Consider the following 57,539-nt stretch of genomic DNA (forward strand, 5'->3'; position numbering starts at 1 on the left):
TTAAGTTTCACCGTGGCGGTGATCTCTTCCATGCTGGCGGCCGTCTGCTCCAGCGAGGTGGCGGTGGATTCCGTGCGCTGGGCCAGGTTCAGGTTCCCTGCCGTCAGCTCGCGGCTGCCGGTATCAATCTGCGAGCTGGCGTCACGCACCCGCAGAACGGAATTCATCAGCGACTGGCGCATCTCTTCGATGACCGCGTTGAGGCGATTAAATTCCTGGCTCGCCGGCGCGTTCAGGGTGTGGGTTAAATCCCCGGCCGCTACGTGCTCCAGCTGGGCAATTGAGGCTGAAAGCGGCTTGAGCAGCATATGGCGCAGCACCAGCCAGGCCAGCACGATAATGCCTGCCGTCAGCAGCGCCGCGACGATAATCAGGATCAGCACACGGGTTTTACTCGCCTGCACGGCGCTCACCTCCGCTTTGCCGCGCGCCTCGCTCCACGTCTGGAACGCCTGCATATCGTTATCAAACTGCTTCGCCACCGGGACCAGCTTGCTTTCCAGCAGATCGTAATAGCCGTCCGCGCTTTGCTCGTTCAGGGCTTTCAGCATCGGGCTGATACCCTGCTGGTTGTACACCGCCAGGCTCGAGGCGACGTTATCCAGCAGCTTTTGCCCCTGCTCATCCGCCACGCCGCCGCCGATCACGCCCTTCAGCGTTTTCTGTGCCAGCGCCACTTCCTGGTTAATGGTTTTGACCGCCCTGGCCGCATCGTCCAGCAGGCCGACCTCCATCATTCGGACGGCCTGACCCGCTTCGTTACGCGCGCGCAGGATCAGCGTATAGCCGGCATTTAGCTGCACCATCTGTTCACCCTGAAGATGATTGATGCGCTGGAGAGAAGCGGAACTTTGCGTAAGGGCATAAATGCCAATGCCGCTGACAATCAGCAGCAGAAGGGTCATAACGGCCAGTAAAGAGAGCAAGCCGGTACGAATCGATAGCGTTTTAAGCATGATGTTATTTCCGGTAGCGAGATATTTCTGGGCATAAAAAAAGAGTATCGACCGCTACCGGAAAATGTTTAGAGTTTAAGCAATTTCAGCATGTTATCGCCCTGTTAAAGATGTATTCACACGGGTAACAGGCGAGCTCTGGCGGTTCTCCCACAGCACCGTCAGGCCGCGCTGGAGCGCGATAAAAATAAACAGCAGAATACCGATGGCGATTTTGGTCCACCAGGAGCTGAGCGTGCCGTCGAAGTTGATGTAGGTCTGAATCAGCCCCTGGATCGCCACGCCAAACAGCGTACCGAGCACCGTCCCTACCCCGCCGCTGAGCAGCGTACCGCCAATCACCACCGAGGCAATGGCGTCAAGCTCAACGCCCACCCCCGCCAGGGCATAGCCTGCCTGGGTGTATACCGAAAACACAATCCCCGCGAGGGTGGCAAGGCCGGTCGAAAGCATATAGATGCGGATGGTGGTGCTGCGCGTGGAAATCCCCATCAGGTTCGCGGACGTGGCGCTGCCGCCAATGGCATAAACCTGGTTACCAAACCGGGTACGGTGAGCGAGGAAGATCCCGATAACCACCACGCCCAGCATCAGCAGCCCCATTGCGCTCAGGCGCCCTCCGCCGGGAATTTTCCACGCCAGGCTGGAGAGCGTGTCGTAGATCGGATGGTTAATCGGAATTGACTCCTCCGACACCAGATAGCTCACGCCGCGCAGGAAGAACATCCCGGCGAGGGTGATGATAAACGCCGGTATTTTCAGCGCGTCGATCAAAAGCCCCATAAAGGCGCCGAACGCGCAGCCCATGACCAGCACCAGCGGAAACGCCAGCAGCGGCGAAATACCCCAAAAGCCAATCGCCTTGGCAAGGAAAACGCCGGTAAAGGCGATCACCGACCCAACGGAGAGATCGATCCCGCCGGAGAGGATCACAAACGTCATGCCGACGGCGATAATGCCTAAAAAGGCGTTGTCGGTCAGGATGTTGCAAATCACCCGCGTGGAGGCGAAGCCCGGGAACTGGGTCAGGCAGTAAAGGTATCCCAGCACGAACACACCCAGCGTGATCATTAACGGCAAATTACGTTTTATCATGACCGCGGAACCCCTTAATGAGAGTGATAAAGCGCGGCGACTGCACGATAAGTACGATAAGCACCACGACCGCTTTGACGACCTGATTAAGCTCCGGCTGGAACCCGGAGAGCAAAATACCGGTATTCATACCCTGAATAATTAACGCCCCCACCACCGAGAGCAGCAGATTAAAACGTCCGCCCATCAGCGACCCACCGCCGATAACCACCGCGAGGATCGCATCAAGCTCCAGCCAGAGTCCGGCGTTGTTGGCATCCGCCCCGCGAATGTCGGCCGCCACAATCACCCCGGCAATCGCAGCACAGACGCCGCTCAGCACGTAGGTCAGCATCACCATCAGCCGTGTATTTACCCCGGCGTTTTTCGCGGCCCGAATGTTAATTCCCACCGCTTCGATGAACATCCCGAGCGCCGTTTTGCGGGTGAAAAGCCAGAACACCACCAGCGTCACCAGCGCGACGATCACCGGGGTCGGGAAGAACAGAAAATTACCGCTGCCAATCCACGCAAGATTCGGGGAGGTAAAGGTGACGATTTGACCGGAGGTGATAAGCTGCGCCACACCGCGCCCGGCCACCATCAAAATCAACGTCGCGACAAACGGCTGGATCTTGAGCACCGCGACCAGAATGCCGTTCCACAGCCCGGCTAATACACCGGAGCCCAGCGCGGCCAGCAGAACCACCGGCAGGCTGTGCCCGGCGACGGTCATCGAGGCGGCGGTGGCGCCCGCAATTGCCATTACCGCACCGACGGAAAGGTCGATCCCGCCGGTGGCAATGACCAGCGTCATACCCATCGCCAGCAGTGCCACGGGCGCGGCACGGTTTAAGATGTCGATCGGGCTACCAAACAGGCGGCCATCCTGCACGACGATCTGAAAGAAATGCGGAGCCACCAGGCTATCCACCAGCAGCACCAGCAGCAGCGCCACGATTTGCGGCGTGCCGGTCGGCCAGCTGAAGCGGCGCTTCGCTTCGCCAGTTTGCGAAAGAGAACGGGACATCACATATGACTCCTTACGCCGCGATGGCATTCATGATCGCCGGAACCGACAGTTTATCCAGCGGGATCTCTGCCACCTGCCTGCGATCGCGCATGATGATGACGCGATCGGCATAGCCAACCAGCTCCTCCAGCTCAGACGAGATCACCAGCAGCGCCAGACCGTCGGCGCACAGCGTTTCGATAAGCCGGATGATTTCGGCATGCGCGCCCACGTCGATACCGCGCGTGGGCTCGTCGAGGATCAGGAACTGCGGTTTGGTCAGCAGCCAGCGCGAGAGCAACACCTTCTGCTGATTACCGCCCGAAAGGAACTCGATGGGCTGTTCCGCGCTCGGGGTACGGATACCGAGCTGGCGGATGAAGCGCTCGGCAATCGCGTTCTGCTCGCGCTTAGGGATCGGACGCAGCCAGCCGCGCTGGGCCTGTAGCGCCAGAATGATGTTTTCCCGCACCGAGGCGGCGGCAATAATCCCGTCCGTTTTTCTGTCCTCCGGGCAGAAGCCCACGCCGAGGCACGACGCCTGATGCGGTGAACGTAGCGTTTGCGGTTTGCCTTTGATCAGCGCCGTTCCGCTGTCGGCAGGTTTGATCCCGAAGATCACTTCGGCGGTTTCGGTGCGCCCGGAGCCTAACAGCCCTGCCAGACCCACAATTTCACCGGGGCGTACCTCGAGGTTAAACGGCGCGATGGTCCCTTTTTTGCCGTAATCGTGAAACGCGGCGATCGGTTTTTCGCTCAGCAGCGTGCGGCCCGCACGCTGGAGTGCGTTGGTCTCCAGCTCGCGACCCAGCATCATTTTGACCAGCTCAATCTGCGGCAGCTCGCGGGTTTCCCGGCAGCCGACAAAGCCGCCGTTGCGCAGCACCGTAATACGGTCGCTTACCTCGTAAACCTGATCGAGGAAGTGCGTAACAAAGATCAGGCTCACGCCCTGATCGCGCAGCTGGCGCATCAGGGTAAAAAGCATCTCCACTTCCTGGGTATCGAGGCTGGCGGTGGGTTCATCGAGGATCAGCACTTTCGCCGAGAGATCGATAGCGCGACAGATCGCCACGATCTGCTGCATCGCCACGGAAAAACGGTTCAGCGGTTCGCGCACGTCGAGAGAGAAGCCATACGATTCCATCAGCTTCGCGGCGCGCGCTTCCATTTCTTTACGGCGCAGCAGGCCAAAACGTCTGGGCTCGCGGCCAATAAACAGGTTATCCGCTACCGACATGTTTGGCAGCAGGTTCACTTCCTGGTAGACCGTGCCGATCCCCAGTTGCTGCGCATGCGCGGTATTTTTGGGCGAAATAGCATTACCTTCCAGCCAGATAGCGCCGCGATCGGCGTGATAGACCCCGGTCAGGGTTTTAATCAGCGTCGACTTCCCCGCCCCGTTTTCGCCGAGCAACGCCATGATCTCCCCCCGCCGCAGGCTGAAATCAACGTTATCCAGCGCCTTAACGCCAGGGAAAAATTTACTCAGGCCCTCAGTGCGGAGGATTTCCTGGTGTTGTTCGGTGGTCATGGTTTCCCCTCACCCTGACCCTCTCCCCGGAGGGGAGAGGGGATTATTCGTGCCAGTCTTTAATTTTCTGCCCAAACTGCCCTTTTCCCTCTCCCCTCCGGGGAGAGGGCTAGGGTGAGGGTGGGCTGAGCTTAGTAGCCCATATTTTTCTTCTTCTCTAACTCTTCTTTCGCCGTGTCCGGCAGGTAGAGCGTGGATTTGGTGATGGTCAACTTCTCAGGCTGGGTGCCGTCTTTCTTGAATTTCTCCAGCGCATCGAATGCCGGGCCCGCCATGTTCGGCGTCAGCTCCACGCTGGCGTTCGCTTCGCCGTCAATCATCGCTTTGTAGATGTCCGGTACGCCGTCGATCGAGCCGGTGAGAATATCTTTGCCCGGCTTCAGGCCCGCTTCTTTGATGGCCTGGATGGCGCCGATCACCATGTCGTCGTTGTGGGCGTAAACCATGCAGATATTTTTGCCGTTATTTTCTGCCTTGATGAAGCTTTCCATGACCTCTTTACCCTTGCTGCGGGTGAAGTCGCCGGACTGAGAACGGATGATCTTGATGTTTGGTGCTTTGGCGATGGCCTCCGCGAAACCTTTCTTACGGTCGATAGCCACGCTCGCCCCGACGGTGCCCTGCAACTCAACCACGTTACACGGCTTGCCATCCACCTGCTTTACCAGCCAGTCACCAATCAGTTTGCCTTCCAGCACGTTATCGGCGGTGACGGTGGTCATATAGAGAGATTTGTCTTTAACGTCGATGGAACGGTCGAGCAAGAACACAGGAATTTCAGCCTCTTTAGCTTCCTTCAGCACCGGCTCCCAGCCCGTGGCAACAACCGGGGCAATAAAGATGGCATCCACGCCCTGAGCGATAAAAGAGCGCACCGCTTTAATCTGATTCTCTTGCTTTTGCTGACCATCGGCGATTTTCAGGGTAATACCGCGCTTTTCGGCCTCACTTTTCGCCACGTTCGTTTCAGCGGCGCGCCAGCCGGATTCAGATCCGACCTGCGAAAATCCAACGGTTAACGGTGCGGCCATCGCCATAGACGACATGGCTGCCGAAACTGCTGTAACAAGAAGTAAGCGCTTCCACATATGAACGTCCTCGTAGGGTAGGTTATTGTTGGTTAAAAGATGTTCTGCGGATGAACTATAGCCAATGGAATATGTTACGGATTGCGTTACATCACACTTCAGAAAAGTGAATAAAACGTTAATCACAAGTTTGTAATCGCTTTCATTTCCACATTTAAAATGCGGCTGAGTTTATGGATTATCCTGTCATGGAAACGGTCTGAAAAGTGAAAGCGCGAGGGAGATAAGACGAAAACAGGCGAAGACTTTCAGCGCCAGTTGGCTATAATACCTGCCACTTGTTTACCATCCATTTTAAAGGACACCGACATGAGCTTACTCAACGTCCCTGCGGGTAAAGAACTGCCAGAAGACATCTACGTTGTGATCGAAATCCCGGCCAACGCAGATCCAATCAAATACGAAATCGACAAAGACACCGGTGCGCTGTTCGTTGACCGTTTCATGTCTACCGCCATGTTCTATCCGTGCAACTACGGCTACATCAACCACACTCTGTCTCTGGACGGTGATCCGGTTGACGTACTGGTCCCAACGCCATACCCATTGCAGCCAGGCTCCGTCATTCGCTGCCGCCCTGTTGGCGTGCTGAAAATGACTGACGAAGCGGGTGAAGATGCGAAACTGGTTGCCGTACCGCACACCAAGCTGAGCAAAGAGTACGATCACATTAAAGATGTGAACGACCTGCCAGAGCTGCTGAAAGCGCAGATCGCCCACTTCTTCGAGCACTACAAAGATCTCGAAAAAGGCAAATGGGTTAAAGTTGAAGGCTGGGATAACGCAGAAGCGGCGAAAGCAGAAATCATCGCGTCTTTCGAGCGTGCTGCTAAGAAGTAATTCTTACTGCTGATACTAAGCCCCGCGCGTCGGGGCTTTTTTGTGCCTTTCGATGCGCCCGGCGGCGCTACGCTTGCACGGGCCTACAATCAGCAAGAGGCGCAAAACGATAACGCCACCTTACGGTGGCGCTGTCGTTTTTCAGAACTGGTCTCTGTCTAACCAGTTACCGCTTTCAATCAGCGTTAACCCGTCGACCGAACGTTGGTACACATACATCCATGCACTGCCGTAAGGCGTCTGGATCAACTGGCGAGCGTATTCACCGCCCCTGGTGCGCAAGGCATCAAGTTCGGCCAGCGTAGCATTATCAATACGATAAACCTCACCCTGTACCGTTCCGTTCCCCGGAACCGCGCCTGGATAGTGGCCCAGACTGTACAACTGGTAGTTTTCGATTGTGTAATTTCCCAGCAACTGGGCGTTGGTCATCCAGTGGCTGTTGCCTTGCTTGGTTCGTAAACTGCCGTAAACAAATATTCGCATTGCTAAAACTCAAACTGATAGAGCAGATCAAGTGCCTGGTCTACGCCGGACACTGCTTCCAGATATAGCTTAGGCATCAGGCGATAACGTAACGTGAGTGTAGCCAGTGAGTCAAAGATCCCCACGCCATATTTTACCTGTAGACCCGGCAGTACATAGCCGCTGACCACTACCTGCGAAGAGTCACCCACGCCCTGAGTGTCCAGCGCCAGATTGCTTACGCCAAACGTCTCGCCGATTTTACCCACAACCTGACCACTTTGTGCAACCCCCAGACCGACTAACATCGATGTCATTGCCGCACCATCGCCCTGTTGGCTATCCAGACCCTGGCCGCGCAGCAGGTAGGAGAGCGCTTCCTGCTGCGACATGGCCGGGTCAGAGAAGATCTCTGCCTTAGGTTCATCGGCGGAGCCCGTCACGCGCACGCCCGCAATCACATCATCTTCGGTGGCTTCTGGGTTACGGATCGCTTCGATATTGAGTACCGGCTGATCCGGTGGGCCGGAGAACAGCAGCTCACCTTTACGCACAATCAAATCCTGACCGTAGGCATGGAAGCGCCCTTCAGGAATATTGATTTGTCCATTGAGGCCAAGCCCCTGTTGATCCTGCGCCACCTTCAGGTCACCCGTGAGTCTCGCCTTCAGCCCAAACGCGTCCAAACGCACGTTATTCCCCACGTGCACAATAAGATTACTATTGATCGGTATGCCAGCGCTCTTCTGTTCAACAGGTTTCAGATTTTCATTGAGCATAACTTCATCACTGGAGACGCCAACCGCGCTTTCCGGCACTTCGTGAACCACGATGCGCGCCCAGGGCACGTCGACGCGGCCGTCCAGGGTGAAGAGACTCGGCGTTGCCTCAAAGACCACGTCTGGCGACACGTCCAGGCGCACCATCGGCGGTACCGTGATACGCACCCTGCTGCCCTTGGCCGCAATACGGGCGCGCCAGTTGTCGAGCTGGCTCCAGTCTGCGTCACCAGTCAGGTTGATTTGTCCCTGCTGTGTCAGCACTGAGCCACTGAGGGTTGAGCTTTGGCCGTTAAAGTTCATCGTCAGCTGGCTTGGCTGCATATCGAACGGCATAAAGTTACCGTCAATGTCCACGCCGTTTAACCGCATCTGGCCAAACAGCTGCGGGCTTTGCGCATCCCCCGCCAGACGCAGGTTGGCGCTGAGCATCCCCGCCGCCTTTTCTCCCCGCGAGAAAATCGGATTCACCATCGCCAGGTTGAAGTTGCGAATATTGACGTTGCCGCCGAGATTGCGCCGCCCTTGCGGATCGGTAATTTGCACCTGTCCGTCAAGCTGACCGTTGTTGGTCAGACGAATAAGCCATCCCAGTTCCGCACGATTGTTACGCAGGTCAGCGTTCACATTCAGGGTGTCGAACGCCACCGGCAGCGGCGCGTCATTGACCTCCTGCGTCACCTTCACGTTACGCCCGGAGAGGGTAACGCTGCCCTGCGGCAGTCCCTCTTTGGTGGTGTCCCACGCGACGTCCGCTTTACCGCTGAAGACCCCGCTGGCCTGGGTGGTTTCCGGCATAAACGGTTTCAGCATCGCCAGGTCAAAACGGTTGAGGTTGATCTGCGCGCGTCCTTCCGCGCCCGCATCAATGGTCTGCGGCACGCACAGCTCAGCATTCGGGTTGGTCCAGCAGTGTGGCCCAATGCTGATCTTTTGCTCCGCATTGCGGTAGTCCAGCGCGATGGATCGGGACAGCACCAGCGGGCCGACCGGCGTGCTGAAGCGGGTGTTATCCAGCACGCCCTTCCAGCGCGTTGCCTGGCGGTCAAAACTGCCCGTCAGGTGCAGCTGCCCGGAGACCGGCTCGCCCTGCACGCGCAGCTGGAGATCGTGCTGCTTTTCGTTACCTTTTGCCGCCAGCGTGACCAGACTGATGTTCACGTCCGGCTGGGAGATACGCTCCACGCGCAGGTCCAGGTTTCCGCCGATCTGATCGGTGGATTTCACGTCCCCTTCGACGCGCACGCGGGCAATGGAAAGTTCCTGCCAGCGCAGGTTATTGGCGGTGATGTCCGCCAGCAGCTGCGGCGCCTCCACTGTACCGCGAACCTTCACTAACCCCTTCGCCGTCCCGCCAAGACCCGGCAGGGCGTTATCGAGATTTGGCGCGTCGATGGTGGCATCCAGATCGAGATCTTTCACCCCCAGCTCGCCTTTGATATCTGCCGTGTTGCGGCCCAGCGCCACGTGCAGGCCCGGGATCACCCACTGGAGATAGCTGTTGCCCTTAAGCGAGCCCTCTACGTTGACTTTGTTCTGCTTCACATTACCGGTGAGCTTGAGTTCCGGCACGTCCATCTGCCAGGTGCCGCCGTACAGGCTACCGCGGGTTTTGATCAGACCATTCAGTTTTGACGGCCAGTCCGGGACTTCTTTAGCGGTGTTGATCCCGGTCAGCTTCAGCTCGCCGCGCCAGCTGATCGCCTGCTGCCAGTCGAGCAGCGCGGTCAGCTCGGTTTTCCCTTCCAGCGCCGCCACGGTCAGCTTGTCGAGGTTAACCTGCAACTCGTTACCCTTCGCATCCAGAGTAATATCGGCGGGCGGTACTCCCTGCCCCTTCACTGCCGTACGGAACGACAGCGTGTAGTCGGTCATTTTGCCACTCAGCTTCAGCTTTAGATCGTCGGCCTGGAACTGCTTTTCACCGGTGAACGGCCAGTAAAGCTGCTTGCTGACAATCTCAAGGTTGAGCGGTAGACCGGCCTCTGCCAGCTGGGTTTGCCCGCGCAGTACCATATCCACAGGGCCGGAGAGGTTCACGCCGAACTCCAGCTTCTCGCGCAGCGCGCCGCCGACTTTCACCTTCACCTTCTCGCCTTTCAGCGGATCGATGTTCAGGGCGCTTTTAAGGGTAATATCTACCGGCCAGTTATCGCGCAGCAGCGCATTGCCTGAGGCGTTTACCGACCCCTGGTTGGTATCGATATCCAGCGCGTCGAGCTTCATGTTGCCGTCGATACTGCTGACTTTAAGCAGCATGTTGAAGACCGTCAGATCGGTATCGCCGGTCAGACGCAGCTGCTCGCCCTTAAACTCTTCGATATTGAGGTTCAGCGGCAGATGCACGTCGGTCATCTCCGGCAGAACCGGTTTCGAGAAGAGATCTTTCAGCGTTTCACCCAGCGGTTTTTCTTCCGGCTGCGGGTTCTGGATCTTCGGCTCGACGATCTCTTCCTGCGCCACGTCGGCCACCTTCGGCAGCGCAATCAGCAGCCCTTGCAGGGAGGTTGGGGTCAGGGTGAGGTTTTTCTCCTGCCAGCGCAGACCGGAGGTGAAATCCATCACGGATACCGTCGTGTCGTCGATTTTGATATTGACGTTATCCAGCGCGACCCGGTAGAGCGCAATCGGGTACGGCGTGGAGAGATTCAGCGGGCCGCTGTCCTCTTCCTCGACAGGCTCAGACTTCGGCATTTTTTTGGAGTCTATCGCCACATTCACATCTTTTAGCGACAGATCGTTTACGCACAGCTGGCTATCCCGCAGGCAGCCGAGCTTGACCGCCAGATGAAACTCGCCCGCGTTCACCGCCACGCCGGGCTGTTCATAACGAATATTCTTCAGGCGCAGATCGCGCCAGCCGCCCGTCACCTGGCCAATTTCCAGCCCTGGCACCCAGCGGTTCGCGGCGTTAAACAGCAGATGCAGGCCCGTGGTGGTACCCACCAGAAATGCCACCGTGCCGAGCAGTAATACGATAAAAATCAGCACCCCGAGGCTTATCTTCTTCCATAAACTCATAATTCAGGCCCCAGACCGATGTAAAACTGTAAACCGTGTTCTTCTTTGTCGCCCACCGGAACGGCGAAATCGAGCTTGATCGGCCCGACCGGTGACTGCCAGCGCACGCCCACACCCGCGCCGGTTTTGAAATCGCTGCGGCGGATGTCGTTCACCGCCTCGCCGCTGTCGACAAACATGGCGCCCCACCATTTGCCGCTGACGTTGTACTGATACTCCAGCGAGCCGGTCGCCAGTTTAGAGGCCCCGGTCAATTGGCCTTTCTCGTTTTCAGGTGAGATCGATTTGTACTTATATCCGCGAATGCTGCGGTCGCCCCCGGCGAAGAAACGCAGATCTGGCGGAACGCGTTCGAAGTCACCGGTTTCGATCCAGCCCAGGTTGCCGCGAACCACAAAGCGGTGCTTGTCGTAGAGGGTACGGATCCAGACGTTTTGCGCCTGCACGACGGAGAAATCCACGTCTGAGCCCCAGGCGGAGTTGGAATAATCGATGGAGTAGCGCTGAGAATCGCCCCAGGTCGGCATCAGGCCACCGCGCGAGCGGGTACGGCTGATCATCACGCCCGGATAAAGCAGCATGGTGGTGTTGGTGACGTTTGCCTGAGTAAAGTGGTCAAGGCTCCAGCGCAGGTTAATGGCGCGCTGCCAGCCGCTGGAGAGATCCCAGAAGCGTGATACCGCAAGCGTCGTCGAATCCTGTTCGGTATCGTTCAAATCGGTACGCTTAAAGCCGCCCTGCACGAGGTAGTATTGCTCAAGCGGATTTTTCAGCAGCGGCATTTTATAGCTGAAGTCCAGCTGCTGTTCAGGCGCAGACAGGCTGAGGCTGGTGGTCAGGCTGTGACCGTAGGAGTTCATCCACGGTTTTTTCCACGAGGCTTTCACGCGCGGGCCGACGTCCGTGGAGTAGCCGACACCGGTCTCAATGGTGTTCTCGGTGCGCGGTGAGACCACGCCATGCAGCGGTAACACTTTCGTTTTACGGGATTTATCAAATTGCGGTGCCACCACCACGGAGTTAAACCAGCCGGTGGCAGATAAACGACGGTTCAGCTCGCCCAGGTCGCTGGACTGGTAGTAGTCACCCTTTTTAAACGGCACCAGGTTTTGCAGATACTCATCACGGATTTGCGATCCTTCAAAGGTTACATCGCCAAACCGATAGCGCTCGCCGCTGTCGTAATCGATATCCCAGAATGCCTGACGTCGTTCAAGCGCAACGCCCAGCTGGCTTTTGTTGAACTGGCTGTCAAAGTAGCCTTTGCGCAGCGAAACGCTGGTTAAGGATTTTTTAAAGCGATCGTAATCCCCGTGATTAAGCACGGTGCCCACTTTCGGGCGGTTGCTGAGCAGATCCAGGTAGTCACGATCCGTGCGTGCACCGCCGCGCAGCACCACGTTCGTGCCGCCAATCAGGACGGGTTCTCCCGGCGAGACGCGGGCAATCAATACCTGACGTCCTTTAGCCGGCGGCGGCCGTAAATCGAAATCAATGGTGGGTTCGTAGTACCCCAACGCCTTTAAGCCTTCGCGAATGGCGTCATCCACGCGCGCGCGAAAACGCCGATCCGGCGTGACTTCATCGCTCTGGATGGTGGAAAGCTGCGCACGCACGTTTTTTTCCAGCGCCCCGGATAACCCCTCAACCTGCAAACGGACATTCGCCGCGCTGGCAATCCCGCTTGTCAGCATTAAACTGACTAAACATAACTGGCGGATCTTTGTCACGTTTTCTCCTGAATATCCCTGTTTCCACCCTGGAAGCAAATGCAGTGCCGCTCCGCGGCAAAATACGGCCTGAAAGCCAAAAACCCAAATTACGGGTTGAAAAAGGGCCTAACACCCAAATATTTCTTATGATTAAATCTAGACTCATTCATCGCATTTATTGTGTTCAATTAAACGCTTCGTGACAACCTTAACCGAAACAACGCTACCCCGGAGGCCCCACCGTGAGTTTATTTGATAAAAAGCATCTGGTATCACAAGCCGATGCGTTACCGGGACGCAACACCCCTATGCCAGTGGCGACATTACACGCCGTAAACAACCATTCAATGACAAACGTTCCTGATGGAATGGAGATCGCCCTGTTTGCCATGGGCTGCTTCTGGGGCGTAGAACGCCTGTTCTGGCAACTGCCGGGCGTGTACAGCACCGCTGCGGGCTACACCGGAGGATATACGCCTAACCCAACCTACCGCGAAGTCTGTTCCGGTGAGACCGGTCATGCTGAAGCGGTGCGTGTGGTGTATGACCCGAGCGTCATCAGCTATGAACAGCTGCTCCAGGTGTTCTGGGAAAATCATGACCCGGCGCAGGGCATGCGTCAGGGTAACGATCACGGCACCCAATACCGCTCGGCCATCTATCCGCTCACCCCTGAGCAGGAGGCTGCGGCCCACGCCAGCCTGACGCGTTTCCAGGAAGCGATGCAGGCAGCCGGTGATAAACGTCAGGTCACGACGGAAATCGCTACTGCGAAACCGTTCTACTATGCCGAAGACGACCACCAGCAGTACCTGCATAAAAATCCGTACGGCTACTGCGGCATTGGCGGCATCGGCGTCTGTCTGCCTCCACAGCAGGACTGATTACTGCATCAGCGCCACGCGAGCCGCGTGGCGCGCCTGTAAGCAAAAGTGTCAGTTCATTACTTAACCACTCACTGCCTTTTCATCCGGCCACTTTTTGCCGAAAACGTGACCTCTGGCAGATTTACACGCCTTTACGCTATACTACCGCTGAAATAATCGGCTCAACGCTACGAGCTGAGTTCAATGTGTCTTCACACGAATGGTATCAACTCCCCTTCTGAGGATCTGGCGAGAAGCCGGATAAACTATGTTAAACAGTATTTTAGTAATACTTTGTCTTATTGCCGTCAGTGCATTTTTCTCGATATCGGAGATCTCGCTGGCTGCCTCCCGTAAAATCAAACTGAAGCTGCTTGCCGACGAGGGCAACATCAACGCATCACGCATTCTGAAAATGCAGGAAAACCCAGGCATGTTCTTTACCGTGGTGCAGATTGGCCTGAACGCGGTCGCCATTCTTGGCGGTATCGTGGGCGATGCAGCATTTTCTCCGGCGTTTTATAGCCTGTTTGTAAAGTACATGTCCGCAGAGCTGGCCGAGCAGTTGAGCTTCATCCTCTCCTTCTCGCTGGTCACCGGTTTGTTCATTCTATTCGCGGACCTGACCCCGAAACGCATCGGTATGATTGCGCCAGAAGCTGTGGCTTTGCGTATCATCAACCCGATGCGCTTCTGCCTGTATGTCTTCCGTCCGCTGGTGTGGTTCTTCAACGGCCTGGCGAACGTCATTTTCCGCATCTTCAAGCTGCCGATGGTGCGTAAAGACGACATCACCTCCGACGATATTTATGCGGTGGTGGAAGCCGGGGCGCTGGCAGGCGTGCTGCGCAAGCAGGAGCACGAGCTGATCGAGAACGTTTTCGAACTGGAATCCCGTACCGTGCCGTCCTCCATGACCGGCCGTGAGAACATCATCTGGTTCGATCTGCATGAAGACGAGCAGAGCCTGAAGACTAAAGTGGCGCAGCATCCGCACTCCAAGTTCCTGGTCTGTAACGAAGATATCGACCATATCATCGGCTATGTGGACTCCAAAGACCTGCTGAACCGCGTACTGGCAAACCAGAGCCTGGCGCTGAACAGCGGCGTGCAGATCCGCAACACCCTGATTGTGCCGGACACCCTGACGCTCTCCGAAGCGCTGGAAAGTTTCAAAACCGCCGGTGAAGACTTCGCGGTGATCATGAACGAATATGCGCTGGTGGTGGGCATTATCACCCTCAACGACGTCATGACGACGCTGATGGGCGACCTGGTCGGCCAGGGGCTGGAAGAGCAAATTGTGCAGCGTGATGAGAACTCATGGCTGATCGATGGTGGTACGCCGATTGAAGACGTCATGCGCGTGCTCGACATCGACGAGTTCCCGCAGTCCGGAAACTACGAGACCATCGGCGGCTTTATGATGTTTATGCTGCGTAAGATCCCGAAACGTACCGACTCGGTGAAATTCTCTGGCTTCAAGTTTGAAGTGGTGGATATTGATAACTACCGCATCGACCAACTGCTGGTAACGCGCATTGATAGTAAACCGACCGTGCTGGTACCGAAGCTGCCAGATGCGGAAGATAAGGTGTCAGCGTAACCCTTTGTATGTCCCACAAACATCAACGGCTCCCATCGGGAGCCGTCTTTTTAACTACTACTGCATAGCACGTTGGTTAAGCCATCTCAGTTTGCAGACGCATAACCTGACGGTTGACTTCGGACATCACAGACAAGTGCTGTTTGTCCTTCACTTTCGGGATAAGGATTTTGCCCCTATCGAACTCAAAAGCGCCAACATCCTTGATATACAACCGTCCACGGAACAGGATCTTCACGTACTTCGCCACCTGAAGCGGGTTGTAGCGTTGGAAAATTTTCATTCTTGTATCTCCTGCGAATCATACGCCCTTGCGGTGCCACAATCGGCCCGACTGTCCTGAGCGCAAATTTTGATGCCCAATGACTATAGACCAGAACCTCGTACTTACCCAGTGTGCATAAGTTTATTTACCGTTTGATTACAATTATTCAGAATAATCTTTGCAAAGCGTGATACAGAGCAGTATATGCCGTCGTTTTTGCGTGGATATGTGCGTTCGCCCGCAAACTGGCATCGGGATTGCGGGAAAAGCCCATTGATCGCACTTATGATTAAAAGCGCATGACCAAGTGGTCGGATCACCTGCTCACAATAAGGAAACACCATGACCCTACGTAACCTCCTGGCAGCAGCTTGCCTGTTGCTGCCGCTGATGGCTTCCGCACACAACATTGAAAAAGGACAACGTGTCCCGCCGGTCGGCATTGCTGACCGGGGAGAATTGATTCTCGACAATGATAAGTTTAGCTATAAAGCCTGGAATAGCGCGCAGCTTGCGGGCAAAGTGAGAGTTGTACAGCATATTGCCGGACGTACATCCGCTAAAGAGAAAAACGCCACCCTCGTGGAAGCGATCAAGGCCGCAAAACTCCCGCACGATCGCTACCAGACCACCACCATCGTGAATACCGACGACGCGATTCCCGGCTCCGGGATGTTTGTGCGCTCAAGCCTTGAGAGCAATAAGAAGCTCTATCCCTGGTCGCAGTTTATTGTCGACAGCAACGGCGTGACGCGTAAGGCGTGGCAGCTGGAAGAAGAGAGTTCAGCGATTGTTGTGCTGGACAAAAACGGTCGCGTACAGTGGGTTAAGGACGGCGCGCTGACGCAGGATGAGGTGCAGCAGGTAGTAGCCCTGCTGCATAAGCTACTAGCTCAGTAAAGTGACACCCTGAAGCCAGGGTTGAGGAACGACTCGCGCGGGGTGTAGTCCAGTGGCTTACCCTGCCAGTCATGCACATGCGCGCCTGCGGCCGCAGCCACCGCATGCCCTGCCGCCGTATCCCAGACGTTCGTCGGCCCGAAACGGGGGTACAACTGCGCCTGCCCTTCCGCCACCAGACAGAACTTCAGCGACGAGCCGATCGACGTCGTCTGGTGTTCGCCCAGCTGTTGCAGGTACTCCTCCAGCTCGCTGTCGCTGTGCGAGCGGCTGATCACCACCAGCGGAGGACGGGCATCTCGCACCTGGATCTGCTTACGCACGCCGCACTCTTCCTTCCAGGCTTTACCTTCCGCCGCGCTGTACATCACCTTCATCACCGGGGCATAAACCACGCCAAGCACCGCCTTTCCTTTTTCAATCAGGGCGATATTCACGGTAAATTCACCGTTACGCTTGATGAACTCTTTCGTGCCGTCCAGCGGGTCCACCAGCCAGTAACGCTGCCAGTGCTGACGTTCGTCCCAGCCCTGGGGCGCTTCTTCAGAAAGGACCGGAATATCCGGCGTCAGGGTCTGCAAACCTTTCAGGATCACCGTATGCGCCGCGATATCCGCCGCCGTCACCGGGGAGTCGTCCGCTTTGCTGACAACATCCATCGGTTTCGCACCGTCGTACACCTGCATAATGGCATCACCCGCATCCCGTGCGAGCTGACAAATTTGATCTAACATTCTCCACCTCTTCGTTAACGCAGTGGGCATAACTTATTGTTTTAGTTATATCGTAATGTGAACAATTCCGCTATCTGTGAAGCAATTCTGGTTTCAGCGTTCTTTTTTCTGGCAGCATTCACACTTCTGTAAGCAACAAATACTACATACATACTCTTTTGTGGCTTGGATCGAAAAAAGGACTCCTCAGATGATTAAGTTTAGCGCAACGCTCCTGGCAACGCTGATTGCGGCAAGCGTTCAGGCAGCGACGGTGGATCTCCGCATTCTGGAAACCACCGATCTGCACGGCAACATGATGGACTTCGATTACTACAAAGATACGCCTGTCGAAAAATTCGGACTGGTACGTACGGCAAGTTTGATCAACGCCGCCCGCGGTGAAGTGAAAAACAGCGTGCTGGTCGATAACGGGGACTTAATTCAGGGCAGCCCGCTCAGCGACTACATGGCGGCGAAGGGGCTGAAGAAAGGCGAGATCCATCCTGTTTATAAGGCAATGAATACGCTGGACTATGCCGTCGGCAACCTGGGCAACCACGAATTTAACTACGGCCTGAAATACCTGCACGATGCGCTGGCAGGGGCAAAATTCCCGTACGTTAATGCCAATATCATCGACGTTAAGACGAAAAAGCCGCTCTTTACCCCTTACCTGATTAAAGAGACCGAGGTTGTCGACCAGGACGGTAAAAAACAGACGCTGAAAATCGGCTATATCGGCTTTGTGCCGCCGCAGATCATGACGTGGGATAAAGCCAACCTCGACGGGAAAGTAACCGTCAACGACATTACCGAAACGGCGCGCAAATACGTGCCGGAGATGCGGGCGAAAGGTGCAGATGTGGTGGTCGTTGTGGCCCACTCTGGCCTCTCGGCCGACCCGTATCAGGCGATGGCTGAGAACTCCGTGTATTACCTCAGCCAGGTACCGGGCGTGGATGCGATCCTGTTTGGTCACGCCCACGCCGTCTTCCCGGGCAAAGATTTCGCCAGTATCAAAGGCGCGGACATCGAAAAAGGGACGCTCAACGGTGTGCCATCGGTGATGCCGGGCATGTGGGGCGACCACCTTGGCGTGGTAGATCTGGTGCTGAATAACGACAGCGGGAGCTGGAAAGTCACGCAGTCGAAAGCGGAAGCGCGTCCGATTTATGATGCCGCTGCAAAAAAATCCCTGGCCGAAGAAGATAAAAAGCTGGTCGACGTCCTGAAGCATGACCACGACGCAACGCGTGAATTTGTCAGCAAGCCGATCGGTAAATCGGCTGATAACATGTACAGCTTCCTCGCGCTGGTACAGGATGACCCGACCGTGCAGGTAGTCAACATGGCGCAGAAAGCCTATGCCGAGCACTATATTCAGGGCGATCCGGATCTGGCCAATCTGCCGGTTCTGTCTGCCGCGGCGCCATTCAAAGTGGGCGGGCGTAAGAACGATCCGGCCAGCTACGTTGAGGTGGAAAAAGGCCAGTTGACCTTCCGTAATGCCGCCGATCTCTACCTCTATCCCAACACCCTCGTGGTGGTGAAAGCCACCGGGAAAGAGGTGAAGGAGTGGCTGGAGTGCTCTGCCGGACAGTTCAACCAGATCGATCCGCACAGCAGCAAACCGCAGTCGCTGATAAACTGGGACGGTTTCCGCACCTACAACTTCGACGTGATCGACGGCGTGGAATATCAGATTGATGTAACCCAGCCCGCGAAATATGACGGCGAATGTCAGGCCATTAATCCGCAGGCAGAACGCATTAAACACCTGACCTTCAACGGCAAAGCGATTGATCCGAATGCCACTTTCCTGGTGGTGACCAACAACTACCGCGCCTATGGCGGTAAGTTTGCCGGTACGGGTGACAGCCACATCGCCTTTGCCTCACCGGATGAGAACCGTTCGGTGCTGGCGGCGTGGATTAGCGCGGAGTCGAAAAAAGCGGGTGAAATTCATCCGGCGGTGGATAACAACTGGCGTCTGGCACCGATCCACAGCGACACGACGCTGGATATTCGCTTTGAGACATCACCGTCCGATAAAGCAGCCGCGTTTATCAAGGATAAGGCACAGTATCCGATGAAACAGGTCGCGACGGATGATATTGGGTTCGCGATTTATCAGGTGGATTTGAGCAGGTAGCGATGATTGTGCCGGGTGGCGCTTGCGCTTACCCGGCCTACGGGATCGAGGATTGCGGGTAGGCCGGGTAAGGCGAAGCCGCCACCCGGCATTTCATGCCGCACGATCGTCCCGATTCGCCATCACCTTCGGCGTATTCACCTCAATCCAGTCAGCCAGCGCGGCCACCTTCTCGCTCACCTCCAGCCCCATCGGCGTCAGGCTATATTCCACGTGCGGCGGCACAACCGGATAAGAAACGCGATCGACAAACCCGTCCTGCTCCAGCGCCTGAAGCGATTGGGCCAGCATCTTCTCGCTCACACCGCCCAGCTTGCGGCGCAGATCGCTAAAACGATGCGTCCCCTGACGTAACGCCACCAGGATCAGCACGCCCCAGCGGCTGGTAACATGTTTGAGCACTTCCCGTGACGGGCACTGTTCTGCGAAGAGATTGCCATCGCGCATTTGCTCGCTGAGCGTCGGTATCGGTGTTTTCATACTTACCTTTTTGTGCGTACTTACTAAAAGTTAGTTATGGTGATAGTGTGCCACAACACCAGACAAACACGAAGGAGATTCATCATGATCGCGATTACCGGCGCAACCGGCCAGCTTGGCCAACACGTTATTGAAGAACTGCTGAAAACCGTTCCGGCCAGCCAGATCGTGGCTATTGTGCGTAACCCGGCAAAAGCCGACGCCTTAAGCCAGCGGGGAATTGTGGTACGTCAGGCGGACTATACCGACCAGGCCGCGTTCACCACCGCCCTGAACGGCGTGGATAAGCTGCTGCTTATCTCCTCCAGCGAAGTGGGCCAGCGCGCCGCACAGCATCAGAACGTGATTAACGCCGCCAAAGCCGCCGGGGTGAAACTTATCGCCTACACCAGCCTGCTGCATGCGGATACCTCCCCGCTGGGTCTGCACGTTGAGCACGTCGAAACCGAAAATGCACTGGCGGCTTCAGGCGTGCCTTACGCCCTGCTGCGCAACGGCTGGTACACCGAAAACTACCTGGCAAGCGCGCCGCCAGCGCTGGAACACGGCGTATTCATAGGTGCCGCAGGCGAAGGCAAAATTGCCTCTGCGACCCGTGCGGATTACGCGGCGGCTGCGGCAAAAGTGATTTCTGAAGAGGGTCACGCCGGCAAGGTGTATGAACTGGCAGGTGACAATGCCTGGACGCTGAGCGAACTGGCTGCGGAGCTTAGCAAGCAGAGCGGTAAGCCGGTAACGTATCAGAACCTCAGCGAAGCCGATTATGCCGCCGCACTGAAAGGCGTTGGTCTGCCTGCCGGGCTGGCGGAGATGCTGGCGGATTCCGATACCGGCGCGTCCAAAGGCGGCCTGTTTGACGACAGCCGTACCCTGAGCAAACTGATTGGCCGTCCGACCACGCCGCTGGCGGAGAGCATCAAAGCCATTCTGTAATTGTTAAGAATTGGTTATTTTTTGTGGCATCCCTTCGGGTCATCTCGGATAATGAAGCGATGACCCACAAGGAGGCTCACCGTGCAAGGCGTACCGGAACAGTTTACTGATGAGAGAGACAGCGCGCGCTTTCGCCATCTGGCGCAGTTGCCGGGTCTGGAGCTATATCACGCGCATATTGCTGACTACGCCTTTGAGCCTCACACGCATGAAGCCTTCGGTATCGGCACCATTGAAACCGGCGCCGAACGCTTCCGTTACCGCGGAACCCAACACTTAGCCGCTGAAAAATCGGTCGTGACCATGAACCCGGACGAGATCCACACGGGCGAATCCGCCACCGAAGGCGGCTGGCGCTACCGGATGGTCTATATCGAACCCGACCTGCTGGAAGAAGTCACCGGCCTTCGCCACTGGTGGTTTAGCGACGTGACCCGCCACGACCCGCTGCGCTCGCAGCAAATTGGCCAGCTGATTTACGGCCTTTGGCATACGAACGATGCGCTGGAACAAAAAGGGTTGCTGCTGGATCTGATTGAGACGTTCCAGCCGCTGGCCCGTCACGCGCCGGTAGCCCGGGAGGGCGCGCACCGCTTCGAGCGCGTTCGCGACTATCTGCACGACAACTATATGCGCGCGCTCACCCTGGACGAACTGGCGAGCGTCGTGTCGCTCAGCCCGTACCATTTCCAGCGCCAGTTTAAGGCCCATTTTCATGTCACCCCACACCAGATGCTGATGGCCATCCGGCTGTGGCGCGCCAAAGCATTCCTCACCCACGGCATGCCTGCCGCCGAGGTGGCCGCCGCAACGGGGCTGACCGATCAGTCTCACCTGACCCGCGCCTTTACCCGCCGCTACGGCATTACGCCCGTGCGCTACCAGAAGCAGGTTTCGCCGCGCTTAACGGCTCAGGGCTTTATTGCACGTTAAATACTGTGCTTAGATTATTTATCAGTTATTGCAGCGATACACTGTACCGCTTAGCGTGACGTTAGTTTGTTGGCTGGAACCTGAGCCGAAGTAGGCGCTCCCGGTCTGCCCTGCTCGCTGCGTAAGAATAACGACAACGTTACCCCCCATACTGTAAGCCTGGTTTTTTAAATCATTACGTGCGCCAGTCTCAAGATTAGAGTTTGACGTCCATCCACCCGTGAAGAAGTTTCCCTGGCTGCCCGTCACTTCCCCCAGGAATGTACAATTGCCGGTTGGTTCAGTATTAGTAATACGTACCCGTTCAGCGCCCTGGTTCAAGTTATTTGCTGAGCATGCGGTTAACGCCATACTGAATAATACTATCGCTCTTTTTTTCATGTCTTTATTTTATCCCTTTGAAATAAAATGAGTTATCAGGCATTTTTGTTATACACGCGCGATCACTCAAATAGCGTATCAATAATAGAGTAATGTTACATTCAACTCAAGAATTATAATTCCTCATCTAAAGCCGGTCACAAATAAAACCGGTTTTTGCCGGGCTAAATCCTGAGCACGATAATGGTCTTCGCTTTCATTGATTTCTTCATTACTCCTGTTTCCAAAGATCGCGCTTGGGTTTACAACCATTAGTGCAAACACCGCCATTAAGCAGACTAAAAATAGTTTTATCACAATTATTACATTAACGTTCGATCGTAAGACAAACATAATCGCCAGCTCGCTGTGGCTATTAATATGGTGCAGATAAAAAATGAAAAACCATCAAAAACGCTTACCACGCCTGAAATAATCTAGTAGCCTGCTGCCTTATTGGCAGCCTTAATTCTTTTGGATCGCGAGTCTTTCTCATATTTATCTTTCTCCTCTAACACACTTCCAACCGCATCAATCCATGAATTAGCCGTACAGCCGGTAAAAAGCGTTATTGAAAGCAGCAGTAGCGCATTTTTTAAAAAATGTAATTTCATTTGTTTTCCTGTCAACATCGAACTGACTGTATTTTATTTTACCAGCCGAATGGATAACATCAGCGTTGGCGACAATGTACGTAGGAAAAGTCCCACAATCCTGCGTGGAGAGTTGCGTGTTACGGAAATCAGTCAGTGACGATAAAAAGAGGAAAAACCTTACACGTGAAAGCGAAAAGGGACACCTCGTTCTGTAGTAAAAATGGCTATACTGAGCGTTAAGTAGCAAGTAAACAGACGATTTAACAACCTATTATTCAACACGTTATATACATTTTACGCATTCAGGTTGTTTTGGTGAAGCCTGATTTGAAATGAACTGACTGCACGGGTTCAACCTACAGCCAGTTTGCCGCCGCACCAGTGGAATGAACCAGGCTAATGCGTTAACATCAGAATAATGCATCGCTTGCTGATTATATTAAGGGTTAGTATGAAAACCGCACTTGTTGTAGACGATCATCCTTCAGTCCGCATGGCATTGAAAATGACATTAGAAAAGATAGGCTTCACTCATGTGGATGAATGTGATAACGGTGCGCAGGCTATAAACCAGATAAAAAAAGGGAAATACAATATCGTCATACTGGATATTGGTATTCCTAACATGGATGGGATGTCGGTTATCGCGGCGGTGCGAAAAGCAGAGATTAATACAAAAATCCTGGTGTTCACCTCACAGTCAGCGGAACTCTATGCCAGCAGATGCATGATGTCCGGCGTGTCTGGATTTTTGACAAAGAATGAGGGTATGGAAGATGTTTCAGCGGCGATCAAAGCCATCAATTCTGGTTTTACATTTTTTCCAAATATAAGCTATGCCAACAATTTTACATCAAGAAAATCATCCTCACTGACAAACCGCGAACTAGAGGTACTGCGTAAAATCATTGCTGGAATGAAAAATATTGAAATAGCAGACAGCATGTGCCTGAGCAGCAAAACAATCAGTACCTATAAAACCCGGATAATGACAAAAATGGGCGTTACGACACTGGTTGATTTGATCGAGATTGCTAAAAGAGAAAAGATTGAATGAAGCGATGGGTTCACTTTAAGCTGCTGCTTATTTTATTGCCATTGTACGCCTGTGCGGAACCACTGAGCGACAAATCTCTGTCTCTGGAACTTTACCCCGATACAATCATCCAGCGTTTTTATAAGCAATCTCTGAAGGTGGGTGTTTACAGACCCGATTATCCGCCTTTCGATATCGTTATTAATGGCGAATACCTTGATGGGATCAATGCCGACATACTGCGGACAATCCGTAATAATTCGGATATCCATTTCTCTGTCACCCTTTTCGATAACGCTGTCGCTGCTTTTGACGCGCTGGCAGAAGGGTCTATTGATGCGATCACGACCACTGGCCCGGTAACTGAAACGAAAAAATCCAGGTATTCTTATCTCCCGGTTATTTCAACGAATAAAATAGTTGAAATCGCACCCGCGGAAAATAAACCCGATACAAAAGATTACGAGACGATTGCCACCGTTGATCGGTTTATTTCTGATGAGTTTATAAAAGAGCGCTATCCTGAAGCAAAAATAAACCGCTACGATTCCGTACTGAATGCGCTTGCCTCTGTCGCCCTCCATAAAAACGATATCTATGTGGGTGATGCAATAAGTGCTGGTTATTTTTATAACAATAGCGTTTTCAATACTCTTCACGTCAGTCGCCAGCTTAATACCATTAACCAGGCAGAAGGAAAAGTATACTTCGCAATACGTAACTCTGATATAAAAACCAGACAAATCATAGAATCCGGGCTACAAAAGATATCCCAGTCAGATCTGTCAGAATTCATAAGGGGCTGGGATAAATCCAGTGATTTTATCACGCCGGGCTCACCACAATATCTCACCGAAAAGGAAGCCCGGTGGTTACAAGGTAAGAAGCAGTTTTATGTTCAGCTGCCAACAACCGCGCCACCTTTTTCAGAATATGCTAACGGGACGTTTACTGGCATCATCCCTGATGTCTTTAGTCTGATTGGCAAAATGCTTAACGTTACGTTTGCATTTTTGCCAGAAAACCCGTCATCAAAGAACATTAATCCTGATGAGATCGTTGGCTTTGCCAGCTCCGTATACAACACCGATACGCGATATCGGTTTACCCGAAGCTTCATTCAATTTCCTCTTGTTTTCGTTACTCGTCACGGTGAGAGCCTAAAAAAATTGCCTACGCGCGCTCGCCGGATCGCGACTTTTATGGATGTTAATCATCTCGAGGGTTATGATCTCACTTCGTATACCGTTGTGCCTGTATCTTCGACGGCAGCTGCCTATAATTTATTAAGCAGTAACAAAGTCGATGCCGTACTTGATAATTTTGTCTCCGCTAATTATTACACACACACGCATCAATATTCCCTGGCCATAGACGATATAGTTGATGGAAATTTTGCCAAACTTTCCCTGGGCATTTCCGCGCACAATGAAATTTTGTATGAAATAATCAATAAATCATTAAAGAACCTCGCCGGATCTGAACTCGACGATATCACCACGAAATGGACCGCCGCGCCCTCAAAAACAAGTTTCATCGAAGCAAACAAAACCGCCATTCTCTACACGGTAATAGTCCTTCTCCTGCTGGGCATGATTTCTACCGGCTGGGCGCTTGTCCTTCGAAAGCACGTTCGACATGCACAGCGGACCCAGAGAAAACTGGACGATCAGCTGGCTTTGACAAACGCGCTTATCAACGGCACGCCGAATCCCCTGTATGTTCGTAATAAAGATGCAGAGCTCATATCGTTTAATGAGGCCTATACGGAAGCTTTAAAAGATTTCCATATCGAAGAGGAATACGCTTTTAGTCAGGCTGAGTTTGAAAATACAACGGCCTCACATCTTTCGTCTCTTGAAACATACCGCCAGGATTTCTTCAGCGTGTTACGGGATAAGGTATCAATATCGAAAGACCGGGCAATTACATTCAGCGATGGGCGCCCTGATGCCGTGATATATCACTGGATGGTGCCATTCCTGGATGCCGAAGGCCGCGTAAATGGCGTTATTGGCGGCTGGATTGACATCACGTCGAGAATCGAAATGGAAGAGAGCCTAAGAGCAGCCAGGAAGGAATCTGAAAGGGCGAATGTAGCAAAATCCACTTTTCTTGCCACCATGAGCCATGAAATTAGAACGCCTCTGAATGCCATTATCGGTATGCTGGAGCTTGGAACAAAAAAACTCCACGATGGAATCATAGACAGTACCGCATTCGACGTCGCCTATTCTTCGTCAAACGTACTACAGGAACTTATTGGTAATATCCTTGATATTTCCATGATTGAATCTGAAAAACTGGTTATTCATTATACAGAAATGGAGCTCAGAAAAACCATTGAACAGATTATCTCCTTATTCAGGCCTGGCGCGTTCAACAACGGTATCGAGCTTGTACTCCTATATCCAGCAAAGCTCGACGACATCATTGTGACAACAGATGAGCTTCGGTTCAGACAGGTTGTCAGCAATATCATCAGTAATGCCATCAAATTCACGAATGAAGGCGAAGTGCGTGTCGCAGTAGAATGCGTTAATTCTCAAGTCACAGACGTCGCCCTGCTGCAAATTGCCATAACGGATACGGGCTGCGGTATATCGCCTGAAGGGCAACAGACATTATTCCGACCTTTTTCCCAGGCTGATATTAACGGCTATTCTCATCAGTCAGGCTCCGGGCTTGGACTCCTCATCTCTCGCCGGCTTTGTGAAGCTTTGGGTGGAGGCATCCAACTTCATAGTCAACCGGGCGTGGGAACCAGAGTCGACATTACGTTAAAAGTGGGCGTAAGCCAACAGAAGAGCAAGCGTGCTGCGGCAGAGGTTATAGATATCCAGCGTCAAAACAGCTCAGCCACCGTTCTTGTCGTTGATGATTTTTACCCAAATCTCATGCTGTTAAATAAGCAGCTGTCATACCTTGGCTACGTCGTGATCGAATGTAGCGATCCTCGTGACGCATATGCTCAGTGGAGAAGCACCGGTGCCGAGATTATTATCACTGACTGTAATATGCCGTATATCTCAGGAATTGAGCTGACAAAATTAATCCGTAAGGAAAACAGCGATACTGTAATTATCGGCCTGACGGCTGATGCCCGCGATGAACAAAGAGGAGCCTGTCTTCAGGCCGGGATGACGGAATGCCTCTTTAAACCCGTTTCGCTCAAAACCCTATCCCTCGCATTAAGCAAATTTGCCAGCGCTATCCAGCCCGCCACAAACGCATGCGCAAAAGCGGAAGATCGGGTCGACCAGCATGTATTTAACTCCTGCTTAGCGCATCTCGACGTCACCATCAGCGATTTGCACGACGCTATCAGCGCGGAAGATTTCTTGCAGATCGCCGAACTTGCTCACCTGATGAAAGGCGGTTTTTATCTTCTGAAGAACGATTCGCTGGCTGACTTATGTACTGAACTGGAAGAAGCCGCAGACAGGAAAACCATCAGCCTCTGCCTTCAGCTTGCGCTACGTCTTGAAGATGCGGTAAGCGATCTCTCGTCATGAACCTTGAGCCTAACCAAGCGCTAATGTTTGGCTTTGACTGAGTATCAGACGCGCTTTTAGATATAATTCCTGACGGCTGTGCGTCCCGATCCGGTCCGACAGTAAAGCGCGCTGACAATAAAGCGTTTTTACCGAGCGAAAGAGCCGTCTGGCCTCAAGAGGAAGTGGGATATCTTTTTCCAGCATTTGCATGGTTCGGTTATCACATCGAGTGAGCAGAGGCAGAACGTTGTCCGAAGCGTGCGAGGCGTAACCGGCAATCCAGCGTCTGATTATTTCAGCCACCGCATAAATGCTGGTATCTGGAGTAATGAACAGTGTTCGTTCATATCCGCTGGTCCCTGACAGCATTCGGAAGCAAGAGTCAGTACAGAAAACAATACGAGGGATCTTCCCTTCCATTGCCGCATCCTCCTTCATCCGCCATACGAACACCTGTGGCAGCGTCATTCCGACAAAGACCTGCACCTGGATCTCTGGCATGGTAATAATGTCTGGCGAAATAATATTCCTGAAAAGCACCACCAGCGCGGAACAAAATACATTATTGGCTCCGCTGATAGAAATACGGGAACGCCCTGTCAGCATCACCTGTTCGGACCATATGACTTCCTGCATCTTCTTTCCTGTAAAATAGGCCGATCGTTCTCATCGTCCCACGTCGTTGATTGCAGGATATGAAAACCGACGTTATGCCGTGGTCGTAAAAATCCGTCGACTATAGTAATGACACCGTCCTTCGAAGCCTGTAGGTCTTATAGGTATGTCTTGTAGGATTAAACTGAAACCACGGAAAAAGTATCCTGGCGGCTGACGCTTTGGCCCCATGTCTTTACGTTCCCTGAGCGCTAATGCGCAACCTCATACAATACGCGTGCATCTGTGCCTCCTACACTGGCTACAACATGTATTACTGTGGACGAAAAGATGATTAGCGGCGTGTTGTATGCCCTGCTTGCAGGGTTGATGTGGGGGCTGATTTTCGTCGGCCCGCTGATTGTGCCGGAGTACCCGGCAATATTGCAGTCGACCGGACGCTATCTGGCGCTGGGGCTTATTGCCGTGCCGCTGGCATGGCTGGGGCGTGCGCGTCTGCGCCAGCTGAGTTGCCAGGACTGGCTCACCGCGCTGTGGCTGACCATGATGGGTAATCTTATCTACTACGTCTGCCTGGCCAGCGCCATTCAGCGTACCGGTGCGCCGGTGTCGACCATGATTATCGGCACGCTGCCGGTGGTCATTCCGGTTTTCGCAAACCTGCTTTATAGCCAGCGAGACGGGAAACTGGCGTGGTCAAAAATGGTGCCTGCGCTGGTATGCATCGCCGTGGGGCTGGTGTGCGTGAATATTGCCGAGCTACGCCACGGCCTCGAAAACTTCAGCTTGTGGCGTTACGGTTCTGGGATCTTTCTGGCGGTTATTTCAGTTGTCTGCTGGGCCTGGTATGCCCTGCGCAACGCACGCTGGCTGCGGGAAAACCCGGATAAACATCCGATGATGTGGGCGACGGCGCAGGCGCTGGTCACGCTTCCTGTCTCGTTGCTGGGCTATGTGGGTGCATGTATCTGGCTGGGTAGCCAGCATCCGGATTTCGCCCTGCCCTTCGGACCGCGCCCGTGGGTATTCGTCGGGTTAATGGTCGCCATTGCCGTGCTCTGTTCGTGGGTTGGCGCGCTGTGCTGGAACATTGCCAGCCAGAAGCTGCCGACGGTGATACTGGGGCCGCTGATTGTCTTTGAAACGCTGGCCGGGCTGCTCTATACCTTCCTGATGCGCCAGAGCGTGCCGCCGCTGCTAACGGCCTGCGGGATCGCGCTGCTGGTCGTTGGGGTGGTGATTGCGGTGAGAGCGAAGCCGGAAAAACCGATGGTCGTTCCGGCGTCGGAGGGGTGAGCTTTTCGACCAGCGGCGCTTAGCTTGCAGGGCCTACAAAACCGTAGGCCGGGTAAGCGTCAGCGCCACCCGGCACAGTATCAGAACGTTTCCCAGTTCGCTTCAGACGCCGCTACGGGCTGCGCTTTAGGTACATAGGTCTTTACCGGCGCGGCTTTCACCGCCTGGTTACGGGTGATCTTAAACACCGCCACCGCGTCGTTCAGGCGCGCGGCCTGATCTTCCAGCGCCGCCGCCGCCGCCGCAGACTCCTCCACCAGCGAGGCGTTCTGCTGGGTAACGCGATCCATCTCCGCCACCGCCTGGCCCACCTGGTCGATACCGCGGCTCTGTTCGTCGGAGGCCGACGCAATCTCACCCATGATGTCAGTCACGCGCGTAACTGCATTGACGATCTCTGCCATCGTCGCGCCCGCTTCATTTACCAGCTGAGAGCCCGCGTTAACGCGCTCGCCGGAATCATCGATCAGGGCTTTGATCTCTTTCGCCGCCTGAGCGCTGCGCTGGGCAAGGGTACGCACCTCACCCGCGACAACCGCGAAGCCACGCCCCTGCTCGCCCGCACGCGCCGCTTCTACCGCCGCGTTCAGCGCCAGAATATTGGTCTGGAAGGCAATGCCATCGATTACGTTGGTAATTTGCGCAATTTTGCTGGAACTGGTGGCGATTTCGTCCATGGTGCGCACCACGCCTTCTACCACATTTCCGCCCTTCTTCGCGGTGGAGGAGGCGTCCAGCGCCAGACGAGAAGCCTGACGCGCGTTATCGGCGTTTTGCTTCACGGTGGCGGTTAACTGTTCCATGCTGGCTGCCGTCTCTTCCAGAGAAGCGGCCTGCTGCTCGGTGCGAGACGAGAGATCGTTGCTGCCCGCCGAGATTTCACCCGCGCCGGTGTAGATGGTATCTGCGCCTTCACGCACTACGCCCACCGTGTTGGCCAGCGCAGTCTGCATCTCCTGAACGTTGCGCGCCAGGATCGCCATTTCATTTTTACCCTCAGCCTGAATCGGCTGGGTTAAATCCCCTGCCGCAATGGCGCGGATATGGCTGATCACCTCTTCCAGCGGCAGCAGCAGCACGCGGCGCATCGCAATCCAGCTGGACATAATCACCGCGATCACCAGCAGCATCACCGCAGAGAGGATCCACAGAATGCGTTTGTAGTCGCTTTCATTGTCTTTGATGCCTTTGTCGGTGAGCGCGGCCTGCGCCTCGCGCCATTCGCGATAGACCTTTTGCATCGCGGTCTGCTTCTGTTCGGCATTTTGTTTGAACATATCTTCCAGATTGCCCTGCCCCAGCAGAACGTTCATTTGCGTCAGCGTGGCGGAGTAGATGCGGTAGTGCTCTTCCAGCCTGTCGGCCAGGTGCTCGTCCATACCCGGCGTTTCCGGCAGCGCGTAATATTTATCGTAATGTGTCTGGGCATCAGCCAGCAGGTTTTTCGCGGTATTGACCAGCTCGTTCAGCTGCCCGCCGTTAATCTGCGACGCCATGCTGCTTTGCAGACGCAGCATGCCGCGGTTAAGGGTGACACGCGCCTGATTCAGGCTGATCCAGGCGTCGGTAAACTCCGCGACGTTCTGGCTGGAAAGCTGAGAAACGGTGAAGTTCTCTTTGTCGTTATTGAGCGCATTAATGAAAATGCCAGCGGAGATCAGTTGCATGATGCCGAGCACAAGCAGCACCGAAATCAAAAGAGTAATGACTTTTATACGTTTAAACATGCGTTGCCTTTTTTATATACAGGTATTGTCTGACCTGTATCTATCGGCACGCGCGGCAGGTTGTTTACTGTTTCTCCACCTTTAAAAACTTTCGAAAGCCCTTTTCTGCATTCAATCAGCAAGTTAAAAGCACGATTTTTTTTGTGATCCCCTTCTCATTTTTACCCTTGCCTCTAAAGGGTTATAGTATCCACATAAAGATGCATTTAAAATGCATCTTATATTCCTGATGATGAGGTAACTGCTATGGCCTTCCGCGACCAACCCTTAGGCGAGCTGGCGCTCTCCATCCCTCGCGCTTCAGCGCTGTTCCGTAAATACGATATGGATTACTGCTGCGGCGGTAAGCAAACGCTGGCGCGCGCAGCGTCGCGTAAAGAGCTGGATGTAGAAGCTATCGAAGCGGAGCTGGCTAAGCTGGCAGAACAGCCTGTCGACAAAGACTGGCGCACCGCGCCGCTGGCTGAAATCATCGACCATATCATTGTGCGTTACCACGACCGTCACCGCGAACAGCTGCCGGAGCTGATTTTACAGGCCACCAAAGTTGAGCGCGTTCACGCCGATAAACCTTCCGTACCGCGCGGCCTGGCGAAATACCTGACCATGCTGCACGAAGAACTTTCCAGCCACATGATGAAAGAGGAGCAGATCCTCTTCCCGATGATCAAACAGGGCATGGGCAGCCAGGCAATGGGGCCCATCAGCGTGATGGAAAGCGAACATGATGACGCCGGCGAACTGCTGGAAGTGATCAAACACACCACCCACAATGTCACACCGCCGCCAGAGGCGTGCACCACCTGGAAAGCGATGTACAACGGCATCAACGAGATGATCGACGATCTGATGGAACACATCAGTCTTGAGAATAATGTTCTGTTCCCGCGTGCATTATCGGGTAAATAAAAAAGCCCGGTGGCGCTAGCGCTTACCGGGCCTACAACGTCCTCGAACGTAGGCCGGGTAAGCGTCAGCGCCACCCGGCAACATGCTTAACGCATGCCAGCCATCCGTTTCTTACCGATAAACAGCCAGCCCAGCCCCAGCGCAATAAACCACAGCGGCGTGACGATGAGCGCCTGACGGGTATCTTCTTCCAGCGTCAGTAGCACCAGCACGAAGACGAAGAACGCCATGCACACCCAGCACATCAGCTTGCCCAGTGGCATCTTGTAGATCGACTTCTCATGCAGATGTGGACGCTGTTTGCGGTACACCAGGTATGAGCAGAGGATGATGGTCCAGACGAACATAAACAGGATCGCCGACACCGTGGTGATCATCGTGAACGCGCCGATTACGCTCGGGTTAACGTAGAGCATCACCACACCGCCCAGCAGACAGATGCAGGAGAAGGTCAGCCCTTTCGCCGGTACCGCACGTTTAGACAGTTTGGCGAACGCGCTCGGGGCAACGCCCTCCTGCGCCAGACCAAACAGCATACGGCTGGTGGAGAAGACGCCGCTGTTCGCGGAAGAGGCTGCAGAGGTCAGCACCACGAAGTTAATCAGGCTCGCGGCAGCAGGCAGCCCCACCAACACGAACAGCTCGACGAACGGGCTCTTGGTTGGCACTACTGAGCTCCATGGCGTCACGGACATAATGATGATCAGCGCGAACACGTAGAACATGATGATACGCAGCGGAATGGAGTTGATCGCGCGCGGCAGGGATTTCTCCGGATCTTTAGTTTCCGCCGCCGTGGTCCCCACCAGCTCAATCCCGACAAACGCGAACACCGCAATCTGGAAACCGGCGAAGAAGCCGCTGATGCCTTTCGGGAACCAGCCGCCATCATTCCACAGATGGGCAAACGAGGCCTGAACGCCAGTTGGCGACTGGAAGTGCGTCAGCACCATTACCAGCCCGACGACAATCAGCGCGATGATGGCGACGATTTTGATCATCGCGAACCAGAACTCCATCTCACCGAACATTTTAACGGTCGCGAGGTTGAGGCTCAGCAGCAGGACAATCACCGCCAGCGAGGCGACCCAGTCCGACAGGCCGGGGAACCAGAATTGGGCGTAGGCCGTAATAGCGACAACATCCGCCATGCCGGTAACCACCCAGCAGAACCAGTAGGTCCAGCCGGTAAAATAGCCCGCCCACGGGCCAAGCAGGTCTGACGCGAAGTCGCTGAAGGATTTGTATTCGAGGTTCGAGAGCAGCAATTCACCCATTGCACGCATCACGAAAAAGAGCATAAAACCGATGATCATATAAACGAAGATGATCGACGGGCCTGCAAGACTGATAGTTTTGCCCGAGCCCATAAATAGCCCTGTGCCGATGGCGCCGCCAATGGCAATGAGCTGAATGTGACGGTTCGTGAGATTTCGCCGTAGCGACTGTTCAGACGTCGCCTCTTCTGCGGCGGCGACTTTGACCTGATCTACCATGTGATATTTTCCTGTTTATGCCTGTCTGTGTTGTTAAGGCTCTTCTGGCCTTTAAATACGCCAAATAAATGACGGTCCCTTTGTAAGGGCTTATCGATAGTAGGTAAGAATCGGCGGGATGAATACTATGATTTGAATATTATGTTAATAATATGTTGAAAATGAGTGTCATATCACTCATACAGCGCGAAACAGCTCACAAAAATACACGTAACAGTTTCGTTTGCAATACAAAATGTTGATTCCGTCGTAACTCCAGGTTTTATCGCTATTTTCCTCTCCCCGACTGGAGAGAGGAAAATAAGAAAAACCGATTACAGGATTTCCAGCAGCTCGACTTCAAACACCAGGGTGCTGAATGGCGGAATGGACGCGCCAGCGCCACGCTCGCCGTATGCCAGGTTGTGCGGGATAGTCAGTTCCCATTTTGAACCTACTGGCATCAGGGTCAGGGCTTCGATCCAGCCTGCAATCACGCCGTTGACCGGGAATTCAGCCGGTTCGCCACGCGCGACGGAGCTGTCGAACACGGTGCCGTCGATCAGCTTACCGGTGTAGTGTACGCGAACGTGGTCGGTACGCGCCGGGATTGCGCCATCACCCTGATTGATTACGCGGAACTGCAAGCCGGACTCGGTGCTGTTCACGCCTTCACGCTCACGGTTCTCTTCCAGATATTTCACGCCTTCTGCCGCCATCTCTTCGAAACGCGCGCGACGTACGGTGTCAGCACGTTCGTGGATTTCACGCAGCGCACGGTGCACAACGTCAACCGGCACAGCGGGCTGCTTGCCTTCCAGCGCGTCAGCGATACCCGCCACCAGCGCTTCCGGTAACAGACCTTCCAGGCCGGATTCGCTCAGCTGCTGTCCTACCTGCAAGCCGATGCCGTAGCTTGCCTGCGCTTCGATAGTGTCAAAAGTCGGGGTGGTCATGGGTTTTCCTTCCATCACATTTAAAGTAGCGGGCAGCATATCAGCCATGCCCTTATGGGTAAAACTTTGTCTTAAGTAAAGGTGACAAACTGCGACGAAACGGAAACAATAGTAGCCGTCAGGATTTTCCCTAATATATGTCACGAAAGCTGGCTTTGTTACGCCCATCAGGCAGTTAGCAAACTACACTTCTCAGGACAGGATAAAAAGACGCGGAGCAGGAGGAGAGCCATGCCCGGGCGATTTGAACTGAAACCTACCCTGGCGAAAATCTGGCATGCGCCGGATAACTTTCGCATCATGGACCCGCTGCCGCCTTTGCACCGCAGAGGCATTATCATCGGCGCGTTGCTGATGGTCATCGGTTTCCTGCTTCCTTCCGGCAGTGACAACGTTGATACCGGGCCGGTAAGCCGCAATGCTGAGCTGGATATCCAGTCGCAAAGCCAGCCGCAGCCTGATTCACAGCCGATGCAGACGCAACTGGTCACACCGTCTAACGATCCGGGCCAGGTTGCGCCGGTTGAACCTGAACCTGTTCAGGAAGATCAGGAGCAGGCCGCCGCCCCTTCAGAGCCACAGGCGCAACAGCCCACCGGCATTGAGCAGCAGTGGCGTTCGTATCGCGTAGAGCCAGGGAAAACCCTTGCTCAGCTGTTCCGCGACCACAATCTGCCGGCAACGGATGTGTATGCCATGGCGCAAGTCGAGGGGGCTGGCAAGCCGCTCAGCAACCTGCAAAATGGTCAGATGGTGCAGATCCGCCAGAATGCCAGTGGGGTGGTGACCGGGTTAACGATCGATACCGGAAACGGGCAGCAGGTACTGTTTACCCGCCAGCCGGACGGCAGTTTTATCAGAGCACGTTAATAGCCCAGGCCGGGTAAGGCGAAGCCGCCCCCCGGCACTTTTGTTCTCAGGCACGCCGTTTATTCACCCACCAGATCCCCGAGCAGACCAGCACCAGCGCAATCGCGTATTTGATGTCCAGAATGTTTTCGCCGAGGAATATGGCGGAGAGCACCGTTCCTGCTACAGGTATGACAAAGTTGAACGGGGCAATCATACTCACGCGGTTCACTTTCAGCAGCGCGCTCCACAGGGCGAACGCCACGGATGAGAGCAGCGTCAGATACCCCAGCACGGCGACGGCCTTCATGCTGTGCACCTCCAGCGCCCCGCCCGTGGCATAGCCTCCCACAACCAGTGCCGCCCCGCCTATCGCCAGCTGCCATCCCGTCATCACCGTCGGGTCAACGGTCTGGGAAATGCGTTTCCCGTAAAGCGTGGCCGCAGAGAGAATAAAGGCCGCCAGCACCACAAATCCGTCACCTTGCCAGACAAACTGGAAATCACTTAACCCGCCGTGGAAGTTCACCAGCATCACGCCGGTAAAACCCAGAACACAGCCCAGCGTTTTGTTATAGCTGAGTTTGTCGTTGTGGTAGATAAAGTGCGCCAGCAGCACGCTGAAGAAGGTCCCGGTGGCATTCATGATCGAGCCGTTCACCCCGGTGGTGTAAGCAAGGCCGATATAAAAGAAGGTGTACTGGATGGTGGTCTGGGTCAGCCCGAGGATCGTGAGCTGACCAAACTGCGTGGGTGTGAGCCTGGCAATCGGTTTACGCTGGGCCAGGGCAAAGAGCAGCAGCAACGCACCGGCAAACAGAAAACGGTATCCGGCAAAGACGACTTTGGACGGAATATCATCGGTCGCGATCTGGAAGAGTTCGTAGCCGCTTTTAATGGCCGGGTATGAGCTTCCCCAAAGCAGACAGCAGAGCGTGGCGCAGGCATAGGCCACATTTCGACGGGCAAAGACGGGCGTGGGCAGAGCGGTATCCATGACAAATCTCATAAATAAAATTGCGTTTCAATTTATTATCAGAGAATGCATCAGGAATAGCGACCTTACAATCGCAAAACATGACGTAGGGTCACGCTAAAAAGCAAAACGCCGGCACAAGGCCGGCGCTTCGACGTGAGCAGAGTAAAAAATTACTCAGCTACTACGTTAACAACCAGTTTAGCGAACACTTCGCTGTGAACCTGGAAGTCAACTTCGTGCTCACCAGTGGTACGCAGAACGCCGTTCGGCATGCGAACTTCGCTCTTAGCCACTTTAACGCCTGCTGCAGTGACTGCATCAGCGATATCGCGGGTACCGATGGAACCGAACAGTTTACCTTCATCGCCAGCTTTAGACGCGATGGTAACGGTGCCCAGTGCGTTGATTGCTTCAGCGCGAGCGTTAGCAGCCGCCAGAACGTCAGCCAGTTTGGCTTCCAGTTCAGCACGACGTGCTTCGAAAAACTCTACGTTTTTCTTAGTAGCTGGAACAGCTTTACCCTGTGGTACCAGGAAGTTACGAGCGTAACCCGCTTTAACGTTTACCTGATCACCCAGGCTGCCCAGGTTTGCTACTTTATCAAGCAGAATAACTTGCATTACCTTATCCTCTTAAAGTCGTATTAATGGACCGTGCCCGATTACTGATGACGATCAGTGTACGGCAGCAGAGACAGGTAGCGAGCGCGTTTGATAGCGCGAGCCAGCTGACGCTGATATTTTGCACGAGTACCGGTGATACGGCTTGGGACAATCTTACCGCTTTCGGTGATGTAGTTTTTCAGCGTTGCGATATCTTTATAGTCGATCTCTTGAACGCCTTCCGCGGTGAAACGGCAGAACTTGCGACGACGGAAATAACGTGCCATTTGGCTAGTCTCCAGTATCTATCAAATCAATCTGCTCGGCATGCAGAACCATTTTGCTCAGGCCGTTCTTTGCCTTGTGGCAAGAGATGAACCCCTGAACGATTACTGCACTACCGACCGTTAAACTGTGAGTAATGGCCTGGTTTTCGTGTCCGCTAATGATAACGGGCATTTGGCACCACGCCTGCCGGTGAAACCCGGCTTCCTCTTGCACAGAACGATGCTCAAGCACGAACTGGCAATGCGGAATTCCTGATGGGCTGACCTTTCGAAGGGGGGTCCTGCACACGGTGCCGGACAACACCAGACGGTTGGTCATCAGAAATTACTCTTCAGAATCCCCAGCATCAGAATCATCTGCGGTTTCGTTTGCGAAATCATCGCGACGCTCACGGCGCTCGTCTTTCGCTTTAACCATCGGAGATGCTTCGGTCACTGCGTGTTTGGTACGCATAACCATGCTGCGGATAACGGCATCGTTGAAGCGGAAGGTAGTTTCCAGCTCATCAATCACTTCCTGCGGCGCTTCAACGTTCATCAGAACGTAGTGAGCTTTGTGCAGTTTGTTGATTGGGTAAGCCAGCTGACGGCGGCCCCAGTCTTCCAGACGGTGGATCGTGCCTTCTGCACCAGTGATGGCAGCAGAGTAACGCTCGATCATACCCGGAACCTGTTCGCTCTGGTCAGGATGGACCATAAAAACGATTTCGTAATGACGCATCGAATTGCTCCTTACGGATTATTCAGCCTCCTGTCTGGGTCAGCCGAGGCCCGGGGAGGCAAGGAACGTGTTAAAGGTCGGCTGAAAAATTGACGCGTCATAATACTTGCGCGCCCCGCTAAACACAAGGTGATTGCACAAATAATTCGCACAAAGGGTAAAGCTGTTCTAAGTGGGTGATTTAAAATCTCACTTATCAGAAACGCTGTTTTTTTGAACAACACCATCAGAAATGGTCACCCATCGCAACCCGAGTAGCGATTACACTTTAATCAGAAGCCTTAAGCAGAGAAGGAGAGCATTACCCCATATCACAGCACGCAGTTGTGGAGCGCATATCATGAAAAGAATCGCATTCGCCATTTTGGCTGCGCTTTTGCTCAGTGCAAACGCGATGGCAGCCATCAAGATAGACAGCCGACAGGCCAGAAACATGGATGATGTGCAGAGCTTAGGCGTTATTTACATCAATCATAACTTCGCCACTGAAAGTGAAGCAGATCAGGCGCTTAATGAAGAAACCGATGCGCAGGGCGCAAAATACTATCACGTCATACTGACACGTGAGCCCGGCAGCAACGGCAATATGCGCGCCAGTGCAGATATTTACCAGTAACGCTTTATCGCCTGCACCAGGAAAGCCAACGAAAATCATAGCTATATATGATTGCCCCCTGCCGGGGGCTTTTTTTATGAATGGCTCCGGAATACCACCGGTTACAACTGTTTCGGTATTCCAGAGCACTTATTCACTTCTGCCCGTAATAAGCATTCGGGCCGTGCTTACGCATGAAATGCTTGTTCATCAGATAATCATCAATGCCCTGAAGCTGTGGGTTAATGCCGCGCGCAATCCACGCCATTCGAGCCACCTCTTCCATCACCACCGCGTTATGCACGGCGTCATGCGCATCTTTACCCCAGGAGAATGGACCATGCTGGTACACCACAATACCCGGCGTATGCAGTGGTTCCGTCTCACCCAGCGTTTCGATAATGACCCTGCCGGTGTTAAGTTCGTACTCGCCTTCGACCTCAGCCTGCGTTAACGCCCGCGTGCAGGGAATATCGCCGAAGAAGTAGTCCGCGTGCGTCGTACCCAAAGCAGGGATCGCCAGCCCGGCCTGTGCCCAGGCGGTGGCGTGCGTGGAATGGGTATGCACAACACCACCCAGGGACGGGTAACGCTGGTACAGCGCCAGATGGGTTGCCGTATCTGAAGAAGGACGCCATTTGCCTTCAACAACGTGTCCTTCCAGGTCAACCACCACCATATCGTCCACTTTCATGGCGTCATAGGCCACGCCGCTCGGCTTAATCACCACCAGCCCCTGATCGCGATCGATGGCGCTTACGTTGCCCCAGGTAAACGTCACCAGTCCATAGCGCGGGAGATCCATATTGGCCTCAAAGACCCGCTGTTTCAGCTTAAGCATGTTCCGCCTCCAGTAAGCCTGCCCGCGCCATGCGCTCGCGCACCCAGTCCCGGGCTTTCGCCACTTCTGCCGCCGGGTCGTCCGCGGTTTCGCTCCACATCTCAATCAGGTAAGGTCCGCAATAACCTGTCTGTTTGAGCGTCTGGAAGCACCGTTCGAAATCCACCACCCCGGTGCCGAACGGTACGTTTTTAAACACGCCGGGACGGGTATCTTTTACGTGCACCGCCACGATATGCCCGATGCCCGCCTGAAGCTCCATCTGTACGTCGTTATCCCATGCCGACAGGTTGCCGATATCCGGATAAAGCTGGAACCACGGATTGTTCAGATAGTGCGCGTAGCCCAGCGCCTTGCTAATGGAGTTCATCAATGGATAATCCATGATCTCCATCGCCAGCGTCACCTGCGCACGGCTTGCCATCTCAACGCTCTCTTTCAGGCCGTCACGGAAACGACGGCGCGTCTCATCGTTGGCTTCCTGATAGTAAACATCGTAACCCGCCAGTTGGATCACGCGGATGCCAACATCCTGTGCAAAGCGAATGGCTTTACGCATGATCTCCAGCCCTTCGGCGCGTACGGCATCATCTTCGCTGCCAAGCGGAAAACGACGGTGAGCGCTCAGGCACATGGACGGCACGCGCACGCCGGTTTCGGCAATGGCGCTCACCAGCGCCAGACGCTGGTCGCGGCGCCAGTCCAGGCGAGAAAGACGCTCGTCCGTCTCATCCACCGACATTTCGACAAAATCGAAACCCAGCTGCTTCGCCAGCTGTAACCGCTCCAGCCAGCACTCCCCCGCAGGGAGTGCCTTTTCATAGATGCCAAGCGGGACCTGTTTTGACAACATACCCGCTCCTTAACCCCAAAGCTGAGCGATTGAGCGTTTAAACTGACGCGCAGCTTCCACCGGAGATTCCGCATCGCGAATGCTACGACCGGCAATAAAGACGTGGATTGGAATACCCTTGAACAGCGGCAGATCTTCCAGCGCCAGGCCACCGGTTACGGTCACTTTGAAGCCCATATCGGCCAGACGTTTGATCGCGCTGATATCGGCTTCACCCCACGCCACGCCTGCGGCCTGCGCATCACGGCTGCGGTGATAAACCACCTGCTGGATACCTGCTTCGCGCCACTCCTGTGCCTGCTCCCAGGTCCAGAAGCCGGTCAGTTCAATCTGCACGTCGCCGTTGAACTCTTTCGCCACGTCCAGCGCGCCTTTCGCAGTGTTGATATCTGCACAGCAGATCACGGTGACCCAGTCGGCGTTGGCTTCAAAGCACATGCGAGAGAGAATTTTGCCCGCATCGGCAATTTTGGCATCCGCCAGCACGATTTTATGCGGATAGAGCGCCTTCAGGTCACGAACCGCACGAACGCCTTCGCCCACGCACAGAATGGTGCCGACTTCGATGATGTCCACCTCTTCCGCAATCAGACGGGTGGTTTCGTAAGCGTGAGACAGCGTCTGGTTATCCAGCGCGACCTGCAACATTGGTAATGACATTTTCAATTCCTCTTAAACGGCCGCCGCAGTGGCGTTATCAATTAAATCCAGCACGTCCTGCGCGGTACGGCAGGCACGTAAACGGTCAAAATTAGCTTCGTCATCAAACAGGTTAACGATCTGCATGATGCCCACCTCCTGGTGGGTGTTGGCATCGACAGCTGCCATGGTGATCAGAATGTCGACCGGGTCGTTATCTTCGTGGTTGAACACCAGCGGGGTTTTCAGCGTCACCAGCGCAAAACCGGTTTTCTTGACACCCTCTTCCGGGCGGCCATGCGGCATTGCCAGCCCCGGGGCAATCACAAAATAGGGGCCGTGCTGCGCCACGCCATCCAGGATGGCCTGGTAATAACGCGGCTCGACAACGTCCGCCTTAACCAGCAGGTCCACGCTCAGCTTCACCGCTTCCTGCCAGGTACTGGCTTCGGCCTGTAAAAGGATGGAGTTATTCTCAGCCAGCGAATCACGTAGTTTCATGTGGCATCCTTACTTCACGTCTTGTGGGAAGTGCTCTTTGATCACTTCCAGCAGTTTTGGCCCAAAATCCGCAGGCGACAGCATGTTGCGCACACCTACCACGTATTTGTTGCCCGACACGCTAATCTCGCCGGCAATGTGCGTTGAAGCGATGATGATGTCCGCGCCGTTCAGTTCACTTTTGTATTCACCCACTGCGCAGCTGTTCACCGTGTGGTCAATGTTTGACTGGGTTAAAAACTGGTCCACTTTCATTTTCATGATCATGGAGCTTCCTTGCCCATTGCCACACACAGCCAGGATACGTACGGTCATAATCGAAACTCCTTAGTGAGCAGAAACTTCTGCTGTTTGTTTTTCCGCATCTTCTTCAGCTCGCAGCGAACGGCCAGCGAAGAACATATAAGTCAGTGCAATCAGGATGATGACGGCCATAAAGACCAGCCCGACGGACGCAAAGCCCTGCATCATCGGCGGCGCCAGAATTGACCAGTCCGCCATGCCCATCCAGGCGCTCATGCCGGTGAGCTTGACCGCCCACACGCACCCGAAGATTTCAACCATGCCCATCACCAGGCAGATCTTGAGCGCGGCGCGCCATCCGCCGAAGTGGTTAGCAAACACGCCGATAGTGGCGTTGGAGAAGAACATCGGGATAAAGCCAGGAATAATCAGGATTGAGGAGCCACAGCCCACCAGGATGCCGACCGCAATCAGCTGGCCGATGGTGCCCCACATAAAGCCCCAGACGACGGCGTTTGGCGCAAAGCTATAGATAGCCGCACAGTCAATCGCCAGCACCGCGCCAGGGATCAGGCGCTGAGAGATACCGTTGAACGCTTCCGACAGCTCGGCGACGAACATACGCACGCCCTGAGTGATGATGAAAATGGCCACGGCAAAGGAGAAACCGGTTTGCAGGATATAGACCGTCCAGTGGGTTTTACCCGCCATCGCCTGCACCACGTCAATGCCAAAGGAGAGCAGGATGGCACCGAAGAAAAGGGTCATCACAATCGCCGTGGAGACGATGTTGTCGTGGAAGATATTCAACCAGCCAGGCAATTTGAGGTCTTCAACACTCTCCTCTTTTTTACCCAGGTACGGTGCAACTTTGTACGCAATCCAGGAGGCGAACTGCTGCTGGTGACCGATGGAGAAGCCGCAGCCGTCAGTAACGTCCTGCGTTGGCTTATACATCATGTTGGAGGTGATGCCCCAGTAAAGCGAGACCAGCACTGCCGTGCAGATGACCGTGGTCCACATTGGGTAGCCGAAGATATAGAGAGAAACAGCAATCAGCCCCGCCTGCTGGAACATGATGTGCCCGGTGAGCATGATGGTGCGAATACCGGTGATGCGGCGCAGGAGCACGTAAATGATGTTCAGCGCCAGCGCGAGCAGTACCGCATACCCAACCCAGCTGTACGCATCCCCCATGCGATCGATGGTGGCCATCATGGACGCGTAAGTGTCAGAGATGGCGCCGTTAATGCCATATACCTCAGACATTTTGGCAACGACCGGCTTAAACGTGCTGGTCAGAATGCCAGACCCCGCCTGCAACAGCATAAAACCAATGATGGTTTTGATGGTGCCTTTGATAATCACGCTGACGCTTTTGCGCAGCAGGATGTACCCCAGGCACGTCACGATACCCAGCAACAGCGGGGCGTTGGTCATTACCTGATTAAAGAAAACGGTAAAGACGTTGTAGAGGATCTCCATAACTCTCTCCAGAAAATGAGAACACGAGGGGCAATCCCTGTGTGGTTGGTGTCATCACTCTATTAATCACAAATAATCACCACAAGATTGCATTTGATTATTTGTGACGGATCACGCAATTTATTTCCATGGAGTTAGTAATGATTTTCACTACCGATCCAGAAAGATAAATAAATTCTTAATTTTCAATATATTAATTATATATAGCGGTTATCTTAACAACGACGAGGTGTATTTTCTGTGATGTGGCGAGGGGAATTTTCCGCAAATCAGCCATTGCAAATCAATTCAAACAGTGCCAGCATTAATCACAACAAGTCACAGTATGATTACTTTTGATTAAAACCAGGAGTCAAACGATGAGTAAAGTGAAAACCATCACCCGTGAATCATGGATTTTGAGTACCTTTCCGGAGTGGGGTAGCTGGCTGAACGAAGAGATCGAGCAGGAACAGGTTGCTCGTGGCACATTTGCGATGTGGTGGCTTGGATGCACCGGGATCTGGCTGAAATCAGAAGGCGGCGCCAACATTTGTGTCGATTTCTGGTGCGGCACCGGCAAACAGAGCCACGGCAATCCACTGATGAAAAAAGGCCACCAGATGCAGCGTATGGCCGGCGTTGAAAAGCTCCAGCCGAACCTGCGCACCACGCCTTTTGTGCTTGATCCTTTCGCCATTCGCCAGATCGACGCCGTTCTCTCTACCCACGATCACAACGATCATATCGACGTGAACGTGGCGGCAGCGGTAATGCAAAACTGCGCGGACGACGTACCCTTTATCGGGCCGCAGACCTGCGTGGATTTGTGGATTGGCTGGGGCGTGCCAAAAGAGCGCTGCATTGTGATGAAGCCGGGCGACGTGGTGAAAATCAAAGACGTTGAAATTCACGCGCTGGATGCCTTTGACCGTACCGCGCTGATCACCCTGCCTGCCGACCAGAAAGCCGCAGGCGTACTGCCAGACGGGATGGATGAGCGCGCGGTGAACTACCTGTTCAAAACGCCTGGCGGTTCCCTGTATCACAGCGGTGACTCTCACTACTCCAACTACTACGCGAAGCACGGTAACGAGCACCAGATTGACGTGGCGCTTGGCTCTTACGGTGAAAACCCGCGCGGGATTACCGACAAAATGACCAGCGCGGACATGCTGCGCATGGCCGAAGCGCTGAACACCAAAGTGGTGATCCCCTTCCACCACGATATCTGGTCAAACTTCCAGGCCGATCCGCAAGAGATCCGCGTCCTGTGGGAGATGAAAAAAGACCGACTCAAGTATGGTTTCAAGCCGTTCATCTGGCAGGTTGGGGGCAAGTTCACCTGGCCGCTGGATAAAGACAATCTCGAGTACCACTACCCGCGTGGTTTTGATGATTGCTTCACCATTGAGCCAGACCTGCCGTTCAAGTCCTTCCTCTGATTGTGCAGCCCAATCGCCAGACACAGTGTCTGGCGATGTCATATTTAATTTAGTAATTTCATGCTATTTCAAATATCATCTTTTCAAATCAATTCTTTTCGGAATAGCTCATGACGGAAGCGCAACGGCATCAAATTTTACTGGAACTCCTGGCGCAAACAGGGTTTATCACCGTCGAGAAAGTGATCGAACGTTTAGGGATCTCCCCTGCTACCGCGCGGCGGGACATTAACAAGCTGGATGAAAGCGGCAAGCTGAAAAAAGTCCGCAACGGCGCAGAGGCCATCAGCCAGCAGCGTCCACGCTGGACGCCGATGAATATTCACCAGGCGCAGAATCACGATGAAAAGGTGCGGATTGCCAGAGCGGCATCACAGCTGGTGAATCCCGGGGAAAGCGTGGTGATTAACTGCGGCTCGACAGCGTTTTTACTGGGCCGAGAGATGTGCGGCAAGCCGGTGCAAATCATTACCAACTATCTGCCGCTGGCCAACTATCTCATTGACCAGGAACATGAAAGCGTGGTGATCATGGGGGGCCAGTATAACAAGAGCCAGTCCATAACCCTGAGCCCGCAGGACAGTGAAAACAGCCTCTACGCCGGGCACTGGATGTTTACCAGCGGCAAAGGCCTGACGGCGGATGGCCTGTATAAAACCGATATGCTCACCGCAATGGCAGAGCAGAACATGCTCAACGTGGTGGGTAAACTGGTGGTGCTGGTCGACAGCAGCAAGGTCGGTGAACGCGCCGGCATGCTTTTCAGCCGCGCCGAGCAAATCAGCATGGTGATCACCGGCAAAAACGCCAACCCCGAGATCCTCAGCAAGCTCGAGGATCAGGGTGTCACGGTGCTGCGCGTTTAAAGGTGCTGACGGAAAAACTCCACGGTGGCTTCCAGCGCAGCCGGAGTAATACGGTGCCGGACACCGGCACCCCACAGGCAGGTCAGATTGCTGTCCAGCCCTTCACGCTGTAGCGCCTGTTGCAGACGGAACGTTTCACCGGGCGGTACGACATCGTCGGCATCCCCATGCCACAGCAGCAGGGGACGATCGGCCAGCTGTGAAAGCGCATGGCTGACGTCCCATTCAGACAACAGGGCCTCAATCTCCTGAGGTGCCTGCGGCGGGAACAGCGTCTTTGCCAGTGACATAAAGTAGCCCGATCCCATCAGGCAAGCCACGGACGTCACCTCCGGATGCCTGGCCATGATCCCCAGCGCCGTCATTCCGCCCATTGATGCGCCTGCGACCGCCAGCCGTTTCCCCTCCACCAGCCCGGCCTGTAAAAGCGCGTCACGCAGCCCGGCGAACTCGGTCAGATTGCCGTGCAGCGTTTGCCAGAACAGCCCCAGCCGCGCCTGTTCATCGCCCGTAAAGCGTGCCCCATGATTCGGCGCATCAGGCATGACCACCCGGAAACCGGCCTGCGCCAGCGCGACGGCAAAATAGCTGTAGACCAGCTTTGAGGAGAGAAAGCCATGATAGAAAACTACCGTCGGCAGCGGCTGTTCACCTTTACCAGCCGGAAAAGCATGGATGATTTCATGCTCACTAAGCAGGCGAGTTTCAATTTCAATCATTGTCGATCCTGTGCTGATGAATGATTCATAATGTTGAGAGCTGGATTACGGTTTCACGATATTTTCATTCGAAATCTACGTCCCAGATAACACTTCGGGAACATTCCCCCAAAACTAAATTCGCAGACCACTACACTATGGCTATCAGGAAAAGAGACAGGTTTATGCGCAGGCTTACCGCTTTATTGCTGGTCTCACTGCTCAGCGGATGTTCCGTATTGCAGGGTACGCCAGAACCGGCACCGCCGGTTACCGATCATCCTCAGGAAATTCGTCGTAATCAGACGGAAGGATTACAACGCCTGGGAACCGTATCCGCGATGGTTCGCGGTTCACCGGATGATGCAGAAGACGCAATTGAAGCACAGGCCGTTGCCGCAAAAGCAGATTATTACGTCATCACGATGATTGATGAAACCATTATTACGGGACAGTGGTATGCACAAGGCATTTTGTACCGTAAGTGAGCATCATCATTTGAACGACCTTTACACTGCTTTGCGTCCGTAGACATTTTCCTGTCCACAATAAACTCCATGCCAGCAACAATGGAAATGAGTTTATTCGCGAAGGATTGCCCGGCGGATACCGGAGACACGTGAAAAGGAGCTGACGATGAAACGAACCCTTGCTTTAACGACGCTATTGCTTTCAGCGGGCCTGCTGAGCACCACGGCGCAGTCGGCTGAATTTGCCAGCGCGGATTGCGTCACGGGCCTGAATGAGATTGGTCAGATCTCCGTCAATAATATCACGGGGAGTCCGCAAGACGTTGAACGTGTCGTCGCCCTGAAGGCCGATGAACAGGGCGCATCCTGGTATCGCATCGTCCAGATGCAGGAAGATCACCATGTTAATCACTGGCGCGTGCAGGCTATTCTTTATGCATAATCCCCTCCGATAAAAGCCACTTAATTTTAGTGGCTTTTCACTTTTGCAAATTTTTTATCTCTCCCGAAACTCAATAAAAACAAACGCGTAACATTCAGTTACATTAAACAGATAAACGTTCTCTCCGCTCTGCCGTTGAACAGCCATCACTTTTCAATAATGAGCAATTTATGATCACCTTTTTCCGCCGGGCAGGACTGGGCACGAAGCTATCGCTGCTAACAGGTGTAAGTGTCGCTACGCTTTTTTTGCTGTTCACTTTCCTGTTGAGCCACAACGCCAGCCAGCAGCTTGAAGATCTTGCGGTTGAAGACCTGCATAACCAGTCCACCGGCATGGTGGATATGGTAGAGATGTTCAACACCAGCCTGAGCGAAGAGGTTGAAAGCTATACCCGTCTGTTCACCACCTTTTTGCCACAGCCATTAAACAGCGACAGCAGCCAGAGCCGGACCATAAATGGGCTTACCGTTCCTTTGCTGAAAGGCGGCGAAACGGAGCTGCATGAAAACAATACGCTTTCTGATGACTTCCTGAGCCGAACGGGAGCCATCTCGACGCTGTTTGTCCGCAGCGGTAACGATTTTGTCCGCGTGGCGACGTCGCTGCGCAAAGAGAATGGCGACCGCGCCATCGGAACCGTTCTTGATACCACCAGCCCGGCATTTGCCGCCGTCACTAAAGGGGAGGTCTATCGTGGCCTCGCGCTGCTGTTCGGCAAGCGCTATATCACGCAGTACCAGCCTGTTAAGAATGCGGAAGGCCAGGTTATCGGGATTATCTTTGTCGGCGTGGACATCACCCATTCGTGGAACGTCATGCGCGAGAAAATCCTTAACCGTCGTCTGGGCGAGAGCGGCCACTTCTTTGTACTGGATCGCAGCAGCGGCAAAACGCGCGGACAGTATCTGTTCCATGCCAGCGAAGAGGGCAAACTGCCTAACTGGGACACGGCGACACAGCAGCAGCTTCTAAGTGATAAAGCCGGCACGCTGGAACGCGTGAGCGCGGATGGCCGTACGCTCAAAGTTGCCTACACGCCGCTACCGGGCTGGAACTGGACCATCGTGGGTGAAGTGGATAAAGCCGTACTGCTTTCAAGCGTCACCACACTGCGCGATCGCTTCCTGATGGCGGGCGTGGTGCTATCCGCACTCTTCGCGGGCCTGTTCGTTATCCTCATTCGCCGGATGCTAACCCGCCCACTGCGCGAGGTGATCGCGCTTGCCCGGCAGTATGCCGCAGGCGATCTGCGCGCCAGCCTGCCGGTTACCCGCCAGGATGAAGTCGGCCAGCTGATTGACGCCATCAACGGGATCGGGGGAGGCCTGCAAAAAATTGTGTTGCAGGTCCGCGAGGCCGCAAGCGAGATCCATCTGGGGACTAACGCGCTGGCTTCAGACACCGGCGAGATATCTGAACAGATCAACAAGCAGGCCAGCAGCGTTGAGGAGACCTCCGCCAGCATGGAGCAATTAGCCGCCACCGTGCAGCAAAATGCCGCCAACATGGAGCAAACGCAGCAGCTGGTGGGTGAAACCTCGCGCGCGGTGCATCAGGGTGGAGAGACGGTGACCCACGCAGTCTCCACCATGGATGATATTCGCGATGCATCGAAACGCATTGAAGACATCACCCGCGTGATTGAGTCCATCGCTTTCCAGACCAATATCCTGGCGCTCAATGCGGCGGTTGAAGCGGCGCGGGCGGGCGAGCACGGGAAAGGTTTCGCAGTGGTGGCACAAGAGGTACGCGCCCTGGCCGCACGCAGCGCCAACGCCGTAAAAGAGATTGAACAGCTGATTGGCGACACGCTGAACAAGGTGAGCGAAGGCCATGCGTTGTCTGAGCAGACGCGTCTGGCGATGGATGCCATCATTGTTCATATCGATAACATCAGCCAGCTTGTCACTGAGATCAACCACGCCTCCCGCGAGCAGTCGGCGGGAATTGGCCAGGTGAATCTGGCGATGACGCACATCGGTGAGGCATCGCACATCAATGCCGATCGCATCTCACGCAGCGAGCAGACGGCACAGACGCTGCGCGAGAAGGGTTCACATCTCACCCGGCTGGTGAGCCTGTTCCAGCTGAAGGCTTAACCGACCCGGCCCGTGGCGCGCAGCAGCAGGTCGTTTTGCACCTGCTCGCTCATCAGCGTGCCGCCCCGGGTATCCAGCATCATGCGGCACCACGCCTGCGCCACGGGCGGCGATGCGTGCCGCAGCATTTGACTTCCGGCCCCGAGTAAAAAGAGCTGCTGCGCGATCTCCCTGCCCTGCGCTTCCTGCGGTTTCCGCAGCTTCTGCTGTAGCTGCCGCCAGCTGCGATCGAAGTGCCTGTCCTGGCCTTTTACCTGCGCGAAATCATCGGCGAGCAGGTCGAGAATGCCCGACTGCTTCGCCAGCACGCGCAGTACATCCAGGCACATAATATTGCCAGAGCCTTCCCAGATGCTGTTGACGGGCATTTCACGGTACAACCGCGGAAGCTCACTCTCTTCGCAATAGCCTGCACCGCCCAGCACCTCCATTGCCTCTGCCACAAACGGTATGCCCGCTTTGCAGACGCTGTATTTTGCCGCCGGAGTGAAAAGCCGCGCCCATGCGGCTTCCTGTGGGTCGTTGCGGTTGTCCCACGCCCGGGCGAGTCGGAACAGCAGTGCCGTGTGTCCCTCCAGCACCAGCGCCATACGGCTTAGCACGTCGCGCATTAACGGCTGGTCGATCAGATTTTTGCCGAAGGTCTGCCGCTGATGGGCATGATAAAGCGCCACCGAGAGCGCACGGCGCATCAGTCCGTGACTGCCCAGCGCGCAGTCAAAGCGCGTCAGCCCGCCCATCTTCAGAATTTGCCGGACGCCTTCCCCCTCTTCGCCCAGCAGCCAGCCGGAAGCATCAAGAAATTCAGCCTCACTGCTGGCATTTGAGCGGTTGCCGAGCTTGTCCTTCAGACGCTCAAGGCGCACGGCATTACGTTGCCCGTCGGGTAAGAAACGCGGGACAAAAAAGCAGGACAACCCGCCCTTCGCCTGCGCCAGCACCAGATGCGCATCGCTCTGCGGCACGGAGAAAAACCATTTGTGCCCCACCAGCCGGTAACTGCCATCGCTGCATTTCTCTGCTTTGGTAGTATTACTGAGTACGTCCGAACCGCCCTGCTTTTCCGTCATCCCCATGCCGATCAGCAGGCCGCGCTTTTGCGCCCCCGGCGCGAGATGGGGGTCGTAGCGATCGCTCATCAGCGGCGTTAACCACTCATGAAACGGTTTGGGCAGCGACCGTTGCAACAGCGGCGTGGCCGCAAAGGTCATGGTCACCGGGCAAAGCGTTCCCGCCTCCACCTGAGCATGAAGTACGAAACGCGCGGCCCTGGCGACGAACGATCCTTTCCGCGCCTCCTCCTCCCACGCCAGGTTGTGCACCCGGTTGGCGCAAAGCCCCTGCATCAGAAGATGCCATGCCGGATGAAAGCGGACGTCATCCAGCCTCGCTCCCGTGGCGTCATAACGCAGCAGCTCCGGCGGATTAACGTTCGCCAGTCTGCCCAGCTCCAGCGACTCTGCCGTACCCAACTGCTGGCCGATGCTGGCAAGAAGATCCACATCCCACTCAGCCCCTTCGCGCGCTACCGCATCGCGCAGGGCGCAATCAGAGAGAAAAAGGTTGCTGTTCGATAGCGGTGCGGGTTGATTAAAAACGGTATGTGTCTGCCAGTGCATGCTGTCTCCCTCCTTTCATTGGCAATAAAGGTAAGTATGGACAGAGGGCATGCACGCTGCATGGGAGAGGGGTCACACGATGACGATCGTGTTGATATCATTCGTGAAATAGCTCACAGAACATAAGAATAAACTATTTCCTTACTTAACTAATGCTGAATAATTTATTCTTACCCCGTTTTTATGAGGATCGTTATGCAACAGGATGCGCACAAGCGTGCATTAATTGCAGGCTCCATCGGTAATTTCATCGAGTGGTATGAATTTGCGGTCTATGGTTTTCTGGCAACGGTGATTGCCAGAAACTTCTTCCAGCTTGAGGGGGAAGCGGAGCTCACCAGCCTGATCCTCACCTGGGCCTCATTCGCCATCGCTTTCTTCTTCCGCCCGCTGGGTGCGGTGGTCTTTGGCCGCATTGGCGACAGGATTGGCCGTAAACCGACGCTGATTATTGTGCTGGTATTGATGACGCTCGCCACCGCTGCCATCGGTATTGTGCCGGTCTACGCCAGTATCGGGATTGCCGCGCCGCTGATCGTTACACTTCTGCGTATTCTGCAAGGACTGTTCGCGGGCGGTGAGTATGGCGGCGCGGTCTCGTTGATGACGGAGTTCGCCCCGCGCGGCAAGCGCGGTCTTTACGGGGCATGGCAGTCCTTCACCGTGGCGCTCGGGCTGTTAGCAGGCGCAGGCATTGTCGCGTTGCTCTCTACCCTTGTCTCCCCTGAAGCCTTGCACGACTGGGGCTGGCGCATTCCGTTCTTCCTGGCGTTGCCGATGGGTGCGGTCGCGCTATGGTTGCGGGTAAGCATGGAAGAAACACCGAGCTTTGTGCAGCAACGGGAAAAACCGGTTGTTACTCAGGCCAGCACCGCCGCCACGTTCAAAACCATTCTGATGGGCATTGGTCGCGTGATGGTCTGGTCTGCGGCGGGTTATACCTATCTGGTGATTATGCCGACCTATCTGCAATCTGCGCTGCACACCGGTTTTAACCAGGCGCTGCTGATTGCGGTGATTTCTAACATTGGGTTTGCGCTCACGATCATTCCGTCGGGCATACTGAGCGACAGGATCGGGCGGCGGACGGTGATGATTATCGCCACCGTGCTCCTGCTGATCCTCGCCCTGCCGCTGCTGAAAATTTTGCAGGCGGAGTCCAGCACGTTGGCTGTCAAAGCGATTGTGGTGTTGATTGCGGGGGGTTTGGTTGGGATGCTGGCAGGGCCGGGGCCGGCAATGCTGTCTGAGATGTTCCCGACGCGCGTGCGTTATACCGGGCTGGGGCTGGCCTATTCTCTGTCGAATGCGATCTTCTCGGGCTGTGCGGGGCTGATCATTACCGGGCTGATTAAAGAGACGGGCAATCTGGATATTCCGGCGTACTACGTGATGGCAACGGCGGTGGTGAGTATTTTCGCGCTGATGACGCTGAGAAAGGATGACCATTTGCGGTCGTTAGAGGAGTGAGATTGTTGCCCGGTGGCGCTGCGCTTACCGGGCCTACGGTACCATGCTTTTGTAGGCCGGGTAAGGCGAAGCCGCCACCCGGCACAACAGGCTACCCGCGCTGACGCACCGCTTCAAACAGGCAGATACCCGTCGCAACAGAAACGTTCAGGGACGATACGCTGCCCGCCATCGGGATGCTGATCAGCTCATCGCAGTGCTCGCGGGTCAGGCGACGCATGCCTTCACCTTCTGCCCCCATCACCAGCGCCATACGGCCGGTCATTTTGCTCTGATACAGGGTGTGATCCGCTTCACCGGCTGTGCCGACGATCCAGATATTTTCTTCCTGCAACAGACGCATGGTGCGCGCCAGGTTAGTCACACGGATCAGCGGAACGTTTTCCGCCGCGCCGCAGGCCACTTTTTTAGCGGTAGCGTTAAGCTGCGCGGAACGATCTCTTGGCACAATTACCGCATGCACGCCTGCTGCATCGGCGCTACGCAGGCACGCGCCCAGGTTGTGCGGGTCGGTTACGCCATCGAGGATCAGGAAGAACGGGTTATCCAGCTCAGCGATCAGATCCGGCAGATCGTTCTCTTGATACTGACGGCCCGGCTTCACGCGCGCGATAATGCCCTGGTGTACAGCACCTTCGCTTTTCTCATCCAGATACTGACGGTTCGCCAGCTGGATCACGACGCCCTGCGCTTCCAGCGCGTGGATCAGCGGCATCAGACGTTTGTCTTCACGCCCTTTCAGAATAAAAACTTCCTGAAAACGCTCCGGCGCGCGCTCCAGCAGGGCCTGCACCGCGTGGATGCCGTAAATCATTTCACTCATTGATGGTTCTCGTAATAAATATTGTCCCTCTCCCCGTTGGGGAGAGGGTCAGGGTGAGGGGAAATTACTCCGCCTGCTGTTTCTTCGCCGCGCGCTTCGCTTTGGTTGCGGCCGCTATTTTTTGGGTCTTGGTCGACGGTTTTTTCGCTTTACGAGCGTCTTTTTTCGCCGCCTTGGGCTTCTGCTGCTTCTCGCCACGGAAGGCGCTGTCTGGCTCAAAGTTTACTCTTTTACCTGCCTGACGTCGCTTGCCGCCCGCTTTACCGTTGCCGCCTTTTTTCGCTTTCTCACGCTCGGTTTTCCCGACGTTACGCGGAGCACGTTCGCTGGAGATGAGGCTGAAGTCGATTTTACGGTCGTCCATATTCACGGCTTCTACCTTCACTTCCACCCGATCGCCCAGACGGTAGGTCTGACCGCCGGATTCACCGATCAGACGTTGTCCGACCTGGTCGAAGCGGTAGTAATCGTTATCAAGGCTGGAAACGTGCACCAGACCGTCGATAAACAGCTCATCCAGACGTACGAAGAAGCCAAAGCCGGTGACGCTGGCAATCACACCTTTAAAGACGTTACCCACCTGATCCAGCATAAAGTCACACTTCAGCCAGTCCGCCACGTCGCGCGTTGCTTCATCCGCACGACGCTCGGTCATGGAACAATGCTGGCCCAGTTGCAGCATCTCTTCCATGGAGTAGTGATACCCTCCGGTTTCGGTCGTGTTGCCTTTATGACCCTGCTCGTGCGCCAGCAGATACTTGATCGCACGGTGCAGGGACAGATCCGGATAACGGCGGATCGGCGAGGTAAAGTGCGCGTACGACTGTAACGCCAGACCAAAGTGGCCCCGGTTTTCAGGATCGTAAATCGCCTGCTTCATGGAGCGCAGCAGCATGGTTTGCAGCATTTCCGCGTCAGGACGATCGCTGATGGATTCCAGCAGCTCGGCGTAATCGCGTGGCTCAGGCTTATTACCGCCAGGCAGCTCCAGACCGAGTTCAGCCAGCACGGAGCGGAACGAGGTTACGGCCTCCGTGGTTGGCTTGTCGTGAATACGGAACAGCGCAGGCTCTTTGGCTTTCTCAACGAAACGTGCCGCCGAGATGTTCGCCAGGATCATACACTCTTCAATCAGCTTGTGCGCATCGTTACGCTGAGTCTGTTCGATACGCTCGATACGACGCTCAGCGTTAAAGATAAACTTCGCCTCTTCACTCTCAAACGAGATCCCACCGCGCTCTTCGCGCGCCTGATCCAGCGTTTTGTAGAGGTTGTGCAGCTCTTCGATGTGTTTGACCAGCGGCGCGTACTGTTCGCGAAGATCCTGATCGCCCTGCAACATATGCCAGACCTTGGTATAGGTCAGGCGCGCATGAGAACTCATCACCGCTTCGTAGAACTTATAGCCCGTCAGACGTCCCTTGCTGGAGATGGTCATTTCGCAGACCATACACAGGCGGTCCACCTGCGGGTTGAGGGAACACAGGCCGTTGGAGAGCACTTCTGGCAGCATCGGTACAACCTGCGACGGGAAGTAGACCGACGTACCGCGGCTGCGCGCTTCGTTATCCAGCGGCGTGTGCGGACGCACGTAATAGCTCACGTCTGCAATAGCCACCCACAGACGCCAGCCGCCACCGCGTTTTTTCTCGCAATATACGGCATCATCGAAGTCACGGGCGTCTTCACCATCAATGGTGACCAGCGGCAGATCGCGCAGATCCACGCGGCCTGCTTTGGACTCTTCCGGCACTTCTTCACGCAGGTTTTCGATCTGGTCTTCAACCGCTTTCGGCCAGACGTAAGGAATTTCATGGGTGCGCAGCGCCATATCAACGGCCATGCCGGTGCCCATGTTATCGCCCAGCACTTCGACGATTTTACCTACCGCTTTGGTACGGCGGGTCGGGCGCTGGGTAAGTTCAACCACTACCACAAAGCCCATGCGTGCGCCCATCACCTCTTCAGGCGGGATGAGAATATCGAAGCTCAGACGGCTATCGTCCGGCACCACAAAGCCTACGCCCGCATCGGTAAAGTAACGGCCTACAATCTGGCTGGTTTTCGGCACCAGCACGCGGACCACGCGCGCTTCGCGGCGGCCTTTACGATCTGCACCCAGCGGCTGCGCCAGGATCTGGTCGCCGTGAATACACATCTTCATCTGTTCGGATGAGAGGTACAGGTCGTCTTTACGGCCTTCCACGCGCAGGAAGCCGAAGCCATCGCGATGACCAATAACGGTGCCTTTCAGCAGATCGAGGCGTTCTGGCAGCGCGTAGCACTGGCGACGAGTAAAGACCAGCTGGCCGTCGCGCTCCATGGCGCGCAGGCGGCGGCGAAGGGCTTCAATTTGCTCTTCACCCTCAATGTTTAATTCAACGGCAAGTTCTTCACGATTGGCGGGTTTTTCGCGTTTTGTTAAGTGTTCAATGATGAACTCGCGGCTGGGGATAGGATTCGCGTATTTTTCGGCTTCGCGTTCCTGGAAAGGATCTTGTGACATGTCGGTTCCTCCGTTGTCAGCTCCGGTGGAAATTTTCTTCATTCCACCAGCAATAATTTATAAAGCGGTTGATTCTCTTCAACCAAATCGGCCAGCGTGTAGTTATCCAGTTCCTTGAGAAAACTTTGCACGGCCTTTGAAAGCGCCTGTTTCAGGCGGCAAGCGGGCGTAATGTGGCAAAACGCGCTGCTACAGTTCACCAGAGATAGCGGCTCCAGTTCACGTACCACATCGCCGATACGGATACTCTGTGCCGGTTTACCGAGACGGATCCCTCCATTCTTCCCGCGGACGGCAGCAACGTATCCGGCACGACTAAGTTGATTGATTATTTTGACCATATGATTACGGGACACACCGTACACCTCTGTGACTTCAGAGATGCTGGTCATCTTCCCATCGGGTAACGACGCCATGTAAATCAGCGCGCGTAAGCCGTAATCGGTGAAACTTGTTAACTGCACATCAACCTCAGGAAAAAGGGAAAACGCGGTCAAACCGCAGAGATATTCATTAATGATGATAAACCAGCCAGATAGTTAGCGGCTAATTTATTTGACAGACGGGGCGAAAAAGCGGAGATCCAGGAGCGGTCGCCGGATGGCGCTGCGCTTATCCGGCCTACGGGTTTCCCCGCAGGCCAGCAGTCACGAAGATTATGCGTCGAACGGGTCGCGCAGGATCATCGTTTCAGTACGATCCGGGCCGGTAGAAATAATATCGATCGGCACTTCGGTCAGTTCTTCAATACGCTTAATGTAGTCCAGCGCAGCTTTTGGCAGGCCACTACGTTCTTTCACACCGAAGGTGGTCTCAGACCAGCCCGGCATGGTTTCGTAGATTGGCTCAATGCCTTCCCAGTCGTCAGCGGCCAGCGGAGTGGTAGTCACTTCGCGACCATCTGGCAGACGATAGCCCACGCAGATTTTCACTTCTTTCAGGCCGTCCAGTACGTCCAGCTTGGTCAGGCAGAAGCCAGACAGGGAGTTGATCTGCACAGCACGACGCACGGCAACGGCGTCCAGCCAGCCGGTACGACGACGACGACCGGTGGTTGCGCCAAACTCGTTACCCTGCTTGCAGAGGAACTCGCCGGTTTCATCAAACAGCTCGGTCGGGAATGGACCTGCACCCACGCGAGTGGAGTACGCTTTGATGATGCCCAGAACGTAATCCACATAACGTGGGCCCAGGCCGGAGCCGGTTGCCACGCCACCCGCGGTGGTGTTAGAGGACGTTACATACGGATAGGTACCGTGGTCGATGTCCAGCAGGGTACCCTGCGCACCTTCAAACATGACGAAATCGCCACGCTTGCGCGCCTGGTCCAGCAGATCGGACACATCAACAACCATGCCGGTCAGAATGTCAGCAATCGCCATGACGTCATCCAGCACTTTCTGGTAGTCAACGGCTTCGGCTTTATAGAAATTCACCAGCTGGAAGTTGTGATATTCCATCACTTCTTTCAGTTTTTCAGCGAAGGTCGCTTTGTCGAAGAGGTCGCCCACGCGCAGACCGCGACGAGCCACTTTATCTTCGTATGCCGGGCCGATGCCACGACCGGTAGTGCCGATCGCTTTCGCGCCACGCGCTTTTTCACGCGCCACGTCCAGCGCCACATGATAGTCCAGGATCAGCGGGCAGGCTTCGGAGAGCAGCAGACGCTCACGAACAGGGATACCACGGTCTTCCAGACCTTTCATCTCTTTCATCAGCGCAGCTGGAGACAGCACAACGCCGTTACCGATGATGCTGGTGACGTTTTCGCGAAGAATGCCCGATGGAATAAGATGGAGGACGGTTTTTTCACCGTTGATTACGAGAGTATGGCCTGCGTTGTGACCGCCCTGGTAGCGTACAACATATTTAGCCCGTTCAGTCAGAAGATCGACAATCTTCCCTTTACCTTCGTCACCCCATTGGGTGCCCAGTACGACGACGTTGTTACCCATTTTTTTCAAAATCACCGTTTGCTTAAAAATGGATTCTACCATCGCTTTTTCAGATATACAGCACTTTTTGACCCTAAAATATGCCGATTGCGGTTAGTTTTTGATCAGCCAATCGTTTTCCTCAACATGTAGTAGATAACGATACCGGCAACCACAAGACCACCGCCAAAACGACGCAAAATATTGTCCGGAAGTTGGCTCATTGTCGCGATCATCCGTCGCCATGCGCGTGGATAGAGCATCGGGCCGAGGCCTTCCAGCACCAAAACCAAAGCCAGTGCGAGCCAGATCGTTGAATTCATTTTTCATCCTTATAAAAGAAAACCACCGCTCCGTGAAGAGCGGTGGTTTGAATACTCAAACGAGCCTGAGTTTATCGCGTTGCGTTAGTCGGCGTCTTCATATAACGGAAGAAATCGCTGTCCGGGCTGAGTACCATCACATCCTGGTTGCTCTGGAAGCTATTCTCGTAAGCACGCAGGCTACGGATAAAGGCGTAGAAGTCGGGATCCTGGCTGAAGGCATCGGCAAACAGCTTCGCGGCTTCGGCATCGCCTTCACCACGCAGGATACGGCCCTGACGCTCAGATTCCGCCAGCGTCTTGGTCACTTCGTAGTCCGCTGCGGCACGCAGTTTCTCGGCCTCTTCCTGACCCTGTGAACGGTGACGACGGGCTACCGCTTCACGCTCGGCGCGCATACGGTTGTAGATCGCCTCGGACACCTCCGCTGGCAGGTTGATCTGCTTGATACGCACGTCAACCACTTCG

55 protein-coding genes (2 of these 55 running past the window's edge) are annotated in these 57,539 nt (G+C 54.7%); 19 read left to right on the plus strand and 36 right to left on the minus strand.

Features of this window, described 5'->3' with window-relative positions:
* The 5 genes from INF86_RS09965 to ytfQ form a co-directional block, all read right to left on the minus strand.
* Positions 1–956 carry the 5' portion of a methyl-accepting chemotaxis protein gene (locus INF86_RS09965; RefSeq protein WP_045307825.1) on the minus strand. It extends 613 nt beyond the left edge of the window, so 956 of the gene's 1,569 nt are visible here — the first part of the coding sequence; its start codon is at positions 954–956; its stop codon lies off the left edge, out of view.
* Positions 957–1,049: 93 nt separating this feature from the next.
* Positions 1,050–2,051: a galactofuranose ABC transporter, permease protein YjfF gene (yjfF, locus tag INF86_RS09970; RefSeq protein ID WP_022646856.1), complete on the minus strand. Its 1,002-nt coding sequence runs from the start codon at positions 2,049–2,051 to the stop codon at positions 1,050–1,052.
* A complete protein-coding gene (gene ytfT / locus INF86_RS09975; RefSeq protein WP_161177600.1) occupies positions 2,038–3,063 on the minus strand; it encodes a galactofuranose ABC transporter, ATP-binding protein YtfT in 1,026 nt (341 codons plus the stop codon). The genes yjfF and ytfT overlap by 14 nt, the downstream gene beginning before the upstream one ends.
* A 10-nt stretch (positions 3,064–3,073) precedes the next feature.
* Positions 3,074–4,576 carry a galactofuranose ABC transporter, ATP-binding protein YtfR gene (gene ytfR / locus INF86_RS09980; RefSeq protein WP_022646854.1) on the minus strand — a complete coding sequence of 501 codons (1,503 nt, stop codon included), beginning with the start codon at positions 4,574–4,576 and terminating at the stop codon, positions 3,074–3,076.
* Positions 4,577–4,707: 131 nt separating this feature from the next.
* Positions 4,708–5,664 (minus strand): galactofuranose ABC transporter substrate-binding protein YtfQ, encoded by a 957-nt coding sequence (ytfQ, locus tag INF86_RS09985; protein ID WP_022646853.1) that lies wholly within the window; start codon positions 5,662–5,664, stop codon positions 4,708–4,710.
* Positions 5,665–5,973: 309 nt separating this feature from the next.
* Between ytfQ and ppa the strand changes: the two genes are divergently transcribed.
* Complete coding sequence (gene ppa, locus INF86_RS09990) at positions 5,974–6,504, plus strand: inorganic diphosphatase (RefSeq protein ID WP_006810347.1); 531 nt, start codon at positions 5,974–5,976, stop codon at positions 6,502–6,504.
* Between the two features lie 141 nt (positions 6,505–6,645).
* Here the strand turns inward: ppa and INF86_RS09995 are convergent, their stop codons facing one another.
* Genes INF86_RS09995 through tamA form a run of 3 tightly spaced genes read right to left on the minus strand, consistent with a single transcriptional unit; the run spans position 6,646 to position 12,499 of the window.
* The gene (locus INF86_RS09995; RefSeq protein WP_045307822.1) at positions 6,646–6,990 is read right to left on the minus strand and encodes a gamma-glutamylcyclotransferase; all 345 of its coding nucleotides are present in this window, start codon (positions 6,988–6,990) and stop codon (positions 6,646–6,648) included.
* A 2-nt stretch (positions 6,991–6,992) separates the two neighbouring features.
* On the minus strand, positions 6,993–10,769 hold the full coding sequence (gene tamB / locus INF86_RS10000; RefSeq protein WP_193543477.1) for an autotransporter assembly complex protein TamB: 3,777 nt from the start codon (positions 10,767–10,769) through the stop codon (positions 6,993–6,995).
* Positions 10,766–12,499 carry an autotransporter assembly complex protein TamA gene (tamA, locus tag INF86_RS10005; RefSeq protein WP_022646850.1) on the minus strand — a complete coding sequence of 578 codons (1,734 nt, stop codon included), beginning with the start codon at positions 12,497–12,499 and terminating at the stop codon, positions 10,766–10,768. Before tamA ends, tamB begins: the two co-directional genes overlap by 4 nt.
* A gap of 224 nt (positions 12,500–12,723) precedes the next feature.
* On the opposite strand from tamA, the gene msrA reads away from it, so the two are divergent.
* Both msrA and INF86_RS10015 read left to right on the plus strand, forming a co-directional pair.
* Positions 12,724–13,365, plus strand: a complete 642-nt coding sequence (gene msrA, locus INF86_RS10010; RefSeq protein WP_003856057.1) for a peptide-methionine (S)-S-oxide reductase MsrA — start codon at positions 12,724–12,726, stop codon at positions 13,363–13,365.
* 250 nt (positions 13,366–13,615) lie between these two features.
* Positions 13,616–14,953 (plus strand): hemolysin family protein, encoded by a 1,338-nt coding sequence (locus tag INF86_RS10015; protein ID WP_022646849.1) that lies wholly within the window; start codon positions 13,616–13,618, stop codon positions 14,951–14,953.
* 76 nt (positions 14,954–15,029) lie between these two features.
* Here the strand turns inward: INF86_RS10015 and INF86_RS10020 are convergent, their stop codons facing one another.
* Positions 15,030–15,236 carry a DUF1107 domain-containing protein gene (locus INF86_RS10020; RefSeq protein WP_193543478.1) on the minus strand — a complete coding sequence of 69 codons (207 nt, stop codon included), beginning with the start codon at positions 15,234–15,236 and terminating at the stop codon, positions 15,030–15,032.
* 324 nt (positions 15,237–15,560) lie between these two features.
* Between INF86_RS10020 and INF86_RS10025 the strand changes: the two genes are divergently transcribed.
* The gene (locus INF86_RS10025; RefSeq protein ID WP_045620972.1) at positions 15,561–16,118 is read left to right on the plus strand and encodes a YtfJ family protein; all 558 of its coding nucleotides are present in this window, start codon (positions 15,561–15,563) and stop codon (positions 16,116–16,118) included.
* On the opposite strand, the gene cysQ is transcribed toward INF86_RS10025, so the two are convergent.
* Complete coding sequence (gene cysQ, locus INF86_RS10030) at positions 16,112–16,852, minus strand: 3'(2'),5'-bisphosphate nucleotidase CysQ (RefSeq protein ID WP_022646848.1); 741 nt, start codon at positions 16,850–16,852, stop codon at positions 16,112–16,114. The two genes, INF86_RS10025 and cysQ, sit on opposite strands and share 7 nt — an antisense overlap.
* A 190-nt stretch (positions 16,853–17,042) precedes the next feature.
* Between cysQ and INF86_RS10035 the strand changes: the two genes are divergently transcribed.
* Positions 17,043–18,986, plus strand: coding sequence for a bifunctional 2',3'-cyclic-nucleotide 2'-phosphodiesterase/3'-nucleotidase (locus tag INF86_RS10035; protein ID WP_063152407.1), 1,944 nt, complete (start codon positions 17,043–17,045; stop codon positions 18,984–18,986).
* Positions 18,987–19,079: 93 nt separating this feature from the next.
* On the opposite strand, the gene INF86_RS10040 is transcribed toward INF86_RS10035, so the two are convergent.
* Positions 19,080–19,466 (minus strand): helix-turn-helix domain-containing protein, encoded by a 387-nt coding sequence (locus INF86_RS10040; protein ID WP_022646846.1) that lies wholly within the window; start codon positions 19,464–19,466, stop codon positions 19,080–19,082.
* An 84-nt stretch (positions 19,467–19,550) separates the two neighbouring features.
* On the opposite strand from INF86_RS10040, the gene INF86_RS10045 reads away from it, so the two are divergent.
* Entirely contained in the window at positions 19,551–20,399 is an 849-nt protein-coding gene (locus tag INF86_RS10045) for an SDR family oxidoreductase (protein ID WP_022646845.1), read from the plus strand.
* An 81-nt stretch (positions 20,400–20,480) separates the two neighbouring features.
* Entirely contained in the window at positions 20,481–21,332 is an 852-nt protein-coding gene (locus tag INF86_RS10050; protein ID WP_171936243.1) for an AraC family transcriptional regulator, read from the plus strand.
* A 21-nt stretch (positions 21,333–21,353) separates the two neighbouring features.
* Here the strand turns inward: INF86_RS10050 and INF86_RS10055 are convergent, their stop codons facing one another.
* Positions 21,354–21,713 (minus strand): DUF4156 domain-containing protein, encoded by a 360-nt coding sequence (locus INF86_RS10055; RefSeq protein ID WP_023305310.1) that lies wholly within the window; start codon positions 21,711–21,713, stop codon positions 21,354–21,356.
* A 416-nt stretch (positions 21,714–22,129) separates the two neighbouring features.
* Positions 22,130–22,306, minus strand: a complete 177-nt coding sequence (locus INF86_RS10060; protein ID WP_023305308.1) for a hypothetical protein — start codon at positions 22,304–22,306, stop codon at positions 22,130–22,132.
* Between the two features lie 433 nt (positions 22,307–22,739).
* On the opposite strand from INF86_RS10060, the gene INF86_RS10065 reads away from it, so the two are divergent.
* Positions 22,740–23,345: a response regulator transcription factor gene (locus INF86_RS10065; RefSeq protein ID WP_023305307.1), complete on the plus strand. Its 606-nt coding sequence runs from the start codon at positions 22,740–22,742 to the stop codon at positions 23,343–23,345.
* Positions 23,342–26,839, plus strand: coding sequence for a transporter substrate-binding domain-containing protein (locus INF86_RS10070; protein ID WP_193543479.1), 3,498 nt, complete (start codon positions 23,342–23,344; stop codon positions 26,837–26,839). Before INF86_RS10065 ends, INF86_RS10070 begins: the two co-directional genes overlap by 4 nt.
* A 9-nt stretch (positions 26,840–26,848) precedes the next feature.
* On the opposite strand, the gene INF86_RS10075 is transcribed toward INF86_RS10070, so the two are convergent.
* Positions 26,849–27,457 (minus strand): hypothetical protein, encoded by a 609-nt coding sequence (locus tag INF86_RS10075; protein WP_023305305.1) that lies wholly within the window; start codon positions 27,455–27,457, stop codon positions 26,849–26,851.
* Between the two features lie 309 nt (positions 27,458–27,766).
* On the opposite strand from INF86_RS10075, the gene INF86_RS10080 reads away from it, so the two are divergent.
* On the plus strand, positions 27,767–28,732 hold the full coding sequence (locus INF86_RS10080) for a DMT family transporter (protein WP_032625208.1): 966 nt from the start codon (positions 27,767–27,769) through the stop codon (positions 28,730–28,732).
* An 80-nt stretch (positions 28,733–28,812) separates the two neighbouring features.
* On the opposite strand, the gene INF86_RS10085 is transcribed toward INF86_RS10080, so the two are convergent.
* Entirely contained in the window at positions 28,813–30,459 is a 1,647-nt protein-coding gene (locus INF86_RS10085) for a methyl-accepting chemotaxis protein (RefSeq protein WP_126503218.1), read from the minus strand.
* A gap of 246 nt (positions 30,460–30,705) precedes the next feature.
* Here INF86_RS10085 and ytfE point away from each other — a divergent pair, with 246 nt between their 5' ends.
* Positions 30,706–31,368 (plus strand): iron-sulfur cluster repair protein YtfE, encoded by a 663-nt coding sequence (gene ytfE, locus INF86_RS10090; RefSeq protein ID WP_023299148.1) that lies wholly within the window; start codon positions 30,706–30,708, stop codon positions 31,366–31,368.
* Positions 31,369–31,454: 86 nt separating this feature from the next.
* Here ytfE and cycA read toward each other — a convergent pair whose 3' ends face one another.
* Together cycA and fklB are read right to left on the minus strand one after the other, a co-directional pair.
* Positions 31,455–32,864, minus strand: coding sequence for a D-serine/D-alanine/glycine transporter (gene cycA / locus INF86_RS10095; RefSeq protein ID WP_022646840.1), 1,410 nt, complete (start codon positions 32,862–32,864; stop codon positions 31,455–31,457).
* Positions 32,865–33,178: 314 nt separating this feature from the next.
* A complete protein-coding gene (gene fklB, locus INF86_RS10100; protein ID WP_022646839.1) occupies positions 33,179–33,799 on the minus strand; it encodes an FKBP-type peptidyl-prolyl cis-trans isomerase in 621 nt (206 codons plus the stop codon).
* Between the two features lie 231 nt (positions 33,800–34,030).
* Here fklB and INF86_RS10105 point away from each other — a divergent pair, with 231 nt between their 5' ends.
* Positions 34,031–34,669, plus strand: a complete 639-nt coding sequence (locus INF86_RS10105; protein ID WP_032625204.1) for an OapA family protein — start codon at positions 34,031–34,033, stop codon at positions 34,667–34,669.
* A gap of 46 nt (positions 34,670–34,715) precedes the next feature.
* On the opposite strand, the gene INF86_RS10110 is transcribed toward INF86_RS10105, so the two are convergent.
* The 5 genes from INF86_RS10110 to rpsF all read right to left on the minus strand — a co-directional run bounded on the left by INF86_RS10110 (position 34,716) and on the right by rpsF (position 37,237).
* The gene (locus tag INF86_RS10110) at positions 34,716–35,645 is read right to left on the minus strand and encodes a DMT family transporter (protein WP_193543480.1); all 930 of its coding nucleotides are present in this window, start codon (positions 35,643–35,645) and stop codon (positions 34,716–34,718) included.
* Between the two features lie 152 nt (positions 35,646–35,797).
* A complete protein-coding gene (gene rplI / locus INF86_RS10115) occupies positions 35,798–36,247 on the minus strand; it encodes a 50S ribosomal protein L9 (protein ID WP_006810372.1) in 450 nt (149 codons plus the stop codon).
* A gap of 41 nt (positions 36,248–36,288) precedes the next feature.
* Positions 36,289–36,516 (minus strand): 30S ribosomal protein S18, encoded by a 228-nt coding sequence (gene rpsR, locus INF86_RS10120; RefSeq protein ID WP_000135199.1) that lies wholly within the window; start codon positions 36,514–36,516, stop codon positions 36,289–36,291.
* A gap of 4 nt (positions 36,517–36,520) precedes the next feature.
* A complete protein-coding gene (gene priB, locus INF86_RS10125; protein ID WP_022646836.1) occupies positions 36,521–36,835 on the minus strand; it encodes a primosomal replication protein N in 315 nt (104 codons plus the stop codon).
* A 6-nt stretch (positions 36,836–36,841) separates the two neighbouring features.
* The gene (gene rpsF / locus INF86_RS10130; RefSeq protein ID WP_003856034.1) at positions 36,842–37,237 is read right to left on the minus strand and encodes a 30S ribosomal protein S6; all 396 of its coding nucleotides are present in this window, start codon (positions 37,235–37,237) and stop codon (positions 36,842–36,844) included.
* 340 nt (positions 37,238–37,577) lie between these two features.
* Between rpsF and yjfY the strand changes: the two genes are divergently transcribed.
* Entirely contained in the window at positions 37,578–37,853 is a 276-nt protein-coding gene (yjfY, locus tag INF86_RS10135) for a DUF1471 family protein YjfY (RefSeq protein WP_023299144.1), read from the plus strand.
* Between the two features lie 133 nt (positions 37,854–37,986).
* On the opposite strand, the gene INF86_RS10140 is transcribed toward yjfY, so the two are convergent.
* The 6 genes from INF86_RS10140 to ulaA are packed head-to-tail and all read right to left on the minus strand — an operon-like array spanning position 37,987 to position 42,394.
* Positions 37,987–38,673, minus strand: coding sequence for an L-ribulose-5-phosphate 4-epimerase (locus INF86_RS10140; RefSeq protein WP_126490140.1), 687 nt, complete (start codon positions 38,671–38,673; stop codon positions 37,987–37,989).
* Entirely contained in the window at positions 38,666–39,526 is an 861-nt protein-coding gene (locus INF86_RS10145; RefSeq protein WP_022646833.1) for an L-ribulose-5-phosphate 3-epimerase, read from the minus strand. Before INF86_RS10145 ends, INF86_RS10140 begins: the two co-directional genes overlap by 8 nt.
* Before the next feature lie 9 nt (positions 39,527–39,535).
* On the minus strand, positions 39,536–40,186 hold the full coding sequence (gene ulaD, locus INF86_RS10150; RefSeq protein WP_003856025.1) for a 3-keto-L-gulonate-6-phosphate decarboxylase UlaD: 651 nt from the start codon (positions 40,184–40,186) through the stop codon (positions 39,536–39,538).
* 12 nt (positions 40,187–40,198) lie between these two features.
* On the minus strand, positions 40,199–40,666 hold the full coding sequence (ulaC, locus tag INF86_RS10155) for a PTS ascorbate transporter subunit IIA (protein WP_003856024.1): 468 nt from the start codon (positions 40,664–40,666) through the stop codon (positions 40,199–40,201).
* A gap of 9 nt (positions 40,667–40,675) precedes the next feature.
* Positions 40,676–40,981 (minus strand): PTS ascorbate transporter subunit IIB, encoded by a 306-nt coding sequence (gene ulaB / locus INF86_RS10160; protein WP_003856022.1) that lies wholly within the window; start codon positions 40,979–40,981, stop codon positions 40,676–40,678.
* Between the two features lie 12 nt (positions 40,982–40,993).
* Positions 40,994–42,394, minus strand: coding sequence for a PTS ascorbate transporter subunit IIC (gene ulaA, locus INF86_RS10165; RefSeq protein ID WP_022646831.1), 1,401 nt, complete (start codon positions 42,392–42,394; stop codon positions 40,994–40,996).
* Between the two features lie 359 nt (positions 42,395–42,753).
* On the opposite strand from ulaA, the gene ulaG reads away from it, so the two are divergent.
* Both ulaG and ulaR read left to right on the plus strand, forming a co-directional pair.
* Positions 42,754–43,818 (plus strand): L-ascorbate 6-phosphate lactonase, encoded by a 1,065-nt coding sequence (ulaG, locus tag INF86_RS10170; RefSeq protein ID WP_193543481.1) that lies wholly within the window; start codon positions 42,754–42,756, stop codon positions 43,816–43,818.
* Positions 43,819–43,928: 110 nt separating this feature from the next.
* Positions 43,929–44,684 (plus strand): HTH-type transcriptional regulator UlaR, encoded by a 756-nt coding sequence (gene ulaR, locus INF86_RS10175; RefSeq protein WP_003856014.1) that lies wholly within the window; start codon positions 43,929–43,931, stop codon positions 44,682–44,684.
* Here ulaR and yjfP read toward each other — a convergent pair.
* On the minus strand, positions 44,681–45,403 hold the full coding sequence (gene yjfP / locus INF86_RS10180; RefSeq protein ID WP_023299141.1) for an esterase: 723 nt from the start codon (positions 45,401–45,403) through the stop codon (positions 44,681–44,683). The genes ulaR and yjfP overlap by 4 nt on opposite strands.
* A gap of 137 nt (positions 45,404–45,540) precedes the next feature.
* Between yjfP and bsmA the strand changes: the two genes are divergently transcribed.
* From bsmA to INF86_RS10195, 3 genes are all read left to right on the plus strand, one after another.
* Positions 45,541–45,870 (plus strand): biofilm peroxide resistance protein BsmA, encoded by a 330-nt coding sequence (gene bsmA, locus INF86_RS10185; protein ID WP_003856011.1) that lies wholly within the window; start codon positions 45,541–45,543, stop codon positions 45,868–45,870.
* Positions 45,871–46,018: 148 nt separating this feature from the next.
* Positions 46,019–46,294, plus strand: coding sequence for a DUF1471 family protease activator YjfN (yjfN, locus tag INF86_RS10190; protein WP_003856009.1), 276 nt, complete (start codon positions 46,019–46,021; stop codon positions 46,292–46,294).
* Between the two features lie 170 nt (positions 46,295–46,464).
* Positions 46,465–48,396: a methyl-accepting chemotaxis protein gene (locus tag INF86_RS10195; RefSeq protein ID WP_023330108.1), complete on the plus strand. Its 1,932-nt coding sequence runs from the start codon at positions 46,465–46,467 to the stop codon at positions 48,394–48,396.
* On the opposite strand, the gene INF86_RS10200 is transcribed toward INF86_RS10195, so the two are convergent.
* Positions 48,393–50,015 carry an isovaleryl-CoA dehydrogenase gene (locus INF86_RS10200; protein WP_063163223.1) on the minus strand — a complete coding sequence of 541 codons (1,623 nt, stop codon included), beginning with the start codon at positions 50,013–50,015 and terminating at the stop codon, positions 48,393–48,395. The genes INF86_RS10195 and INF86_RS10200 overlap by 4 nt on opposite strands.
* Positions 50,016–50,210: 195 nt before the next feature.
* Here INF86_RS10200 and INF86_RS10205 point away from each other — a divergent pair, with 195 nt between their 5' ends.
* The gene (locus INF86_RS10205) at positions 50,211–51,485 is read left to right on the plus strand and encodes an MFS transporter (protein ID WP_193543482.1); all 1,275 of its coding nucleotides are present in this window, start codon (positions 50,211–50,213) and stop codon (positions 51,483–51,485) included.
* A 91-nt stretch (positions 51,486–51,576) separates the two neighbouring features.
* Here INF86_RS10205 and rlmB read toward each other — a convergent pair whose 3' ends face one another.
* The 6 genes from rlmB to hflC form a co-directional block, all read right to left on the minus strand.
* Positions 51,577–52,308, minus strand: coding sequence for a 23S rRNA (guanosine(2251)-2'-O)-methyltransferase RlmB (rlmB, locus tag INF86_RS10210; protein WP_003856001.1), 732 nt, complete (start codon positions 52,306–52,308; stop codon positions 51,577–51,579).
* Between the two features lie 64 nt (positions 52,309–52,372).
* Positions 52,373–54,814 carry a ribonuclease R gene (gene rnr, locus INF86_RS10215; RefSeq protein WP_023299135.1) on the minus strand — a complete coding sequence of 814 codons (2,442 nt, stop codon included), beginning with the start codon at positions 54,812–54,814 and terminating at the stop codon, positions 52,373–52,375.
* A 38-nt stretch (positions 54,815–54,852) separates the two neighbouring features.
* Entirely contained in the window at positions 54,853–55,278 is a 426-nt protein-coding gene (gene nsrR / locus INF86_RS10220; protein ID WP_003855998.1) for a nitric oxide-sensing transcriptional repressor NsrR, read from the minus strand.
* Between the two features lie 192 nt (positions 55,279–55,470).
* Positions 55,471–56,769, minus strand: a complete 1,299-nt coding sequence (locus tag INF86_RS10225) for an adenylosuccinate synthase (protein ID WP_032621775.1) — start codon at positions 56,767–56,769, stop codon at positions 55,471–55,473.
* 104 nt (positions 56,770–56,873) lie between these two features.
* The gene (locus tag INF86_RS10230) at positions 56,874–57,071 is read right to left on the minus strand and encodes a DUF2065 domain-containing protein (protein ID WP_003855996.1); all 198 of its coding nucleotides are present in this window, start codon (positions 57,069–57,071) and stop codon (positions 56,874–56,876) included.
* 71 nt (positions 57,072–57,142) lie between these two features.
* Positions 57,143–57,539 carry the 3' portion of a protease modulator HflC gene (gene hflC / locus INF86_RS10235; RefSeq protein WP_022646821.1) on the minus strand. The gene runs 608 nt beyond the window's last position, so the window shows 397 of its 1,005 coding nt (coding positions 609–1,005); its start codon lies off the right edge, out of view; it ends in the stop codon at positions 57,143–57,145.

It is taken from the genome of Enterobacter cloacae complex sp. I1M (assembly GCF_014982425.1).
Lineage (GTDB): Bacteria > Pseudomonadota > Gammaproteobacteria > Enterobacterales > Enterobacteriaceae > Enterobacter > Enterobacter intestinihominis.

Bases quoted from the DNA above. Each gene is read 5' to 3' on its own strand.
- yjfF (WP_022646856.1), bottom strand. From the start codon at position 2,051: ATGATAAAACGTAATTTGCCGTTAATGATCACGCTGGGTGTGTTCGTG.
- ytfR (WP_022646854.1), bottom strand. From the start codon at position 4,576: ATGACCACCGAACAACACCAGGAAATCCTCCGCACTGAGGGCCTGAGT.
- ytfQ (WP_022646853.1), bottom strand. From the start codon at position 5,664: ATGTGGAAGCGCTTACTTCTTGTTACAGCAGTTTCGGCAGCCATGTCG.
- ppa (WP_006810347.1), top strand. From the start codon at position 5,974: ATGAGCTTACTCAACGTCCCTGCGGGTAAAGAACTGCCAGAAGACATC.
- INF86_RS09995 (WP_045307822.1), bottom strand. From the start codon at position 6,990: ATGCGAATATTTGTTTACGGCAGTTTACGAACCAAGCAAGGCAACAGC.
- tamB (WP_193543477.1), bottom strand. From the start codon at position 10,769: ATGAGTTTATGGAAGAAGATAAGCCTCGGGGTGCTGATTTTTATCGTA.
- INF86_RS10015 (WP_022646849.1), top strand. From the start codon at position 13,616: ATGTTAAACAGTATTTTAGTAATACTTTGTCTTATTGCCGTCAGTGCA.
- INF86_RS10020 (WP_193543478.1), bottom strand. From the start codon at position 15,236: ATGAAAATTTTCCAACGCTACAACCCGCTTCAGGTGGCGAAGTACGTG.
- INF86_RS10025 (WP_045620972.1), top strand. From the start codon at position 15,561: ATGACCCTACGTAACCTCCTGGCAGCAGCTTGCCTGTTGCTGCCGCTG.
- cysQ (WP_022646848.1), bottom strand. From the start codon at position 16,852: ATGTTAGATCAAATTTGTCAGCTCGCACGGGATGCGGGTGATGCCATT.
- INF86_RS10035 (WP_063152407.1), top strand. From the start codon at position 17,043: ATGATTAAGTTTAGCGCAACGCTCCTGGCAACGCTGATTGCGGCAAGC.
- INF86_RS10040 (WP_022646846.1), bottom strand. From the start codon at position 19,466: ATGAAAACACCGATACCGACGCTCAGCGAGCAAATGCGCGATGGCAAT.
- INF86_RS10045 (WP_022646845.1), top strand. From the start codon at position 19,551: ATGATCGCGATTACCGGCGCAACCGGCCAGCTTGGCCAACACGTTATT.
- INF86_RS10055 (WP_023305310.1), bottom strand. From the start codon at position 21,713: ATGAAAAAAAGAGCGATAGTATTATTCAGTATGGCGTTAACCGCATGC.
- INF86_RS10060 (WP_023305308.1), bottom strand. From the start codon at position 22,306: ATGAAATTACATTTTTTAAAAAATGCGCTACTGCTGCTTTCAATAACG.
- INF86_RS10065 (WP_023305307.1), top strand. From the start codon at position 22,740: ATGAAAACCGCACTTGTTGTAGACGATCATCCTTCAGTCCGCATGGCA.
- INF86_RS10070 (WP_193543479.1), top strand. From the start codon at position 23,342: ATGAAGCGATGGGTTCACTTTAAGCTGCTGCTTATTTTATTGCCATTG.
- INF86_RS10075 (WP_023305305.1), bottom strand. From the start codon at position 27,457: ATGCAGGAAGTCATATGGTCCGAACAGGTGATGCTGACAGGGCGTTCC.
- INF86_RS10080 (WP_032625208.1), top strand. From the start codon at position 27,767: ATGATTAGCGGCGTGTTGTATGCCCTGCTTGCAGGGTTGATGTGGGGG.
- INF86_RS10085 (WP_126503218.1), bottom strand. From the start codon at position 30,459: ATGTTTAAACGTATAAAAGTCATTACTCTTTTGATTTCGGTGCTGCTT.
- ytfE (WP_023299148.1), top strand. From the start codon at position 30,706: ATGGCCTTCCGCGACCAACCCTTAGGCGAGCTGGCGCTCTCCATCCCT.
- cycA (WP_022646840.1), bottom strand. From the start codon at position 32,864: ATGGTAGATCAGGTCAAAGTCGCCGCCGCAGAAGAGGCGACGTCTGAA.
- fklB (WP_022646839.1), bottom strand. From the start codon at position 33,799: ATGACCACCCCGACTTTTGACACTATCGAAGCGCAGGCAAGCTACGGC.
- INF86_RS10105 (WP_032625204.1), top strand. From the start codon at position 34,031: ATGCCCGGGCGATTTGAACTGAAACCTACCCTGGCGAAAATCTGGCAT.
- INF86_RS10110 (WP_193543480.1), bottom strand. From the start codon at position 35,645: ATGGATACCGCTCTGCCCACGCCCGTCTTTGCCCGTCGAAATGTGGCC.
- rplI (WP_006810372.1), bottom strand. From the start codon at position 36,247: ATGCAAGTTATTCTGCTTGATAAAGTAGCAAACCTGGGCAGCCTGGGT.
- rpsR (WP_000135199.1), bottom strand. From the start codon at position 36,516: ATGGCACGTTATTTCCGTCGTCGCAAGTTCTGCCGTTTCACCGCGGAA.
- priB (WP_022646836.1), bottom strand. From the start codon at position 36,835: ATGACCAACCGTCTGGTGTTGTCCGGCACCGTGTGCAGGACCCCCCTT.
- rpsF (WP_003856034.1), bottom strand. From the start codon at position 37,237: ATGCGTCATTACGAAATCGTTTTTATGGTCCATCCTGACCAGAGCGAA.
- yjfY (WP_023299144.1), top strand. From the start codon at position 37,578: ATGAAAAGAATCGCATTCGCCATTTTGGCTGCGCTTTTGCTCAGTGCA.
- INF86_RS10140 (WP_126490140.1), bottom strand. From the start codon at position 38,673: ATGCTTAAGCTGAAACAGCGGGTCTTTGAGGCCAATATGGATCTCCCG.
- INF86_RS10145 (WP_022646833.1), bottom strand. From the start codon at position 39,526: ATGTTGTCAAAACAGGTCCCGCTTGGCATCTATGAAAAGGCACTCCCT.
- ulaD (WP_003856025.1), bottom strand. From the start codon at position 40,186: ATGTCATTACCAATGTTGCAGGTCGCGCTGGATAACCAGACGCTGTCT.
- ulaC (WP_003856024.1), bottom strand. From the start codon at position 40,666: ATGAAACTACGTGATTCGCTGGCTGAGAATAACTCCATCCTTTTACAG.
- ulaB (WP_003856022.1), bottom strand. From the start codon at position 40,981: ATGACCGTACGTATCCTGGCTGTGTGTGGCAATGGGCAAGGAAGCTCC.
- ulaA (WP_022646831.1), bottom strand. From the start codon at position 42,394: ATGGAGATCCTCTACAACGTCTTTACCGTTTTCTTTAATCAGGTAATG.
- ulaG (WP_193543481.1), top strand. From the start codon at position 42,754: ATGAGTAAAGTGAAAACCATCACCCGTGAATCATGGATTTTGAGTACC.
- ulaR (WP_003856014.1), top strand. From the start codon at position 43,929: ATGACGGAAGCGCAACGGCATCAAATTTTACTGGAACTCCTGGCGCAA.
- yjfP (WP_023299141.1), bottom strand. From the start codon at position 45,403: ATGATTGAAATTGAAACTCGCCTGCTTAGTGAGCATGAAATCATCCAT.
- bsmA (WP_003856011.1), top strand. From the start codon at position 45,541: ATGGCTATCAGGAAAAGAGACAGGTTTATGCGCAGGCTTACCGCTTTA.
- yjfN (WP_003856009.1), top strand. From the start codon at position 46,019: ATGAAACGAACCCTTGCTTTAACGACGCTATTGCTTTCAGCGGGCCTG.
- INF86_RS10195 (WP_023330108.1), top strand. From the start codon at position 46,465: ATGATCACCTTTTTCCGCCGGGCAGGACTGGGCACGAAGCTATCGCTG.
- INF86_RS10200 (WP_063163223.1), bottom strand. From the start codon at position 50,015: ATGCACTGGCAGACACATACCGTTTTTAATCAACCCGCACCGCTATCG.
- INF86_RS10205 (WP_193543482.1), top strand. From the start codon at position 50,211: ATGCAACAGGATGCGCACAAGCGTGCATTAATTGCAGGCTCCATCGGT.
- rlmB (WP_003856001.1), bottom strand. From the start codon at position 52,308: ATGAGTGAAATGATTTACGGCATCCACGCGGTGCAGGCCCTGCTGGAG.
- rnr (WP_023299135.1), bottom strand. From the start codon at position 54,814: ATGTCACAAGATCCTTTCCAGGAACGCGAAGCCGAAAAATACGCGAAT.
- INF86_RS10225 (WP_032621775.1), bottom strand. From the start codon at position 56,769: ATGGGTAACAACGTCGTCGTACTGGGCACCCAATGGGGTGACGAAGGT.
- INF86_RS10230 (WP_003855996.1), bottom strand. From the start codon at position 57,071: ATGAATTCAACGATCTGGCTCGCACTGGCTTTGGTTTTGGTGCTGGAA.